The organism is Accumulibacter sp. (assembly GCF_029255145.1).
Taxonomy (GTDB): domain Bacteria; phylum Pseudomonadota; class Gammaproteobacteria; order Burkholderiales; family Rhodocyclaceae; genus Accumulibacter.
The window spans coordinates 1-45,300 of sequence record NZ_JAPUVQ010000121.1 but is presented as its reverse complement, the minus strand read 5'-3'; the positions used below and the strand labels follow the sequence as shown (position 1 = coordinate 45,300).

General features: G+C 66.1%; 38 protein-coding genes and 1 CRISPR repeat array. Of the genes, 14 read left to right on the top strand and 24 right to left on the bottom strand.

Translation table 11 applies throughout. The features are described 5' to 3' along the window. Positions 1-160: 160 nt before the first annotated feature. The 6 genes from Q1L50_RS14105 to Q1L50_RS14080 all read right to left on the bottom strand — a co-directional run bounded on the left by Q1L50_RS14105 (position 161) and on the right by Q1L50_RS14080 (position 9,297). Positions 161-3,166 (bottom strand): hypothetical protein, encoded by a 3,006-nt coding sequence (locus tag Q1L50_RS14105; protein ID WP_300339799.1) that lies wholly within the window; start codon positions 3,164-3,166, stop codon positions 161-163. Further along, a complete protein-coding gene (locus tag Q1L50_RS14100; RefSeq protein WP_300339797.1) occupies positions 3,163-4,203 on the bottom strand; it encodes an RAMP superfamily CRISPR-associated protein in 1,041 nt (346 codons plus the stop codon). The genes Q1L50_RS14105 and Q1L50_RS14100 overlap by 4 nt, the downstream gene beginning before the upstream one ends. Positions 4,204-4,206: 3 nt before the next feature. Continuing rightward, on the bottom strand, positions 4,207-5,256 hold the full coding sequence (locus Q1L50_RS14095) for a hypothetical protein (RefSeq protein ID WP_300339796.1): 1,050 nt from the start codon (positions 5,254-5,256) through the stop codon (positions 4,207-4,209). A 53-nt stretch (positions 5,257-5,309) separates the two neighbouring features. Next, positions 5,310-6,146, bottom strand: coding sequence for a hypothetical protein (locus tag Q1L50_RS14090; protein ID WP_300339794.1), 837 nt, complete (start codon positions 6,144-6,146; stop codon positions 5,310-5,312). Between the two features lie 149 nt (positions 6,147-6,295). Further along, positions 6,296-7,801: direct repeats of the CRISPR family, unit length 36 nt; unit sequence GTCACAAAGCCCTGTCAGCGGGCAGGTGTGATGGAC. A 213-nt stretch (positions 7,802-8,014) separates the two neighbouring features. Further along, positions 8,015-8,986, bottom strand: coding sequence for a CRISPR-associated endonuclease Cas1 (gene cas1 / locus Q1L50_RS14085; RefSeq protein WP_300339792.1), 972 nt, complete (start codon positions 8,984-8,986; stop codon positions 8,015-8,017). Beyond that, on the bottom strand, positions 8,983-9,297 hold the full coding sequence (locus Q1L50_RS14080) for a hypothetical protein (RefSeq protein WP_300339790.1): 315 nt from the start codon (positions 9,295-9,297) through the stop codon (positions 8,983-8,985). Before Q1L50_RS14080 ends, cas1 begins: the two co-directional genes overlap by 4 nt. A 27-nt stretch (positions 9,298-9,324) precedes the next feature. Between Q1L50_RS14080 and Q1L50_RS14075 the strand changes: the two genes are divergently transcribed. The 4 genes from Q1L50_RS14075 to Q1L50_RS14060 are packed head-to-tail and all read left to right on the top strand — an operon-like array spanning position 9,325 to position 11,894. Then, positions 9,325-9,747 carry a hypothetical protein gene (locus Q1L50_RS14075; RefSeq protein ID WP_300339788.1) on the top strand — a complete coding sequence of 141 codons (423 nt, stop codon included), beginning with the start codon at positions 9,325-9,327 and terminating at the stop codon, positions 9,745-9,747. A gap of 16 nt (positions 9,748-9,763) precedes the next feature. Further along, positions 9,764-10,039: a helix-turn-helix domain-containing protein gene (locus tag Q1L50_RS14070; protein WP_300339786.1), complete on the top strand. Its 276-nt coding sequence runs from the start codon at positions 9,764-9,766 to the stop codon at positions 10,037-10,039. After that, positions 10,036-10,233, top strand: coding sequence for an HNH endonuclease signature motif containing protein (locus Q1L50_RS14065; RefSeq protein WP_300339784.1), 198 nt, complete (start codon positions 10,036-10,038; stop codon positions 10,231-10,233). Before Q1L50_RS14070 ends, Q1L50_RS14065 begins: the two co-directional genes overlap by 4 nt. Then, on the top strand, positions 10,230-11,894 hold the full coding sequence (locus Q1L50_RS14060) for a DEAD/DEAH box helicase family protein (protein WP_300339783.1): 1,665 nt from the start codon (positions 10,230-10,232) through the stop codon (positions 11,892-11,894). The genes Q1L50_RS14065 and Q1L50_RS14060 overlap by 4 nt, the downstream gene beginning before the upstream one ends. Positions 11,895-11,931: 37 nt before the next feature. On the opposite strand, the gene Q1L50_RS14055 is transcribed toward Q1L50_RS14060, so the two are convergent. From Q1L50_RS14055 to Q1L50_RS14030, 6 genes are all read right to left on the bottom strand, one after another. Next, complete coding sequence (locus tag Q1L50_RS14055) at positions 11,932-12,420, bottom strand: DUF1499 domain-containing protein (RefSeq protein WP_300339781.1); 489 nt, start codon at positions 12,418-12,420, stop codon at positions 11,932-11,934. 29 nt (positions 12,421-12,449) lie between these two features. Then, positions 12,450-14,000, bottom strand: a complete 1,551-nt coding sequence (locus Q1L50_RS14050; protein WP_300339780.1) for a diguanylate cyclase — start codon at positions 13,998-14,000, stop codon at positions 12,450-12,452. A gap of 146 nt (positions 14,001-14,146) precedes the next feature. After that, positions 14,147-15,577, bottom strand: coding sequence for a pyridoxal-dependent decarboxylase (locus tag Q1L50_RS14045; RefSeq protein WP_300339778.1), 1,431 nt, complete (start codon positions 15,575-15,577; stop codon positions 14,147-14,149). A 108-nt stretch (positions 15,578-15,685) separates the two neighbouring features. Further along, positions 15,686-16,555, bottom strand: a complete 870-nt coding sequence (locus Q1L50_RS14040) for a caspase family protein (RefSeq protein WP_300339777.1) — start codon at positions 16,553-16,555, stop codon at positions 15,686-15,688. 273 nt (positions 16,556-16,828) lie between these two features. Continuing rightward, entirely contained in the window at positions 16,829-19,210 is a 2,382-nt protein-coding gene (locus Q1L50_RS14035) for an AsmA family protein (protein ID WP_300339775.1), read from the bottom strand. Positions 19,211-19,588: 378 nt separating this feature from the next. After that, positions 19,589-20,551, bottom strand: a complete 963-nt coding sequence (locus Q1L50_RS14030; protein WP_300339773.1) for a DUF808 domain-containing protein — start codon at positions 20,549-20,551, stop codon at positions 19,589-19,591. A 412-nt stretch (positions 20,552-20,963) separates the two neighbouring features. On the opposite strand from Q1L50_RS14030, the gene Q1L50_RS14025 reads away from it, so the two are divergent. Beyond that, positions 20,964-22,100 (top strand): aminotransferase class V-fold PLP-dependent enzyme, encoded by a 1,137-nt coding sequence (locus Q1L50_RS14025; protein ID WP_300339771.1) that lies wholly within the window; start codon positions 20,964-20,966, stop codon positions 22,098-22,100. 315 nt (positions 22,101-22,415) lie between these two features. Here the strand turns inward: Q1L50_RS14025 and nhaD are convergent, their stop codons facing one another. Beyond that, positions 22,416-23,921 carry a sodium:proton antiporter NhaD gene (gene nhaD, locus Q1L50_RS14020; RefSeq protein WP_300339801.1) on the bottom strand — a complete coding sequence of 502 codons (1,506 nt, stop codon included), beginning with the start codon at positions 23,919-23,921 and terminating at the stop codon, positions 22,416-22,418. A gap of 216 nt (positions 23,922-24,137) precedes the next feature. On the opposite strand from nhaD, the gene Q1L50_RS14015 reads away from it, so the two are divergent. Beyond that, positions 24,138-25,304, top strand: a complete 1,167-nt coding sequence (locus tag Q1L50_RS14015; RefSeq protein ID WP_300339769.1) for a GNAT family N-acetyltransferase — start codon at positions 24,138-24,140, stop codon at positions 25,302-25,304. Positions 25,305-25,338: 34 nt separating this feature from the next. Here the strand turns inward: Q1L50_RS14015 and Q1L50_RS14010 are convergent, their stop codons facing one another. The 4 genes from Q1L50_RS14010 to Q1L50_RS13995 all read right to left on the bottom strand — a co-directional run bounded on the left by Q1L50_RS14010 (position 25,339) and on the right by Q1L50_RS13995 (position 30,479). Continuing rightward, positions 25,339-26,856, bottom strand: coding sequence for a metallophosphoesterase (locus Q1L50_RS14010; protein WP_300339767.1), 1,518 nt, complete (start codon positions 26,854-26,856; stop codon positions 25,339-25,341). Positions 26,857-26,920: 64 nt separating this feature from the next. Then, positions 26,921-27,742 (bottom strand): Sir2 family NAD-dependent protein deacetylase, encoded by an 822-nt coding sequence (locus Q1L50_RS14005; protein WP_300339765.1) that lies wholly within the window; start codon positions 27,740-27,742, stop codon positions 26,921-26,923. Continuing rightward, a complete protein-coding gene (locus tag Q1L50_RS14000) occupies positions 27,743-28,642 on the bottom strand; it encodes a radical SAM protein (protein WP_300339763.1) in 900 nt (299 codons plus the stop codon). Between the two features lie 91 nt (positions 28,643-28,733). Further along, entirely contained in the window at positions 28,734-30,479 is a 1,746-nt protein-coding gene (locus Q1L50_RS13995; protein WP_300339761.1) for a cation:proton antiporter, read from the bottom strand. Positions 30,480-30,639: 160 nt separating this feature from the next. On the opposite strand from Q1L50_RS13995, the gene Q1L50_RS13990 reads away from it, so the two are divergent. After that, positions 30,640-31,101 (top strand): hypothetical protein, encoded by a 462-nt coding sequence (locus Q1L50_RS13990; protein ID WP_300339759.1) that lies wholly within the window; start codon positions 30,640-30,642, stop codon positions 31,099-31,101. A 35-nt stretch (positions 31,102-31,136) separates the two neighbouring features. Here the strand turns inward: Q1L50_RS13990 and Q1L50_RS13985 are convergent, their stop codons facing one another. Beyond that, positions 31,137-31,601 (bottom strand): C40 family peptidase, encoded by a 465-nt coding sequence (locus Q1L50_RS13985; RefSeq protein ID WP_300339757.1) that lies wholly within the window; start codon positions 31,599-31,601, stop codon positions 31,137-31,139. Positions 31,602-31,645: 44 nt separating this feature from the next. On the opposite strand from Q1L50_RS13985, the gene Q1L50_RS13980 reads away from it, so the two are divergent. Continuing rightward, positions 31,646-33,097: an NAD-dependent succinate-semialdehyde dehydrogenase gene (locus tag Q1L50_RS13980; RefSeq protein ID WP_300339755.1), complete on the top strand. Its 1,452-nt coding sequence runs from the start codon at positions 31,646-31,648 to the stop codon at positions 33,095-33,097. A gap of 17 nt (positions 33,098-33,114) precedes the next feature. Next, a complete protein-coding gene (locus Q1L50_RS13975) occupies positions 33,115-33,786 on the top strand; it encodes a hypothetical protein (RefSeq protein ID WP_300339753.1) in 672 nt (223 codons plus the stop codon). Between the two features lie 48 nt (positions 33,787-33,834). Here the strand turns inward: Q1L50_RS13975 and Q1L50_RS13970 are convergent, their stop codons facing one another. Further along, entirely contained in the window at positions 33,835-34,713 is an 879-nt protein-coding gene (locus Q1L50_RS13970) for a dienelactone hydrolase family protein (RefSeq protein ID WP_300339751.1), read from the bottom strand. A 74-nt stretch (positions 34,714-34,787) separates the two neighbouring features. On the opposite strand from Q1L50_RS13970, the gene Q1L50_RS13965 reads away from it, so the two are divergent. The 4 genes from Q1L50_RS13965 (at position 34,788) to Q1L50_RS13950 (ending at position 39,878) form a co-directional block, all read left to right on the top strand. Then, positions 34,788-35,219: a MaoC family dehydratase gene (locus tag Q1L50_RS13965; protein WP_300339750.1), complete on the top strand. Its 432-nt coding sequence runs from the start codon at positions 34,788-34,790 to the stop codon at positions 35,217-35,219. A 3-nt stretch (positions 35,220-35,222) separates the two neighbouring features. Next, positions 35,223-35,801 (top strand): peroxidase-related enzyme, encoded by a 579-nt coding sequence (locus Q1L50_RS13960; RefSeq protein ID WP_300339748.1) that lies wholly within the window; start codon positions 35,223-35,225, stop codon positions 35,799-35,801. A 313-nt stretch (positions 35,802-36,114) separates the two neighbouring features. Then, on the top strand, positions 36,115-36,546 hold the full coding sequence (locus Q1L50_RS13955; protein ID WP_300339746.1) for a response regulator: 432 nt from the start codon (positions 36,115-36,117) through the stop codon (positions 36,544-36,546). Between the two features lie 23 nt (positions 36,547-36,569). Then, positions 36,570-39,878: an EAL domain-containing protein gene (locus tag Q1L50_RS13950; RefSeq protein WP_300339744.1), complete on the top strand. Its 3,309-nt coding sequence runs from the start codon at positions 36,570-36,572 to the stop codon at positions 39,876-39,878. A gap of 77 nt (positions 39,879-39,955) precedes the next feature. Here Q1L50_RS13950 and folK read toward each other — a convergent pair whose 3' ends face one another. The 4 genes from folK to hda form a co-directional block, all read right to left on the bottom strand. Then, positions 39,956-40,543 (bottom strand): 2-amino-4-hydroxy-6-hydroxymethyldihydropteridine diphosphokinase, encoded by a 588-nt coding sequence (gene folK, locus Q1L50_RS13945; RefSeq protein WP_300339742.1) that lies wholly within the window; start codon positions 40,541-40,543, stop codon positions 39,956-39,958. Then, positions 40,540-41,895 (bottom strand): polynucleotide adenylyltransferase PcnB, encoded by a 1,356-nt coding sequence (pcnB, locus tag Q1L50_RS13940; RefSeq protein WP_300339740.1) that lies wholly within the window; start codon positions 41,893-41,895, stop codon positions 40,540-40,542. The genes folK and pcnB overlap by 4 nt, the downstream gene beginning before the upstream one ends. Positions 41,896-42,001: 106 nt before the next feature. Next, positions 42,002-42,667 carry an HAD family hydrolase gene (locus tag Q1L50_RS13935; protein WP_300339738.1) on the bottom strand — a complete coding sequence of 222 codons (666 nt, stop codon included), beginning with the start codon at positions 42,665-42,667 and terminating at the stop codon, positions 42,002-42,004. Between the two features lie 19 nt (positions 42,668-42,686). Next, entirely contained in the window at positions 42,687-43,355 is a 669-nt protein-coding gene (gene hda, locus Q1L50_RS13930; RefSeq protein WP_300339737.1) for a DnaA regulatory inactivator Hda, read from the bottom strand. Positions 43,356-43,500: 145 nt separating this feature from the next. Here hda and purM point away from each other — a divergent pair, with 145 nt between their 5' ends. Further along, on the top strand, positions 43,501-44,538 hold the full coding sequence (gene purM, locus Q1L50_RS13925) for a phosphoribosylformylglycinamidine cyclo-ligase (protein ID WP_300339735.1): 1,038 nt from the start codon (positions 43,501-43,503) through the stop codon (positions 44,536-44,538). A 53-nt stretch (positions 44,539-44,591) separates the two neighbouring features. Here purM and Q1L50_RS13920 read toward each other — a convergent pair whose 3' ends face one another. Then, on the bottom strand, positions 44,592-44,930 hold the full coding sequence (locus tag Q1L50_RS13920; RefSeq protein ID WP_300339733.1) for a hypothetical protein: 339 nt from the start codon (positions 44,928-44,930) through the stop codon (positions 44,592-44,594). Positions 44,931-45,300: the final 370 nt, after the last annotated feature.

The window sequence follows — 45,300 nt, the reverse complement described above, 5'->3', positions numbered from 1 at the left end:
CAAGAACCTCGTCCAGATTAAACCAAACCGGTCATCCCCCAGAAAATTCACGCAAAAGCCACATTTATCACATGCTTACAAGAACGGGGTATGACTTTGTTCTGATACGTTGAGAGCATTGGGTCTGACACCTCATCAATCATGGATATGAATAATTTCTTCATAACAGAGCGGCTTTGCTATCGCTTGGTCGCCCACCGCGGCCTTGTGTAGACTTGGATACGAAAGTGGTCCATTCGACGGCGTCGAAGAAGCGCCCGTCGATAATCGCGCTGAACAGGCGCTCGCGTCGTGCCGGGGCATGCTCACCGATGACGTAGCGCAGCAGCATGTTGCGTAGATGGGCGTGCCAGGCATCGCGGCCGGCGGGGCGCAGTGCAGCGGGAGCGTCGCGCACCCATTTCTCGTAGGTCTCGACGATCTCGCCCTGCAGACCCTTGACTTTCGAGGCGTCCCAGTCCGTGTCCTTGACCAGGCGCGAAAACTCGGCGAAGCCCTCGAGCAGCAAGGGCGCGCGCCCGGTTTCTCCGAGCACCCAGTGCGGCCGGCGCAGTTGCTCGCCTTCGCGGTGATACGCGACCTGATGCCGGCGGGCCGAGCCTTCGAGAACCAGGAAGTCAAAGGTCATCGGCGGCAGCAGCGCTTCGTCTCCGGGCAGCAGGTCAAGCACATGCGTCAGTCGTTCCGGGCCAGAGACCCGCTTGCCGGCACGCGTGCTGGCGATGACGTGGGGGTGCCACTGGTCGTTCTGCGCAGGGTCGCCGGTGGCGGTGTCGACGCGCCAATCAACTTCACCCTGGGGCGTGCTCCAGGCGATGTCGATGGTGCGGCCATTCGCCGACTTGCGCGCCGATTCGACTCGCCAGGTCTGGTGCGGCACCAAGGGCACGCGGGCGTCGAGTCGGCCGAGGACGTCGAGCGCGACGTAGAGCGGGAACTTCGCCCGCATCACGGCGCAGGAAACATGGGCGGCGAGGCCGCCGCGCACCTTCGACAGTCGCTGCCCCAGCAGCCGCGCAATGATTTCCACGGTGGCGTCGGCGTCGGTCGCGGCGACGATGAAGCGCAGGCCGCGCGCGTCGAGGCTCAGTGGCAGCAGGCGACCGTCGAGTGTGCCGGCGACTTCATTCGCCAATTCCTTCCAGAGCTCACGCAGGTCATCCCAGAGACGCTGCAGGCGCGCGGGGGAAGCATGCTTGCGCATGGCGAACAGGGCAAGGCGATCGCCATCGTGGCGGGCGAGTCGCCACTCGTCGGGCAGCGCGGCCGATTCGCGCAGGAAGAAACCCTCGGCCACCTCGAGCGCCCTCTGTGCCGCGTTGGCTGCGGCGCTGCGGCCGTCGTTGTCCCTGAGCCAGTAGATCTCGCCGAGCAGAGCGGGGGCGAGAATGGCATGGTCCTTGGCGGGCATTTCGCCGGTGCGCAAGCCGGCAAGAAGCACGTCGAACCAGTCGCCCAGCGTGTTGCTGTCGCTGAGCCAGGAGAGGTTTGCACTCTTGTGCTTCTCATTGTTTTCCCGCTGCTTGTCGTCTGCCGCCGCCAGGCCTGAACGCAGGGACGCCAGTGGCCGCGCCAGCTGGGTGATCAAGGTGGCACCGGCAGCGATGGCGCCCGCGTCGACCTGTACCGAGATCAGCGCCACGCGACTGCTGTCACCGCCGTCGGCCAGTTCTTCGATGCTGCTCACGCTGCTGCGGAAGCCGAATTCGCCGGCGAGATGACGTGCCCGCTGACGTTTGGCGTCGCGGTCGGCCAGCGCTGTGCAGTCGTCACACAGCGTCTGGACGCGGCTGCGGCTTTCGGTCAGCGCGTACTCACGCGTTTCGGCCGGGCGCAGGCCGCACTGCGGGCAAATCTGCATCAGCCGGCCTTGCTCGGCGTTGGCCGCATTCCAGAGTACCTGCAGCTCGAGTTCCCCGGCCTGCAGGCTGCGCTGGCGAGAGCTGTCCGGGTCCAGCCCCAAGGCCTCGGCGTAGTCCGTGAGGTAGAGGGCCGGTGCGCTCCAGCACACGCGGAACGGCGTCCCAATGCCGAGCGGCTCGACACAGCGGGCAAGCGCTTCCTGTAGCGGGTCGAGGATGTGGCGGGCAAAGAGCAGGTCGGACGCGGCGCTATCGTCCTCGTGGAAAGCGGGCGCGAGGATCAGAACACCGTCGTCGTCTTCGTAGATGATGTTGCCGACCGGCGAGGCTTCCTCGACGAGCTCGCGCAGACCATCGACTACTTCGCGGCGCCGTCCCGAAAGACTGACCAGCGCCGTCGTCGTGAGCATGCCGCGCGTCAGCGCCTGCCAATCCCAGCGCACGCCGAGCAGACGGAAGCGGACTCGCCCGAGTTGCGGAATGTCGAATCGGCCCTGGTCGTTCTGCAGCGCGCTGAAATCGGTGCGCAACACGCCCTCGGCGGTGGCCGCCTTGAAGAAGCTGGCGGAAGAGTGCGCGTGGTGCCACAAGGTGACGTCGTTGGTCGGGCGGCGTGTTTCAGCCAGCGCCTTGCCGAAAATCCCCTGCAAGTCGGCCACGAGCGCACGGCGGGTTCGCGCGATGTCCTGCGTAGCCAGGGGCGAGAAGACCCGTTTGCTGATGGCGGCGATCGCTTCATCCCAACGTGCGGCAAGCAAATCGTTCGAGTAGGGGTCGCGCATTTGCCCGAAAGCGTCGGCGATTTCCGCGTGCGCCGGCGATTGCTCGCTGCCCTCGGAGCCGCCGGATCCCTTGTCGAGCGCGGAATCACGGATGTCGGCGCCGAAGGTATAGAGATCGCCGAGAAAGGACAGTTGGTCGGCGGGAAAGGCGTTGGCAGCATGGTGTTGCCGCAACGCGGCGCCCAGTCCAGTCGCCTGCACGGCGCCGGGCTTGAGCCATCCGGCGGGGAGTGCCAGTGCCGCAGCCCAGTCGGGGTCGGCCAGCAGTCCGGCGAGCACCGCGGCGAGTTCGGGCTTGTCAGCGATTTCGCCGGCATCCGGATAGACACGGCCAGTCTCCAGGACGGCGCCGTGCGCTGCCTCGATGTGGCAGGATTTCGTCGTCGCCTTGCTGAGTTTCTTCCCACCCGCCAGCATTTCGCCGGCAAAGCCAGGGTGCAGCTTGCCCAGATCGTGCAGCAGGCCGGCGATTTCGGCGGCGAGAATGAGGCGGCGAGCGTTGTCGTCGAAGGGCGCCATCATGCCTTGCCCTTCGCGATACGCTCGGCGAGTTGCCGCCAGCTCTCGGCCCCGGAAAACTCGAGCGCTTGCGGCATGTCCGGGTAGCCGGTGGCGCGGCAGGTGGCAGCCAGCGGGGCGATCGCACCGTAACCGGCAAGGCGCTTGGCGCCGAGGCCCAGCGCGGGCCACCAGGCCGCCAGGGCGCCGACGAAGCAGGCGAGGTCGGCGCGCGCCGTGGCTTCGTCCGAGTCCTTGGCGCCGGCCGGATTGAAGTAGAAGAAGTTGATCTCGGCCTGCACCGGCTTGCCTTTTTCCGTCATCGGCGCCACCGCCTCGAACTGGATCGGCTGCGTGCCGATGCCGCTGCCGTCGGTCCTGGTCGGGTTCATCACCAGGTACTGCACGTGCGAGAACCACAGTGGCGAGAAATGCAGCCGGCCGGCCTCGCTGGCCAGTTGTGCCGGATCGTCACTGGCGATGCCGAACAAGCGCTTGGCCGCAGCGCTGTCCTGGCGGTAGTGCATGGTCCTGAGCTGGTCGTCCTTGCCCAGCGCCTTCCATGGCCGTTCATGCGGGAAGCCGCGCTGGAAGGCGTCCGCCGCGAGGCCCTTGAGCGAAGCGGCGGCGAGGAAAGGTACGCCGTAGACGTGGTCCTTGCGGACCGGATTGTCGAAGAGATAGAAGGGGTCGTCGTCACGCGTCAGCAGCGGCGCCAGCAAGCGAAAACGCAGCGTGACCGCCGCGGAAAACGCCGGCAGCACGCTGCTGTCGACGGGCGTCAGGCGCAAGCAGGCGCGATCGATCTCGCGCGTCGCACACGGCAGTGCGCGGGCGCTGCCGCGAGCCTTCTTCGGGTCGTCGAGGACCTCCTTGAGTTCGACGCCCTGCAGTTCCATCGCGTGGCGGATCATGAAGTCGTTGCGCCGGCCGGTGAGGTCTTCGGGCTTGACCACGCCGCGTCGCAAGTGCGCGGCGTGGGCTTGCCAGCTCCATTGGGCGGCGGCGATTCCCCCGGACTCGATGGCCAGAGCTTCCTCTGCGAGCAGTTCGAAATTCATGATTCAGACTCCTGCGAGCTTGTTGAGCCAGGCCGCACGCGTACTCAAGTGTGCGCCACCAAATTCCCAATCGATCTTGCCATCGACGCGATAGCCAATGCGCTCGATCATGGCGTCGATATTGACCGCTGCGGCGGCAAAGGCTTTCATCACCTCGCTACGCTCGGCGGCCACCTCGGGCTTGAGCGCCACCGCGAGACGCACTTCGACGCCGCTTTCTGTCGCATAGGCGGCCGAGACATTCACCGCGCTGCCAAACTGATTGAGTTTGCCGAGCATCTGGTGGCGCAACACCGTCAGGCGGGCCTGCTCGGTGCCGGATGCGTCGGGCCTGGCGCGCAGGGCGTTGCGCAAGGTGGCACGGGTGGCCAGCGCCAGATTCAAGGCCGTGGAGCGGTTAAGGATCGGGCGCTGTCCGGGGGCGATGCGAAAACGCAGTCGGCCGAAGGCATGTCGCAGCAGGTTGAGTTGTCCGGGCGTAGCCGGCACCACCTTGGGCAAATCGCTGGCGGTGTCCAGAGGCACGGCGAAGCGCCGCGTTCCCTCGGCGAGTGCGAGCACACCCAGACCGAACTGATCCTTGGCGCCAAAGCTACCGTGACGGAGCTGGATCGCCAGCCCGAGGGTCAGAAGCTGCCAGTGCGCATCGGCAATGCCGCGCCTCGAGATCTGCAGGCCAAGCTGGCCCTCAAAAGCCGAATTGAAATACCAGCGCGAGTCACCGCCTGTCGCTTTGGGCAGTTTGACGATCTCGGGGAGCTTCACGGCTTCAAGGCCGGCAGTTTCCCAGCGCAGCGCCACCTGCTTGGCCTCGGCCTTCGCCTGGCCGGTGCCGGCATTGCCCCACACGGCACGCTCAAAACCGTCATCACCAAGCGTGCGCGCCACCAGGCATGACATCTGCCGGATGCCACCGAGCAGGTTGGACGGATGAACCTGGTCGCCGAGCTGGCCGATGCCACCCGTGTACAGCGGGGTGAGCGTCTTCAGCTGCAGGACCAGGCCGTCTGCCTGCGGCGTGCGCAAGCGAGAAAGCATCTCCGGTGCATTCATTCTTGTTGTTCCTCCCAGGATCATGTGCGCACGATAAGCTTGGCCGCAGCCGATTAGCCTTCGGCGACGGCAAGGATTTCATACTGCCCGCAACCCATGCCGGTCTGCCCGCCGGCATGCAGTTCGACCCCGGCGCGCAGCATTGGCCAGGCACGAGGGTCTATCTCGTTCAGTTCGAGTTCCCATTCGGTCCCGGCGAGCAGTCGCCGTGCGAGCGGAATCCGCCGTGGCTTCTGCGCCAGCACCTGGCAACGCCATGGCAGCGCCAGTCGCGGCAGCTCGGCGCCATCGCCATGCTGTTGCACAAGCCGTTGCAGGCGCGTGTGCAGGGCACCATACAGCGGGTCGCCAGAGTGCTTGCTGACCAGCGGCGTGAAGAAGTGCACCCGGCATGCAGACGGCGGCGGCTGATCGCCGGTCAGGTCGAGCGCCGCGGCCATGCTCACCCAGCCCTCGCCACGCCGCCAGGCGCGCCTGGCCGTTGCCGGTACGTTTGCGTGCTCCAACTGCGCCGGCGCGCCGCCAAACCACAGCTTCGCGCCATCGGCGCTCAGTGCGGCCAGCCATTCGCCGACCGAAAAACCGTTCCCGGCGCCGAGCCAGCGGATGCCGACGCGCCAGCCAGCATGGCCACGCTGCCAGCCGTGCAGCCAGAACGGCGGCAAGGCCGTGTCGGCGAGCGGCTTGAACAACTTCGGGTAAGTACAGGCACCAAGTGCCGGACACGTGGCGCAGGTCGGCGCCGAAAACGAACAGACCGCGTCAAATAAAGCCTGCCCGATCAGGCCTCGCCACGCCGCCCCGGCAAAACCACTACCACGACCGACGGCCGTGAAATGCAGGTCCAGTCCGAAAGCTTCCAGACCGCAGAAATGGCTGCCGTTTGTCATGTTGTCGATTATGCCCCAAGTCGGTTGATAGGCAGGCAACGAAACAAGGAAGGCAAAAATTAAAAGCCTGTGCGGGGAGGGCACAGGCGAAGAGGAGGGTTTGCTTCCGCAGGAGGGATGTCGGGCCGCTTGGCCAGCGGAGGCAAGGCGCCACACGACCCTTTCAGGGGGCAGGTGTGATGGACATGAGTCCAGCCGGTTTCCTCGTCCGAGGGCTTTCCTGTCACAAAGCCCTGTCAGCGGGCAGGTGTGATGGACTGCGCCCATGCCGAGGTCGCAAAAGCCATCCGCATGTCACAAAGCCCTGTCAGCGGGCAGGTGTGATGGACCGGAACCCTGCTGAGGTCCTGATGTGCTACTACCCGCGTCACAAAGCCCTGTCAGCGGGCAGGTGTGATGGACTTCGGCGCCGCAAGCTCCACGGCACGGCGCGACGAGTCACAAAGCCCTGTCAGCGGGCAGGTGTGATGGACGCGATAGCCGGAACCCGCAGCGGAAACAAGTCAGCAAGTCACAAAGCCCTGTCAGCGGGCAGGTGTGATGGACGCGGTGGGGGCCTGCACGGTTGGCTGAACGGAATTGGGTCACAAAGCCCTGTCAGCGGGCAGGTGTGATGGACGCCAATTCGGAGGCACGGTCGGGGTCGCACCGATCACGTCACAAAGCCCTGTCAGCGGGCAGGTGTGATGGACCGCTTGTGCTTGGCGCTGTCAATCTCGACGGTATCGTCACAAAGCCCTGTCAGCGGGCAGGTGTGATGGACCGCATATGCGCACGGGCAGGGGAAGCTAGACAGTCTCAAGTCACAAAGCCCTGTCAGCGGGCAGGTGTGATGGACAAGGTCGGCGACACAACGGTCATCGAGAACCCTACTCGGGTCACAAAGCCCTGTCAGCGGGCAGGTGTGATGGACACGACTGCACGGTCACGGCCGACTCCTACTGCACGGTGTCACAAAGCCCTGTCAGCGGGCAGGTGTGATGGACCACCATGCGCGAGACCGCTGGTGGTAAGAACGCGGCCCCTGCCACTCAACGGGCGTACAAGTCACAAAGCCCTGTCAGCGGGCAGGTGTGATGGACGAGCCCGGCACACTCCTGTTGTTGGGACTTTCACTGTCACAAAGCCCTGTCAGCGGGCAGGTGTGATGGACAAGCCTTCACTCCAGTCGAAGATTCGTTTGATCTGTCACAAAGCCCTGTCAGCGGGCAGGTGTGATGGACATGGCTTGGTTCGATTCTGCGGCACCCAAGACAACCGGTCACAAAGCCCTGTCAGCGGGCAGGTGTGATGGACCTGCACGGTCAAGGCCGGTAACCTCTGCACGGTCGTCACAAAGCCCTGTCAGCGGGCAGGTGTGATGGACGAGCAAGGACCTGTGATTGGCGCTCACCGTGTTGTTGTCACAAAGCCCTGTCAGCGGGCAGGTGTGATGGACATGACACCGCGGACAAGACCTCTCGCGCCTCTTTCCAGTCACAAAGCCCTGTCAGCGGGCAGGTGTGATGGACACACCAGCAGGCTCGTCAGCAGGCTCGACCACACCAGTCACAAAGCCCTGTCAGCGGGCAGGTGTGATGGACGCGAAAGCGCCGGCGGTAAGGGCGCACCGCCGGCAGGTCACAAAGCCCTGTCAGCGGGCAGGTGTGATGGACAGCGCTTTCTGAAACCCTTGCCCCGCCTGCCTTTCCAGGGCGGAAAAGGTGAACGGAGTCGGAAATCGGGCAGAAAATGCATCCATCATCACTCGGAAAGTTTTTCCTGTGATCTATCAATTTTTTACAGCGGGGTGAACGCCCCGAGGCAAACCAGCTTGTCAAAGAGCAGCAAATGCGACGCGCTTGAGTCTAGCACTTCACCTGCCGGCATCAAGCATCGTCGAGATGCCAGAAGCGCGGGGCGGTGATGCTACCGTCTAGCCAGTGCGCAAGTTCTCGCGCCTGCAGGTGAATCAGTCGGCGCCATGAGGTGTTTTCCCGACGCCAGACGACGCTACCGGCGAGCAGGTGCTCCCAGGCCTTGTAGACGATTCCCCTCCGCCCATCCCGTAGATGACAGCAGTCGCCATCGATCTCGAAGTCGTCGGGACTTAGTTCGGCCTTCAACAGCCTGCCGCTGAGCCGGTCGGCGAGCGGTCGCAGCGGTTCGACGAGATCCATCAGCAGCGTCGGCCGGCCATTGTCTGCGCTGTGGTAGAAGCCGGCGGCCGCGTCGAGTCCGGCGGCGGCAACACCCACTTCGACCTCATTGAGCAGCAGGGTGTAGGTCAGCGACAGCACTGAATTTACGGGGTCGGGCGGCGGATGCTGGCGGCGCTGCTCAAAACGAAATGGGCTCGCTTCCAGGTGCTGACGCAGGCCGTCGAAAAACGCTCGTGCCGCAGCGCCTTCGTGGCCGCGCAAGCTGTCGAGGTCCCGGCAGTGGTGGCTGGCGAGCAAGCCGGCGGCGATTTCGTGCTGAGCGGGCAGTCGCCATTGCCGCAACAGTCGGCCGTGGCCGCGTATTTTGGCTTGCACCAGCGCGCGGGCGATGGTCAGACGCCCGGCCGGGTCGTCCATCGCCTGGAACTGACGTTTGCGGCGCATCACCTGGCGCCCGGCCTGGCCCGACAGGGTGCCGCGAAAACCGCCGCGCAGACCAGAAAAGACGACCGGTATGCCTTCCCTCAGCAAGCTGCTTATGGCGTCATGACTGAAGTGCGCGTGCGCCAGCACGATGACCTGTTCGAGCTGCTGAAGCGGCACGCTCTGATCCTGCTGATCCGGGGTCTTGAGCGTCAGGCGCCCTTGCGAGGCGCCAACCTTGACGCCGTGACGATCGATATAGAGCACCCTACTCATTCAAGGATCCATTCGTTCGCCGGTGCCGGCGACGTACCGGGCCGGGCGGTGATGCAATGGATTTTCTCCTCGCCGCTGTGCGGCGCTCGCTGGAAGTCGTCGAGCAGAACCCGGAGCCGCTGCTGGCGCGGCGCGTCGACCCAGCACAGGAATAGCGATTCCTGGACCGGTTCGCCGAAACCGTGCAGCAAGCGGTGCAGGCGATTTCGTCGGCGGCATTCGGATATGTCGTAGGCGATGTACACCGGCTGCGCGCGCGCCGGATGGCTGGCCGAGGGCTGATCGTCGTCGGGATGCGAAAGCGTTGTCATCGTCGTTTCAAAGTAGTTCCACTACCCGTGCAACGTTTCGCCGACGCGGATTTGCAAACGGCGCCAGCGGTGGCTGGCCGCGCAAGCAACTTTGAAATTCGTCCCGCTTCCTGCGTTGCCTGTCTGGGACGACAACAACGGGAGATGACGATGCGGAAGTCGGCGAAGGTCACCGCGATTTACCGGGAACTGCGGCAGGCCGTGGGCGCGAACGCCTCGGCCGCCGAGGTGCTGGCCTGCGCATCGTCGCTGGTCGAGCTGTTCGCGCTGGACAACGACGCCGGCGGGTACGAACTGCGGGCAGAACGTCAGACACTGGACATTCTGCCGGTCGACGTGGCGCTGGCCGACGGCGGTTGGCGCACGCTGTGCCGGGAGTGGAACCGGATGGGTTGGGAGAGCAGCGATGGTTGCGGTGGCATTCGTCCCAGCGAGTGGCTGGTGGCTTGACTGACACGGGAGAAGAATGATGAAGGCTTTGCGCTACGGACTGGCGATGGCCGCGAAGGAGCATCTGGTGTCGGGGCAAGCGCTTACCCGACTGGAGGCGATGGTGCTTTATGGCGTCGCCAACCTGCCGGATCTGATCAAGGAAATGCGCCGCCAGGGTTTCGTCATCGAGTCGCGCCTGGTCAGCTATGCGGCGGCCGCGCTAAGGGTCAATCGGCACGCGGTCTTGCAGCCGCCAGCAAACCTGCCGGTCCGCGAGGTGCAGTTGACCGAATACTGGGTGAGCAAATGAAACGGGCTTTCAATCGCCTTCAAAAAGGCGTGCTCGCGTGGCGTGCCGGTGGCTGCTGCCAGCGTTGCGGCGGCGCACTTGGCAAGCCGTTTCACGCCGACTATGTCGTCGCTTTCTCGCGCGGTGGCAGAACCGTCACCGACAACGGGCAGGCGCTGTGCGCCACCTGCAACCTGCGCAAGGGTGCGAAATGAATCTACAGCTTCGTCCGTGGCAACAACAGGCGCTGCAAAAGGCGATCGCCTGGCTGGTCCAGAAACGGGTCGACCGCCACTTCCTGATCAACGCCGCGCCCGGCGCCGGCAAGACGCTGGCCGCCTGCGCGATCGCTCAGACGCTGATCGAACTCGGCGAGATCGAACGGGTGATTGTCGTCGCGCCGCGCTCCGAGATCGTCAGCCAGTGGGCCGATGATTTCCGACGCGTCAGCGGCCGCCACATGGGCAAGGTGACCGCCCGTGACGGCGACATCGGCGAACTGGGCATCGATGTCTGCGCCACCTGGGCGGCGATTCAGGGCCTGCAGCCGGAACTGCAGGCAGTGTGTCGCGCGGCGCGGGTGCTGGTGATCTGCGACGAACATCATCACGCGGCGATCGAGGCCGCCTGGGGCGATAGCGCCGACAGTGCGTTTACCGATGCGAGCTTCGTGCTGGTTCTGTCGGGTACCCCGATTCGCTCGGACGGTGCGCAGTCGATCTGGCTCGCCTACGACGACGCCGGCGCCATCGACCAGCCGGAGGAAGGTACCTACACGCTGACCTACGGCGATGCGGTGGACCTCGGCTACTGCCGGCCGGTGACCTTTCATCGGCATCAGGGACGGTTTTCCGTCGATCTCGAGGGCGGCCACTCGGTACAGGTTTCGGGGCACCAGAAGGCCACGCTGCCGCCGGATCTGGCGCGCATCCCGGGCCTGCAGACGGCGCTCGACTTCTATCGTCTGGCGCGTACGCCACAGTTCGAACGCGACGGCGAGACGCCACTGCTCTCCGGCTACCAGGCGACGATGCTCGAGTGGGGCAGCGCGAAACTGAGCGACCTTCGTCACCGCATGCCCGACGCCGGCGGTCTGGTGATCGCGCCGTCCATCGAAATGGCCGAGTACATGGTCGACCTGATCGAGCAGATCGAGGGCGAAAGGCCGCTCCTGGTGCACAGCCAGTTGGCGCACCCCGAGTCGCGCATCCGCGCCTTCCGCAACACCGATAAACGCTGGCTGGTGTCGGTGGCGATGGTCTCGGAAGGGGTGGACATCAAGCGCCTGCGCGTTCTCGTCTACCTGCCGAACGCTCTCACCGAACTGGCTTTTCGCCAGGCCATCGGGCGGGTCGTTCGTACGGCCGGTCACGACGACGATACGCGAGCCTACGTGGTGATGCCGTCGTTCGCGACCTTGGAGACCTTTGCGCGGCGCGTCGAAAACGAAATGTCGCTCGCCGCGCGCGTCGCATCCGGCGAGCCGAAGAGCAAACGCTGTCCCGCGTGTGGCCACGAATGCGCGCTCGGCGAGCGACGCTGTGCCAAATGCGGCCATGAATTCCCGGTCGGGCCGCAGCGGCTCAAGTCCTGTGGCGATTGCGGAGCGCTCAACCCGGTAACGGCAACGGCCTGCCATGCCTGCGGCGCCAGCTTCACGCAGAGTTTCTCGCTGACGCTCGACGAGGCCTTGCGTGCCGGGGCGATTGTCCGCGGCATGGACATCGATGAGAGCGAGGTGCTGGCCGCCGAGGAGATCGCGCCCGCCGTTCGCAATCTGATCCTCAAGAGCGGCGATAGCAGGCTGGTGAAAATCCTCCAGACGCTACCCGACGAAAGCTGGGCGCGGCTGCGGAAGATTCTCGTCGCCCATTGAGCAGGCGTACTGCTCGAGGGGTCGCTTGGCTCGAAGCTCATGATGCCGCAAGCTTCTTGCGCAGCGTTTCGATACGCCGGCGATTGACCCCGAAATCGCTGCGCCCGAGACGTGATGACGAGCGCACCTGGATGACCGCATGCGCGGGGTCGAACCAGAACTCGACGTCGTCGACGAACTTCATGAGGCGTGACGTGTAACGGACGTAGAGGTAGTCGGCGCGGCTTTCGGCGATGGTCACGCCAGGCTCCGCTTGCAACAGTCTCTTCAGCGTCGAGATACTGGCTGGCCCGTCGCCGCGCAGGGCAAGTGGCGCGATTTCAGCGTACTCGCGCTGGGGATGGTCGGGCCACAGCAGGGCCTGGCTGCTGACGCTGTTGGGGTTTGGGGAGGGTGGCTTGAGTCTGCCCTGGTGCACGCCCAGGCCGTCGGGAGGCGTGCCCGCGAGCAGGCCGAACTGGCCGGCGATCAAGGCCAGCGCAGCGACCGTAGCCACGGCAATCCCGATCCACTTGAGGAACTGCATGCAGGCTCCTGCTCTTGGGAAGAGGATGTTCACGAGCATGCGTGCCGCCGCTTCCTCTCCTGCTTCGCCTGGTACATCAGACCGTCCGCTTCCGAGATCAGCTCGTCCGGCGTCGGGTCCCGCTCCGGCGTGTAGCTCGCCAGGCCATGGCTGAAGCCGATCGGGAACGCCTTGTGTTCAGCCGCGGCGATTTCTTGTAGACGCATTTCGGCGCGGCCGAGCAGGCGAGTGGCCTCGTCGAGAGAGCAGTCGTGCAAGATGAGCAGGAATTCGTCGCCGCCGAGCCGGACGGCGGCGTCACTGCTGCGAATTCCTCCGGTCAACACCCTGGCTACGGTGCTGATCAACCAGTCGCCCTCGGCGTGCCCGAAGTTGTCGTTGGTGGTCTTCAGCCCATCAAGATCGACGAAACAGACCGTCAGCCGACCGCCGTCCCGCTTCAGCCTCGAGATCGATTTGCCAAGCACCATCAGGCCGGTACGTAGATTCAGCAGCCCGGTCAGTTCATCGAAGGTGGCGTAGTGTTCCAGCGTCAGTTGCGCGCTCTTGAGTTCGCTGATATTGGTGATCCCGAGCACAAGAACGGATTGGCCGGAAAAACTGATGGCGCGAACCGACACCAGCGACTCGAACACCTTGCCGCGCGAGTCGACGAGGACCACCTCGTGTTCGTTGACGCTCGCGCCGGCGCTGATCCCGGTGATGAAGTTTCGGTTGGCCTCGTGCTCGGTGCCCAGATAGGTTCGCAGAGTGTCGCTGCTGCTTTCCTCCAGCGGCAGCCCAAAGAGTTCGATGGCTTTCTGGTTGGCGTACAAGATCCGTAGCTGGTCGCCGCTGACCAGCAGCAGCGCGGTTGGGCTTGCCGAGAAGAGACGCTCCAGATCTTCTTCGCGATCGGCGAGCTCGTCAACGTCTCGCTGGATGCGCCGTGTTGCCGGAGCGCAAATGAAGACGGCGGTGAGCACCAGGACCAGCAGGGTGATGCTCATCAACCCGAACTCAAGCCACCTGGCGAACTCGACCTTGGCGTTTGCTTCACGTTCATAGCGGCTGACGATGTCACTCATGCCGCTCAGAAAATCAGCTTCATGTTCCTTCAGGCGAGCGATGCCTTCGGCGAGCGCTGTGGCGTTGCCGGCGGGCGACAAAATCGCCTGCACGGCGGCCACCATGGCCTCATGGTGCGGTTGAACATCTGCGAAGAGGGCGGTCACCTCGTCGCTGTTGCGCCCGGGAAGCCACATCTCGGCGTTGCCCGCCAGCAGTCCAGCGTGCGAACGTTGCCACAGGCTGAAGGCGTCTTCAAGTTCCTGGCGATAGCGCGAATGTTCATCGGCCGACTCGGCGGTGGACAGGTAATGGGTCAACTTGGTGATCTTCTGGCCGAGCATCCGCTGCCTGCCGGCAATGTTCACCACGCGCGAGTCGTACTTCTGGTCGGCGATCAGCACTTGCATGACGCCTTGCGTCGCGAGGGTCAGCATGGCGATCAGCGATAGCGCCATGATGTAGCGTCGACGCAACTGACCCGCCGACAGCATCGCCGCGCGGTTGTTACGAGCCAGGAGAGACGGTGGCATCTGCTTGCCTTTCGCAAGGGCCGCTGGTGAGGACGATCGGTCTCAATGGTCTTCCGCTGCGGAGACGTTCCGTGTCAGCCGCCCGCAAGGCGGTTCGCCGCCGCGGCGGGCCGTGCCGGTTCTTGTCGTCAGCGGTCAATGCCCGTTCAGCCCGAGAGCGATCTGGCCACGTCGGCGACGGCTCCCTGGAGCAGTGCGACGTCGTCGAGCGTGGTTTGCCAGTTGTCGAACGCGGCGCGAATCGCGGCGTGGCCATTCCAGACCGTTCCGGTGACGAAGGCGCGGCCGTCGCCCTGGATCGCGCGAACCGCCGTGCGATTGAGTTCACCGGTCGCCGCTTCGTCGCGTCCCCGGCCAAGGATGCGAAAGCAGACGATGTTGAGCGCTGCGGGATTCATCAGTTCGATGCCGGGAGTGGCCTCGACCCACCGTGCGAAGGCGGCGGCGTTGTCCACGCAGCGCTCGACGACCGCCCGGTAGCCCTGGCGACCAAAGGCCTTGAGCGCGCACCAGGCGGCCAGTCCGCGGAACCGGCGCGACATTTCGGGAACGTGCGTGAAGGGGTCCCAGCCGGCGTTGCCGAGGACGTAGGCACCGCCGGCGGCGAAGGCCTCGCGCAGGATTGCCGCGTCCCGGACGAAGGCGAAGCCGCTGTCATACGGCACGTTGAGCCACTTGTGGGCGTCCGAGGCCACCGAGTCGGCGCGCTCGATGCCACGGCCGAGATGCGCGAAGCGGGGCGATGCGCTGGCGAAAAGCCCGAAGGCACCGTCCACGTGCAGCCAGGCGCCACCCGGGTGCGCGTCGCGCAGGTCGGCAAGCGCGGCGATGTCGTCGAACTGGCCGGTGTTTACCTCCGCCGCGTTGCCGACGATGATCACCGGTCCGGCGACCTCGCGCAGCAGGGTGGCCATCGCCGCGATGTCGACCGAGCCACCCGGGGCGGCCGCCTTGCGCAGCTGATTGCGGCCGAGGCCGAGCGTCCCGAGGCACTTGACGGCGCTGAGGTGGATCTCGGTGCTCGATACCACCGGGATCGGTGGCTGACCGGCCAGCCCATCGCCGGCGGCGTCGAAGCCGAGCTGCCGGCCGGCCCATTGCCGCGCGGCGATGAGGCCGACGAGGTTGGCCATCGTCGCGCCACTGGTCAGCGCGCCGGCCCAGTCCGCCGGCAAGCCAAAGAGCTCCTTGAGCCAGCGCAGGACGACCAGTTCGGTTTGCGCCGCCGCCGGGCTGCTCGCCCACAGCCCGGCGTTCTGGTCGATCGCCGACGCCAGCCAGTCGCCGGCGAGCGCCGCTGGCGTTACGCCACCGGTCACGAAGCCGAAAAAGCGGGGCCCTGGCGACGCGGTGATGCCGCGTTCGGCGCGCGCGAACCATTCGTCAATTGCCGCGGCGGGGTCGCAGCCGGCTTCCGGAAGCGGTTCGTCGAGCGCCGCCGCCATTTCGTCCGGGGACGGCAGAGCAGCGACTGGGCGCTCGGGCAAGGACTGGAGAAAGGCGCTGGCCAGCGCGTGTGCTCGTACCAGCGCTTGTTCCGTTACTGCGGCGGCTGTCGAACTGCTTTCTGAGCGCATGCGCGAAGCTCCTCGGAAAGGGACACAGCGTAGGGTGGCGCGCCGGCGCGGGTGCGATTCCATCAGACGCACCAGCGAAAACGTGAGACCCTCGGCGGCCTGCTCTGGTCAGTAGGCGATCGCCTGGCCACGGTTGGTGGCGTTGCCTTCCAGCTGTGGCGTTTGCGCGAAACTGCTCTTCATCAGCGTTCGCATCTTGGCGATGACCTTCTTGCGCGAAAGCTTGTTTTGGCTATCGCGCATCACCTTGACAAAATAATAGGTGAAGGCGCCGTTGTAACGACCGTTGAAGTAGGCGTCGGCACTTGTCTGGTTGGCCTTGCAGCCCGTCCATAGCAGGTGGTGTGCGCCGGCGACGGCGGCCTTGCGGGCGCTGGCGGATTCTTGCTTGCCAGCATCCGAGGGAGCTGCGTTGAGCGTGAAGCCACGCATCCTGGCGGGCTTCTGGTCGAACTCGTGATCCGGCGGCGCGACGAAGCGGGCCTTCGGCGCGTGCAGACCGAATTCGGCGCCACGCAGGCCGGTGCCGCTGTGGCAGGTATCGAGATAGACTTCAAGCAGGACATTGGCCGGCAGTTGCGCAAAAAGATCGTGCAGTTCATCGTCGCAGATGATGTGGTCCGGGTCCCACGCGCCGCTCTTTTCGGCAATGTCGTAGGGTACGAAGGCTTCGTCCTTGCCATCGGGCTCGTCGCCGCTGGTGTCGTTCATCTGGGTGCCGTGCGATGACAGGCTGAACACCAGATAGTCGAGCTTGCCCGCTTTGGCGTCGGCGACCATCGTCGTCAGCCTGGCCATGATGTTGGCCTTGGTCGCCTGCGCGTCGGTGAGGGTGGCCATTTCACTGCTCGTGAAACCAAGCAGATCCTTGTACAGCGCGGCCATGTCCTTGGCGTCGTTGACGCAGCCATTGAGCGCGAACTGCGGATAACCGGCAAACTTGTTGATGCCCACGAAAAGGGCTTTCTTCGAAGCCATGGCTTGTCTCCTCTCAAAGCCGCAGAAAAAGGGATACGCGACGGTGCGGCATCGATCGCCACCGCATTGTGCGTTGATCATTCGCCAGCCGCAATGGGTTGGCCTTTCCTCGCTCTTCAGCCGGTCCCGATTGCCGATCGACTACCGCCCGCCGGAAGCAGCCAGGGGCGTCTCGTCGGGCTGAGGCAGACGACCAACGGCGACTTCGGGCAGCCGGTCGTCGCCGAGCATGACCTGACGCAGGCTGTCGTCAGCCCCTGGCCGCTGCGGCGCTCACTTCTTCCTGCCGCGGCCCAGGATCCTGCCAAGAAAGCCTTCGGCCTCTTCGATAACCGTCGCGCCGACGCCAAAGCCGCGACGGGCAATGGCATCGGCCGCGACATCGGTCAGGCTGATCGAGTAGCGCAGGTCATCCGATCGGCCGCTGACGTGCACCGGAACCGTGATCCCGACCAATGCCGTCAGCAGCTTCGAGTTCTGGACCGGATTGGCGGTCACCGTCACGCGCAGGGTGTAATCCAGGTTGTTCGACAGCAGGTCGAACTGGCCGCGCCCCAGCAGCCCGAGCTGTGCCGCTGCGCCTTCGAGGTCGTCGTTGCGCGCAACGCCGTCGGCGAGCGTGATGGTGCCGGTCAGGCGCGACAACACCGTGCGCTTGGAGCGGTCGATCTTGCCGGACTGCGTCCCGCCGCCGGTCAGGGCTCCCTTGACCTGGCCCAGCACCGCCGACAGGTCGATGCCGACCAGCGCATAGTCGCGCAAGGCGAAAGCCGCCGTTCCTGTTGCGTTGCGAGTCATCTCGGTCCGCGACCGGCCACCGGTGGTCAGCGCCAGCTCGATGTTGCCTCGTCCGCTCAGGTCGTTGCGGTTCCAGGCGTCGCGCGCCAGCGCGCCGAGTTCGACATTGGTCAGCGTCAGATTCAGGGCCATACGCTTGTCCTGCGCATCCAGGGTCAAGCCGCCGCTCGCCGTGCCGCCGTAGAGCTGCGCGCTCGCCGGCCCGATCGTGCTGCGGCCCGAGGCGCTGCGCACCCTGGCGCGGACAGCTCTGGCCTTGATGCCGCGCGCCTGCAGTTGCCCGATCTGCAGCCTGCCGTCGAGCCGCAGATCGCGCCAAGGCGACCAGTCGACGCCCGGATCGGCCAGCGCCGACGCCGGAGCCGACGCACGAGCCGGAACCGAATCCGTGGGGGCAGCCCTCGTGGCTGCCCCCGTTGTTGCCGCCGTGCCTGCCTGACCGGCAATGCCGCCCGCCACCTGCGGAGCCTTGCCAGCCACCGGCCGGGTACGCGGCAGGAAACGGTCCACATCGAGTCGCTCGGCGTCGACTTCGAAGCCGATCTCGGGTTTCCCGAAGCCCTTGATCTGGATGGTCCCCTTTAAGCGGGCATCGGTCGCGCTGGACGCCAGACGCAGGTCGATCCGTTCTTGCCTGGCATCGATCTGCATGGCGCCGGCAAGCGCGAGCTGCGCTTTTCCTTCCGGCAGCAAGGGGTCTTCAATGGTGATCTGGCCATCGAATCGCTGCATCGCCAGCGTCCAGTCGTCGATGCTCGCTCTGAGCGGACCCGCCAGCCGCGCCTGCAGCTTCCCCGTGCCATCGCGGCGGCGGGCGGTGAGCACCAACTGCTCGGCGCGCATCGACGCTGCCGAGCCATTGACGCCGTCGAGCGTGAGGTGCCCGTCAACTGACGGTGCGCCCGCCTGCGCGCCGGCCAGAGAGGCGCTGGCTTCGATCGCCGCACTGCTCATCACCTCCTTGTCGAAGGTGAACCCCGTGCTGCTGGCCGCCATCGTCCAGTCGTCGGTTGCGCGCTTTCCGTCGGCCCGGACGCTGATTTGCGCGGCGCTGATCGCCTCGCCCTGCCGCGACAGGCGGCCGGCGGTGATCGACGTGCGCAAGGGCTGCTGCTCGCGCGTCCCCGCGAAGCTGAGCTTGAGGTCGGTCGCGGCAACAGCCGACGCGGCCAGATCAAGGTCTACCTTCGTCGTCAGTTCGATCTCGCCCGCCAGCTTGTGCGAGGTCGATTCCAGGTGGCCTGCCAAGGAAAGCGGCAGGCTGCTTCTTGGCGCCAGCCGGCCGGTCTCCAGCTTGATGACCGACAGCGTCATCGTCTGCCCGCCGGTTTCGTCGCGGAGCGTGATCGTCGCGTCGCTGAGCAGCAAGCGACCGACTTCCCAATTCGCCGACTCGCCGCCGGCCGCGGTCCCCTCCGCGGGGTGTGCCGGGGCCTCCGGCGCGGTTGCTGCCGCGGGTTGGTCAGGCGCGTCGTCGACGCGGATGCTGCCGTCCCGGTGCCGGACCAGGGTCGCCCGGGCTTGCACGACGTCGATCGATTCCACGACGATGGCTTGGCGCAGCAAGGGCAGCAGGGCGATCGTTACCCGCGCCGACGCGAAGCTGACGAACTCCGCTTCGCTGCCCCGGACCGACAAGCTGCTGGCCGGCAGCGTGATCCCGAGCGCGGGAACGATCGAAAGCCCGAGATCACCCTTGAGTCGAAGCGTTCGACCAGTGTGCGTCTTGACCGCCTGTTCGATCTGCGGTTTGTAATGGTTGACATCGATCAGCGCGATGGCGATGGCCGCGGCAAGCACCAGAAACACCGCCACGGCGGCGATCATGATCAGGACGCGGCGGCTCGCATCTGTCATCGACCCTGGCTCCCCTGGCCCGCCAGCGCGCGCGGCGTGCGGTCGCGAGCAGCGTCGGCGGCGCGAGGCAGGTTGCGCGTAGCCGCCGCTCCGGCCAAGCGAGCGGCGGTGGCCTCGGCGAATGGCTGCGTCGCCCCGGTCGGCGCGGGGTGGCGGCCGCGATCCCCGCCCGCAAGCTGCTGTTCAGAAATCATTGACACCTTCCGCTGACGCTCGGCGCGATGCCGGACGGCCGTGCTGCGCCGGGACATCAGCGGCAGCATAGTGGCGAAGCGGCCCTGTCGACAAGGCCGTTGTCTGGCGCGCTTCGCTTGCCGTTCAGGTTGCAGAGGGCCAGCGCTGGCCGGCGCACCCATGCAGCAGGGCCACGCCAGGCCCTCACTGAGCGCCGGGCGGCTCGTTGCGCTTGCCCTTGAGCGCGGCACGCGTCGCCGCGAAAGCCCGCAGGCCCAGCAGCGTCAAACTGCCGCCGACGATTCCCACCAGCGCTTCGAGTACGATCGAGGTGAACGCCTTGAAGGCGCCGCCGACGGCGGCGACGGTGCCGGCGAGGTCCGCGGCGTGTTCGATGAAATGATGCACTGGCGGCATGCCGTGGCTCAGGATGCTGCCGCCGACCATGAACATCGCCGCCGTACCGATCACCGTCAGTGCTTTCATCAGCCGCGGTGCCGCCAGCAGCAGACCCTTGCCGATCGTTCGCGCCAGCGCGCCGCTCTTGTTGAGCAGGTAGAGCCCGAGGTCGTCCATCTTGACGATGCCGGCGACAATGCCATAAACGCCGACGGTCATGATCAGGCCGATACCCGAGAGCACCGCGACCTGCGTCGCGAACGGTGCGCTGGCGACGGTGCCCAGCGCGATGACGACAATTTCGGCCGAGAGGACGAAGTCGGTCCGGATCGCGCCCTTGATCTTGTCCGCTTCCAGGGTCGCCACATCGATTCCTTCATCGGCCAGCGCCGCCAGTTTCTCGGCGTGCTGCGCGTGCTCGTCGCTGTCGTCATGCAGCCATTTGTGGGCCAGCTTCTCGACGCCTTCTAGGCACAGGTAGAGGCCGCCGATCATCAGCAGCGGCATCACCGCCGTCGGCATGAAGCGGCTGATCGCCAGCGCCGCCGGGACCAGAATCAGCTTGTTCTTCAGCGAACCGACGGCGACCGCCCAGACCACCGGCAACTCGCGCTCGGCCCGCACCCCGGACACCTGCTGTGCGTTCAGGGCCAGGTCGTCGCCGAGTACGCCGGCGGTCTTTTTGGCCGCCACCTTGGTCATCAGCGCGACGTCGTCAAGGACCGTCGCAATGTCGTCGATCAGGGCAAGCAGGCTGGCTCCGGCCATCGCGGTCTCCAGTTCAGGGCAAGATCTGCCGAGGTCGCGGCAGCAAGCGTTGCAAGTGGTTGGTGGGTGGTTCTTGATGACCCTTGATGATTCCTGCTCGTCCGGCCCGGTCGCCGGGCGATGCAGGTTCATCCCGAGCTCAACAGCGCTGGCGACGCGCCTTGCCGATGCGCGATCGACCCGGCGCCGCAGCGTTCAAGCGACGGCAGTGTACCCTGCTCCGTGCTGTCGTGCGGTACGGCAGGCGGATCGGCGGCTGCCCGGAAAGCGAATTTCCACGCTCCAGGCGTGGCGCCACCTTGCTCGCCTTCGTCGGACCCCGCGACTAGCGCCCGGTCGCGACTTGGCGTTATCCTGCGCCTCTTGCGCTGGCCGCAATTCACTGACCTCGCCTTTCCGACTGGAGACCATCGTGCCTGCACTGCTTCCCCAACCTGATCCCGATGGGCTGCTCGAATACTCGGTGGTCTATACCGATCGCGCCCTCAATCACATGTCGCGGCGCTTCCAGGGCGTGATGAAGGACATCTCGCGAATTCTCAAGACGGTGTACAACGCCAGGACGGCGATCGTCGTTCCCGGTAGCGGCACTTTCGGCATGGAAGCCGTTGCCCGTCAGTTTGCCACCGACAAGAAGTGCCTGATCATCCGCAATGGCTGGTTCAGCTTCCGCTGGACGCAGATTCTCGACATGGGACGGATCGCTTCCGAGAGCGTCGCGATGGTCGCTCGCCCGGTTGACGAACAGCGGCATGCAGCGTTCGCTCCCGCGCCGATCGATGAGGTGGTGGCCTGCATCCGTGCCGAGAAGCCGGCTGTCGTCTTCGCGCCGCACGTCGAAACGGCCTCCGGAATGATCCTGCCGGACGACTACCTGCGCGCCGTCGGCGCGGCGGTGCGTGCCGTCGACGGCCTGTTCGTTCTCGATTGCGTAGCCTCGGGCGCTGTCTGGGTGGATATGGTCGCCAACGACGTCGACGTGCTGATCAGTGCCCCGCAAAAAGGATGGAGCGGCTCGCCGTGCTGCGCACTGGTCGCGCTCGGCGAGCGTGCGCGCGCGATGATCGACGAGACCAGCAGCAGCAGCTTTGCCTGCGACCTCAAGAAGTGGATGCAGATCATGGAAACCTACGAGAGCGGTGGTCATGCCTACCACGCCACGATGCCTACCGACGCCCTGGCCGCTTTGCGTGACGTCATGCTCGAAACCGAGAGCTATGGTTTCGACAGGGTACGCAGGGAGCAGCAGGAACTCGGTCGCCGGGTGCGCGAGTTGCTCGCCAGCAAGGGTTTCAAGAGCGTAGCCGCGGAGGGCTTTCAGGCGCCTGGCGTGGTCGTCAGCTACACCGACGATCCGGACATCCAGTCGGGCAGGAAATTCGTCCAGGTCGGCGTCCAGACCGCTGCCGGCGTTCCCCTGCAATGCGACGAGCCGGCCGATTTCCACAGCTTCCGCATCGGTCTGTTCGGCCTTGACAAGCTGCACCATCCCGACCGCACGCTGCGCAGTCTGGCCGACGCGCTTGATGCGCTGGGCGGCGAAGCATAGGGCTACTGGCTGCTGTGGTGTTCAGCAGCCGTGGTCGCTGCTCGTGGCAGCGCGTGCGTCGGTGGCCTTGTTTCGCGGACGCGTGACGGCATCGGATGTGCTCAGCGTTGTCACAGCGCGTACCGCAGCGACGATACCCGCCCGGGCGACGGGGAGCGAGGGTTCAAACGGATCGATCAGGGGCAGGCACAAGGTCTGCCCCTACGGGGCGGTTACCGGGAGCGAGGTTGGAAACGGCGTTGGTTGGGGTTTGGCCCGGTCGACGCGTGCGGTCTGACCAAACCCGGGCGCCCCGGGCCCGTTGTGCGCTTGCCTTCAGCTGAATGAGCTGGCATTGATCAGGAAGTGCGTCCAGACGCTGGCCGCGTAACCCAGCAGGATGGCCCAGCTCCACTTGAGGTGGGAAAAGAAGGTGTACACGCCGCGGGCCTGTCCCATCACCGCGACACCCGCGGCGGAACCCACCGAAAGCAGCGATCCGCCGACCCCGGCGGTCAGCGTCACCAGCAGCCACTGCCCGACGTCCATGTCGGGTCGCATCGCCAGGACGGCGAACATCACCGGGATGTTGTCGACCACCGCCGACAGAAAGCCGATCAGGATGTTTGCCGTTGTCGGGCCGAGTTGGCCGTACATCAGCTCCGACCCCATGGCGAGGTAGCCCATCGTGCCCAGTCCGCCGACACAGAGGATGACGCCGTAGAAGAACATCAGCGTATCCCACTCGGCGCGTTCCAGTGACTTGAAGATATTGTACTGGCTGGCACCGTCCCGCGCTTTCTGCTTCGACGACTCGCCCTCCAGCGCCAGCGCCGTGTCGCCGAGGTTCTGCTCTGGTGGCGCCGGAAAAAAGTGATCGCGCCGCTTGAGATAGTAGCCGTAGAATTTCAGCAGGCCGAGGCCGGTCATCATGCCCATCACCGGTGGCAGGTGCAGGAAGTTGTGGGCGCAGACCGCCATGACGATGGTGAACAGGAACAGGCAGACGATCACCCCGCCGCCATGGTGAAGGACCGCCTGCTCATGAACGGGGTCCGGCGATTCCTTGCCGACCGCCAGACTCATGATGAACGCGGGCACCATCCAGTTGACCACTGCCGGGAGAAATAGCTGGAAGAACTGCCCAAACTGGACAAGTCCCTTCTGCCAGACCATCAGTGTCGTGATGTCCCCGAACGGCGAGAAAGCGCCGCCCGCATTGGCGGCGATGACGATGTTGATGCAGGCGACACCGACGAATTTCCTGTTCTGACCACCGACGGCGATGACCACCGTCGCCAGTAGCAGGGCGGTGGTCAGGTTGTCGGCGACCGGTGATATGACGAAGGCCAGCGCGCCGGTAATCCAGAATATGGTGCGCAGCGAGTAACCCTGCGTCACCAGTTTGACGCGCAGCAGGTCGAATACCCCACGTTCGTCCATGGCGTTGATGTAGGTCATCGCCGCCAGCAGGAACAGGAACAGTTCGGCGAATTCGAGGAGATTGTGGCGCACCGCGATCTCGGCGGTGTGGGTGTCACCGTGCTGGGCGTAGACGACCGCCACCAGAACCCAGATGATCCCGGCTGCGACCATTACCGGTTTGGACTTGCGCAGGTGCAGCGTTTCCTCGGCGATGACCAGGCCGTAAGCGACAAAGAACACCGCCAGCGCGGCAAAACCCGCCCAGTGGCCGGTCAGATCGAGCATGGTGGAAGAACTCGCTTCGGAAGCGAGAACGGACCAGGGAGACAAGGTGGCCGTGCTGGCCAGCAATACCCGGGGGATAGGTGGATCATCAATTACCTTCCATCGATCTGTGATAAACCCGCTTCGCGCCATGTGGCGGGAGGACAAATAGTAACCCAATGGCCGATGCTTACCCAGCCGAACGGGTGTCCGGGGTTCGGGGCGGGTGTGCTGTTGCACGCCAGTGGCGGTACCGCGGCGTCGGGCGGACGTTCGCCAGGCCGTGAGCTGTGGCAAGATCTGGCACGGCGGGCGCCGCTGGCCTCGGTTCCTGTGCCCCGACGACGATCACTCACCCTGGAGAGCGCATTGCCTTCCCGCCTGTCGATCAGCACCGTCTCCGCGGCCAGCGCGATCCCGCGTGCGGCCTGGCCCACGCTTTGTCCACCCGGCGATCCGTTCCTGAATGCCGATTTTCTGGCGATCATCGAGCGCCACGGTGCGGCGGCGCGCGAGTGGGGGTGGACGGCTCGCCACCTGGTGGCCAGCGACCAGCACGGCACGGTCGTCGGGCTGCTGCCCCTGTATGTCAAGACCCATTCCCACGGCGACTTCATCTACGACTGGTCGTGGGCGGCGGCTTATCGGCAACTCGGCCGCCAGTATTATCCGAAGCTGATCAGCTGCCTGCCGCACACGCCGGTGGCCGGGCCGCGCCTGCTGGTCGCCGAGGGGCCGGCCGCGGCGTCGATTCGCCAGGCGCTGGCCGACAGCGCGCAGGCGCTGGCCGCCGGGCTGGGCGTGTCGTCGTGGCACGTGGCCTTGCCTGCCGAGGCTGATATCGCGCTGCTGCGGCGCGAGGGCCTGTTGATCAGCCACGACGTCCAGTTTCACTGGGTCGATTCGGGCTGCGGCGATTTTGACGGCTATCTGGCGACCTTCAGCGCCGCCAGGCGCCGCAAGGTCCGGGCCGAGCGGCGGCGGGTGGCGGACAGCGGCCTGCGCATCGAAACACGCCATGGCGATCAGATCGACCCGGCCGAGTGGCCGCTGCTGCACGCGCTGTACGCCGATACCTTCGCCAGGTTCAACAACCACGCTGTCTTCTCGGCGGCCTGCTTCGCCGATCTGGCAGCGGCGCTGGGGCGACGGATGGTCGCCTTCATCGCCCGCGACCGGGGCTTGCCAGTGGCCGTCGCGCTCTGCTTTTGCAGCGACGAAGTGCTTTACGGACGCTACTGGGGGTGCAGCGGCAATTATCACAGCCTGCACTTTGAGCTTTGCTTCTATCAGGGGATCGCCTATTGCCTGGAGCAGGGCTTGCGGCGTTTCGAGCCCGGCGCCGGCGGCGAGCACAAGGTCTCGCGCGGGTTCACGCCGACCGTCGTGCATTCGGCACACTGGATCGCCGACCCGGGCATGCGCGAGTTGCTCGGCCGCCATCTGGCACGGCAGGGTGAGGCTCTGGCCGACTATCGCGACGAGGCGGCAACGCATCTGCCATTTCGCCGCGATCGATCGTCGCTGCTGCGCTGAGCCCGCGTCCGGCGCGCCGCCCGGCCGCGGCGACTCACCGACCCGGGAAGCTGCACGCGACTTCCTTGCGTTCGCCGGTCAGGTGGCAGCGACTGATGGTCCGCCCGTCGGGGTCGAGCAGCGTGCCGGACCAGCCTTCGCCGCCGCGTTCGAGCACCAGGAAGCTGTAGCGGTTGAGGACGATGCCGCTGCTGGCGGCGACGCCATCGTAGAGCTGCCCCTGCGGACTGGCTCTTTCCTTGCTGCCGACGCCGCTTGTCCCCTCGTACAAGGGCGACTGCGGATCGGAAGCTTCGAGCTCGGTACCGCCGCCACCGACGATCAGCTGTGCCGGGCGCCCCGCCGGACGGTAGGCCGGGTCCGCCGCTGGCGAGAAATTGAGTGTCTGGAAGGCGTGTTCGTGGCCGGAAAAGACCATCTGCAGGTTCGCCGGCGGCTCCTCGCGCAGCGCGACCTGCAGTGCGTTGGGCTGCGACGGCGCGCTGAGCAGGTCGTACCACAGCGGCCGATGGGTGAACAGCCACGCCCGCTGGCTTGCCGGGAGCGATTGCAGCGCGCGCAACTGGCGTTTGAAGAGCGGCACATCGTCCGGTCGGGCAGTGGCCGGCAGATAGTCCTCGGCACCGGCGTTGTCGGCGATGATCAGCGTCAGCTCGCGGTCGAGGTCGATGCGGTAGGCGTCGGCGGTGAGATTGTTGGCCAGCACCGAGCGACTGTCGCTGCCGTACCACTGGTCGCCGCAAACCTGGTAGGGCAGCGGCGAGAGGAAGCGCATCCAGCCGTCGCCCGCACGATCGCAGTTCTCGTGATTGCCGCGCACCATGATCCACGGGGCCGCCTTCAGCAGGGGTGCCGCCGGGGTGAAGAAGTCGGCGTTCCAGCCGCGCCAGCCGTAGCCGACGACCACTCCCTGGTCCCGGACCGGCGCGCATTGGGCGGGGTCGTTGCAGTATTCACGGTAGTGATAGTCGCCAACGTGAATCACCAGGTCGGGGTGTGTGCGGGCTGCGGCCGCGGCGAGGCGCGGCCAGGGCCAGGCGCCGGGGCTGGCGCAATCCTGGATCGGCGGACTTGAAGCGCTGGCCGTCACCTTGATCCGGCAGCCGGTATCGCCAACCACCACGATGCGTTGCGGACTGCTTCGGGGCAAGGCGATCGCCTGGCCATCGATGCTCGCCTGGCGGGCTGCCGCCGGCAAGGTGAGTTCGCAGGAGGTCACCTGGAATTCCGGCCTGAAAGCCGGGTTGGCGCGGGCCTGGGTGTCTGGCTGCGCCGCTGGCGCGGCCTGGGCTCGCGGCAGCAGCGGGAGAGCCTGGCCATCGACGATGGCGGTCGGGCACCCGTCGTCGCCGGCAACGATCGCCCGCAGGCTGACGATGCCGTCCGGGCCCAATTGGGTCCAGCGATTGAGTGGCGAGCGCTGGCCGGAGGACGGCGTCGCGCAGCCAGCGACGACGCCGAGTGCAGCAACAAGCAGCGCGCCGGCGCGCAGCGATCGTCCGGCGTCGGTACGTTTCGGAGGGTGCGCTTGGTCGGGCAGGGGTGATGGCATGGCGCGTCTCGTGTGGGGGCAAGTGGCCGGCTGCGGGTGCGGTGTCAGGCTGCCGGGAAGCCGTCTAGGCCAGCGCGGCGGCGATCGCGCGCAGCGCGACCAGTCCGCCGGCGGTGATCGACACGCCCTTGCCGGCCGGCAATTGCGGTTCTGTTGGATTGATCCGGATCAGTCGCCCCGGCAGGCGCTCGCCCATCCTGCGCGCGGTCGGGATAGCGGTTCCGGCGCCGACTTCGATCACCAGCAGGTGTTTGACCTGGTGCAGCCAGGTCTGCAGGCGGTTGGCCTGTGCGTCGCTGCGTTCGCTGCGCCATCCCCAGTCGCCAAACATCAGGATGTTCGGTCGTGCAATCTGCTGGCAGCGCGGGCAGAGCGGCAAATCGGAAGTCAGCAGGCACTGTTCCTCGTCAAGCTCGGGAGCGAAGTCGTCGGCCGGCCAGATGCCGCACTGCTCGTCTTCGCAACCGTCGCTGCATTGCAGGTGGTGGATCGACCCGTGGCATTCGCTGATCCGCTCGGCGACAAAACCCGCCGCCTGGAACTGTCCGTCGACGTTGCTGGTGAACACGAAACAGCCGTGCGGCAGTCCGTCGCCGATCCGGCGCAGGATCTGGAAGCCTTCGTGCGGCAGCGTGCGCCGGTAGAGCTGCAGGCGATGGCCATAGAAACCCCAGGCCAGCCGGGGTCTGGACCTGAACGCCGCCGGGTTGGCGATCTGCTCGAAAGCGATGCGCGCCCTGCCAAGGGCAGGGTAGGCGCCCCAGAAACCCTGCGGCCCGCGAAAGTCGGGCAGACCCGAGTCGACGCCGATGCCGGCGCCGGCGGTGACCAGCAGCCCGTCGGCCTGGCGGATCAGTTCGGCGCAGCGCTGGTAATCGGCCGCCAATTACAGTCCCCGCGCCCAGGACGGTCGCAGCGGCGCGTTTGCCGGGTCGGCAAGCGTCTGCCGCACCTGCCCGAGCAGCCGCTGCTTGTCGGCGCCCAGCGTTCCCTTGAGGACCAGCCAGTTCGACGCATGGTCGCTGCGGAAGACCGTGCGCCGCAGTTCGAGGTGTTCGAGAAGGCGCTCCATTTCGAGAAACAGCTCGCGCAGGCTGAGTGGTCGCCAGCCGGGGAAGCCGCCGCGGAAACGCTCCTCGCCAAGCGGGAAACTGACCACCAGCGTCGCCAGATACTCGGGCTGGGTGGCATTCAGCAGGCGCGCCGAGTTTTCGGCGTGCCGCCAGGAGAGTTCCGGGCCGGCGAGGCCGTTGAGGATCATCACCGAGCGGGTGATCCCGGCGGCGCCGAGTTTGTCGAGCGCGGCGCGCGTCGACTCGAAGGTCTCGCCCTTGTTGACCCGTTCGAGGACTTCGTCGTCGCCCGACTCGGCGCCGACGTAGGCGATCGACAGGCCCGCGGCGGCCAGTTCGCGCAGTTCGTCGACCGACTTCCGGCGCAGGTTGCGCGGCAGGCAGTAGGTCGATACCCGGCGAACCGCCGGCAGGTGCACGCGGATCGCGTTGAGGACCTCGAGCAGCCGGCGTGTCGGCAGCACCAGCGCGTCGCCGTCGGCCAGGAAGACGCGCCGGACCTCGCCGCCGACGCTTTCGCCGGTGCGCCGGATGCTCTCCAGAACCTCGTCCGCGTCGCGGGCGCGAAAACGCTTCTGCGGCGCGGTATACATCTCGCAGAAGGTGCAGTGATTCCACGAACAGCCGTCGGTGATCGGCAGGATCAGCGATTCCGCCTCGCTGGGCGGGCGGTAGACGGGTTCGACGTAACGGATGGGGATGGTGCTCAGCATGGCGTTCGGGGGCTCGTCGGGGCTGGCGAACACCCCAATAGTAGCCTGCTTTGGCGCGCTTCGCTGCCCTCCCTGTGGTCCGGACGGGGGTTCAGGAGGGATCCTGGGCGGTTGACGGCGGATGACCCTCGGGTCCGGAGCGCACCAGGGCATAGTCGGAACTGCGCACCTCGCTGAGCAGCATCTCGGTCTCGGTGCTGCCGATGCCGAGCGACTCGAGGGTCTCGGCCGCCAGCCGCAGGCTGGCTTCCAGGGTCTCGGGATAGGCCTTGCTGGCGCCGGCGCGGAGCAGGGCGTCGCAACTGGCCAGGTCGCGGGCGCGGGCCAGGAGGTTGACCTGTGGCAACTGTGAGCGGATCAGAGACGCCGCGCGAACGGAGGTGCGCCGGTTGTCGATGGTCAGCACGACCAGGTCGACGTGCTGGAGCGATGCGGCAATCAACAGTTGCGGGTCGCCGAGGTCGCCGTAGAAGACCGGATGCCCCTCGCTGCGCCAGCGCGCGACCAGTTCGGCGTCGGTGTCGAAGGCGACAAAGGGAATGCCGCTGCTGGCCAGGATGGTGCCGACGGTGTGGCCGACACGGCCATAGCCGCCGATCACCACCCGCGGCGCCGCTTCGTCGCCTTCGTCCGGATAGCGGAAGCGATGGTGAACGCCGGCTGGCTCCTCGGCGACGCGCAGTGCCAGGCGGTTGCCGATCTTGACCAGCATTGGCGTGAGCAGCATGCTCACCGAAATGATCGCCACCGCCATGACGAACAGCGGGTCGTCGATCAGGCCCAGGGCCTTGGCGGCGCCGAACAACACGAAGCCGAACTCGCCGCCCTGGGCGAGCAGGAAGGCGACCCGCAAGGCAATGCTGCGACCGGTTCCGAAGCACCGGCAAAGGACATACAGCACGGCCACCTTGATGGCGATGATCGCGGCCACGTGCAGGGCGAAGCGGAAGGGGTGAAGGGCCAGCGACTGGAGGTCCAGCGACATCCCGACGGCGACGAAGAAAAGGCTCATCAGCAGGCCCTTGTGCGGCTCCATGCTGGCCTCGATCTGCAGGCTGTAGCGCGAGGTGGAGAGCATCATGCCCATCAGGAAGGCGCCCAGCGCCATCGACATGCCGGCGTGGTGCATCGCCCAGGCGGCGATGAACACGGCGCCCATGGTGGTCAGCAGGAAGGCCTCGCGGTTGTTCTGGCGGGCCAGGTGATCGAGGATCCGGGGCACCAGGTAGCGGCCGCTGAGCAGCACCATCAGCACCATCGCAATGGCTACCGCGATCTGCTGCGGCACGGCGCTGTCGGAGGGTGGCGAGCCGACATCGGCGAGCACCGGGATCAGCGCCAGCAGCGGCACCACCGCCAGGTCCTGCATCAGCAGGACGGCGAAAGCGGTCTGACCATGGTGGCTGGCGATCTCGCCCTGGTCCCTGAGCATCTGGACGACGAAGGCCGTGGACGAGAGGGCGAAACTGCTGCCGATCAGCAGCGCCGTCGGCCAGTGCGGCTCGAACAGCTGGAAATAGCCGGCGATGAACAGCGCCGACAGGATGATCTGCAGCGAACCCAGCCCGAAGAGAGTACGCCGCAGCGCCCATAACCGGCGCGGTTTCATCTCCAGGCCGATCAGGAACAACAGCAGCACGACACCGATTTCGGTGAACTGGCGGACGTCTTCGACGTTGGTGGTGACGAACGGTCCCATCGTATGCGGCCCGACGATGATGCCGGTGACCAGCAGGCCGAGGATCGAACCGAGTCCCAGATGCCTGAACACGGCGACCGCGATCGAGGCGACGACCAGCAGCAGCACGGCGGAGTCAACGAAGGACTTGGGGTCCATGGTACGTTCCCGGGAGTTCAACAAGGCGGGCGAACAGCCACATACTAGCGTTCTTTTGCGCTGTTGGCGCCGGCCCGGCGAGTGCTAAGATCACTGGTCCGGCCGGTGCCGCGCGTTCAGCGAGGTGCGAGTCGCAACCGTTTGTCGAGGAGTGCTGGGGATGCAGCGCAAAACAATGCTGATGGTCGGCTGCTTGATCCAGTCGCTGGTCCTGGCCTTGCCCCGCGTGTCGCTGGCGCAAAGCACGCTGCAGTTGCCGAGTGGCGACGCCGACTACCGCGAACTGCAGCAGGAGGAGCGAAGCGGTCCGTGCGAGCGTTGCGGTGTCGTTTTTGCGATTCGCACGCTGACCGGCGAGGGCAAGGGCCGGCGCGATCCGGCGGCTGCCGCACGGCGCGATCTCGGTGCCCCCGATGCGCATATGGTGACGGCGCCGATCGTCGGCACAGGCAGCGCGGTCAAGGACGACCGCAAGGCGCGCGCGCCGGTGCACCGCTACGAACTCACCATTCGCTACGAGGACGGCGGCTTCGCCTTCATCGAACAGAGCGACCAGCCGGCGGTGCGCAAGGGCGACCGGGTGCGGGTGGTCGACGGCCGCGTCGAGTTACGCAACGACTAGCGCAACAACGGGTACGACGACTCGCCGGCCTGGCGCTACTCGAAGTAGGCGCGCGCTGTCTCGAAGCGCTGCGCATAGTAGCTGGCGGCCAACTGGTCGATGCGCACCTGGCCGCGGGTCGACGGGGCATGGACGAAACGGTCGTCGCCGATGTAGATCCCGACATGCGAAAAAGCCGCGTTGCGGGTGTTGAAGAACACCAGGTCGCCAGGACGCAGATTCTCGCGCGGCACCGGCCGGCCGCGCCGCGCGATGTCGGCCGCGCTGCCACCGACCCTGACGCCGGCAGCCTGGCCGTAGATGTAGGCGACCATGCCGCTGCAGTCGAAACCGGCTTCGGGGTTCTTGCCCCCGAAGCGGTAGCCGGTGTCGATCAGGCTCAGCGCAAAAATCACCACGTTGGTCCCCTGTTCGCTTCTCGCCGGTCGTTCGGGCGTGCTGCCGCACGCCGCCAGGAGCAGCGACACCATGCCAGCGATGAGGAACTGTCGTATCCGCATGGTGCACAGTATAAACTGCTGTTTTCAGAATCCCGGAGGTTGCCATGCATCTGAGTGATCCGCGCCTGCTGCGCTCCAACTGCTACATCGACGGTCGCTGGGAAGCCTCCGGCGACGGTCGTACGCTGCTGGTTATCGATCCGGCCAGCGGCGAGGCGCTGGGCGAGGTGCCGCTGATGACTGCCGTCGAGACCGCGCGCGCGATTGCCGCCGCCGAGGCGGCGCTGCCGGCGTGGCAGGCGAAGACCGCCAAGGAACGGGCCGCGGTGTTGCGTCGCTGGTACGAACTGATCGTCGGCAACGCCGAGGACCTGGCCCAGCTGATGACTGCCGAATGCGGCAAGCCGATCGCCGAAGCACGCGGCGAAGTGGCCTACGGCGCGTCGTTCGTCGAGTGGTTCGCCGAGGAAGGCAAGCGCGCCTATGGCGAAAGCATCCCGAGTCCGGCGGCCGACCGGCGGCTGCTGACCATCCGCCAGCCGGTTGGCGTCTGCGCGGCGATCACCCCCTGGAACTTCCCGCTGGCGATGATCACCCGCAAGGTGGCGCCGGCGCTGGCGGCCGGCTGCACGGTGGTGGTCAAGCCGGCCGAGCAGACGCCGCTGACCGCGCTGGCGCTGGCCAGACTGGCGCATGACGCCGAGCTTCCGGCAGGGGTTTTCAACGTGCTGACCGGCGATCCGGTGGCCATCGGTGGGACCCTGACCGCCAGCCCGGTGGTGCGCAAGCTGTCGTTTACCGGCTCGACCGAGATCGGGCGCTTGCTGATGGCGCAGTGCGCACTGACGATCAAGAAGCTCTCGCTCGAACTCGGTGGCAACGCGCCGTTCATCGTGTTCGACGACGCCGACGTCGATGCGGCGGTCGAAGGGGCGCTGATCGCCAAGTATCGCAACACCGGCCAGACCTGCGTCTGCGCCAATCGGCTGCTGGTTCAGGACGGCGTCTACGACAGCTTCGTCGCCCGGCTCGCCAGGCGCGTCCAGTCGCTGCGAGTCGGGCCAGGCAGCGACGAAGGCGTGACGCAGGGGCCGCTGATCGACGCGGCGGCGCTGGCCAAGGTCCAGGAACACATCGCCGACGCGCTCAACAAGGGCGCGCGGGTGGTTACCGGCGGCGGCCGGCACGTGCTCGGCGGCACCTTCTTCGAGCCGACGGTGCTCGCCGACGTAACGCCGCAGATGCGCGTCGCGCGCGAAGAAACCTTCGGGCCGGTGGCGCCGGTCTTCCGGTTTGCCGACGAGGCGGAGGCGGTCAGGATGGCCAACGACACCGAGTTCGGACTCGCGGCCTATTTCTACTCGCGTGATGTCGGGCGCTGCCTGCGCGTTGGCGAAGCGCTCGAATACGGCATGATCGGCGTGAACACCGGCCTGATCTCCAACGAGGTAGCGCCCTTCGGCGGGGTCAAGCAGTCCGGGCTGGGCCGCGAAGGATCGAAGCACGGACTCGACGAGTACCTGGAGGTCAAGTACCTGTGCTTCAGTACCGTTTGATGCAACGCGTGCCGTAGATGAAGCTGCTGCTGGCGCTGGCCTTGCTCGGGCTGGCCGTCGCGACGCTCGCCTGGTGGCGTTCATTGCGCGGGCGGCAGCGCCAGCAGTTCATCGACACCTACCCCTACGGCAGGCTTCTCGACCAGCGCCTGGCGGCGCGCCGGCCCGAATTGAGCGCCGCGCAGCGGGCGCTGGTCTTCGATGGGCTGCGCGAATACTTCCAGCTTTGCCGCGAAGCGAAAAAGCGGCTGGTGGCGATGCCGTCGCAGGTGGTCGACGACGCCTGGCACGAGTTCATCCTGTTCACCCGCCAGTACCAGCAATTCTGCGCGCGCGGGCTTGGCCGCTTCGTGCACCATACTCCGGCCGAAGCAATGCGCCAGCCGACCGACGCGCAGGACGGAATCAAGCGCGCCTGGCGGCTGTCGTGCAAGCGCCAGGCGATCGATCCGCAAGCGCCGTCAGCGCTGCCGCTGCTCTTCGCCCTCGACGCCACGCTGGCGATCGGCGGCGGCTTCATCTATCAGCTGGATTGTCTGGCCGCCGGGCAAAGCGCTGGCAGTACGCCCTTCTGTGCCGGCCATATCGGCTGCGGCGGCGGCTGCAGCGGCGGTACCGGTAGCGGCGATGGCGGGGACAGCGGCGACTCTTCGGGCTGCGGTGGGGGAGGCTGCGGTGGCGGTGATTGACGCCACCGCCGGCGGCAAGCGATCAGCCAGCCAGCTTGCAGCGGGCGATCAGACGCCGTGCTGCCTGAACCACGCTTGCAGGCGCCGCCAGCCGTCCTCCGCCTGTTCCTTGCGGTAGCTCGGCCGATAGTCGGCATGGAAGGCGTGCGGCGCGCCGTCGTAGACACGGATCGTCGACGCCTTGCTGGCCGGATTGGCGGACGCGGCGAGGGCCCGGCGCATCTGTTCGACGGTGTCGAGCGGGATCCCCTGGTCGGCGCCGCCGTAGAGACCCAGCACCGGTCCGTGCAGTTCACCGGCGATGTCGAGTGCCTGTCGGGGGGTCAAGTCGCTGGCCTGGCCGACGATCCTGCCGTACCAGGCGACGCCCGCTTTGACCTGCGCATTGTGGGCGGCGTACAGCCAGGCAATGCGTCCACCCCAGCAGAAGCCGGTGATTCCCAGCCGCGCGGCGTCGCCACCGTGAGCCGTGGCCCAGGCGACGCAGGCGTCGAGGTCGCTCAGTACCTGCGCGTCGGGGACCTTGCCGACCACCTTGTCGAGCAGTTCCTGGACGTTGGCGTACTGCCGCGGGTCGCCCTGGCGAGCGTACAGCTCGGGCGCGATGGCCTGGTAGCCGAGCTTGGCCAGGCGCCGGCAGACGTCCCTGATGTACTCATGAACGCCAAAGATCTCCTGGACCACCAGGATCACCGGCCATTTGCTGCCGCTGGCCGGTTGCGCGCGATACGCCGGCAACTCGCCATCGCCGGTCGGCACCCTGATCTCGCCAGCGGTGAGGCCGCTGCTGTCGGTGACGATCACGCTCTGCGCGGCCACCGGTTGCACCGCCAGCGCGAAGCCGGCGCCCAGGGCGGTGACGATGAAGTTGCGGCGGCTGCAGGGAAGGGCAGGGACGAGGCTGTCGAAGTCGACATCGGTGGTCACGGAAATCTCCTGTACGGGTTATGGGCTTTGTGTATCATGCGACAAACCAGCAACCTGTGACCATGGAGAGAGCGATGAATTCACTTGGCGGCTACAACGTCGAAGACCTGCAACCCGGCATGAGCGCGAGCCTTGCCAAGACCGTTACCGAGGCCGACATCGTCCTCTTTGCCGGCATTTCGACCGACGTCAACCCGATGCACCTCAACGAGGAATGGGCCAGGACGACGCAGTTCGGCGGTCGCATCGCGCACGGCATGCTTTCAGCCGGATTCATTTCGGCGGTGCTGGCCAACAAGCTGCCCGGGCCGGGTACGGTCTATCTCGGGCAGACGCTCAAGTTCAAGGCGCCGGTACGGATCGGCGACACGGTGACCGCGACGGTCACCGTCCGCGAGGTCAACGTCGCCAGGCGGCGCTGCGTCATGGATGCGGTCTGCAGCGTGAGCGGCAAGACGGTCATCGAAGGCGAGTCGACGCTGTACTGCACCACCGGCGAGGGCTGAGCGATGGGCACGCCGATCAGCCGCTTTCCGGTTCCGGCTCTGGACGAGTTGCCGGACGATGTCCGCGACCGCATCGTCGCCGTGCAGGAGAAGTCGGGTTTCGTCCCCAACGTTTTTCTCACCCTGGCCCACCGTCCCGACGAGTTTCGCGCCTTCTTCGCCTACCACGACGCGCTGATGGAAAAGGAAAGCGGCCTGAGCAAGGCCGAGCGCGAGATGATCGTGGTTGCCACCAGCGGCGCCAACCAGTGCCAGTATTGCGTCGTCGCGCACGGCGCGATCCTGCGCGTGCGCGCCCGGAACGCCTTGATCGCCGACCAGGTGGCGGTCAACTACCGCAAGGCCGACATCAGCGCGCGGCAGCGGGCGATGCTCGATTTTGCGCTGAAAGTCTCGCTGCACGCCGAGGAGGTCGGCGACGCCGATTTCGCGGCGCTGCACGAGCACGGTTTCTCCGATCAGGACGTCTGGGACATCGGCGCCGTGGCGGCGTTCTTCGCGATGTCGAACCGACTGGCGAACATGAGCTCGATGCGCCCCAACGACGAATTCTTCCTGATGGGCCGCCTGCCGAAGTCCTGACCGCAACAACGCAAGGCCAGACGGCGGCGGACGACCGCACGCGCCAGCCACTGACCGGCTGGTCGGCGGTATCCGGATGCTGCTGATCGATAAAGCCGCTCGTGGTGACGGCGAAAGGGTTATCTCGTGCGGGTGCGCGACGGTGGCCTTGCCTTCGGCGAGCCGTGTCGAGTCTCGATGTTTTCCGTCGCGCGCGGCACCGGCGTCGGGTTGGCGCTGGTCTGCCAGGCGCGTAGCGGCCGGGTGGCCGGTGGCAACGGGGTGGGGCGTTGGACGCACCCACGCCGGGGCAGGATTCTCCAGGAGATTGCGCATGAACATGGACGTATCGAATCGCCCGATATTTCTGATCGAAGACAATCCGGCCGACGTTGATCTGACGCTGCGCGCCTTTGCCAAAAGGCGGCTGGCCAACCCGGTGCACGTGGCGCGCGACGGTGATGAGGCTCTGGCCTGGATTCCCCGGTGGAGCGCCGCCGAAGTGCTGCCGCTGCTGATCCTGCTCGACCTGAAGCTGCCGCGGATCGATGGTCTGGAGGTGCTGAGGCAATTGAAAGCCAATTCGATCAGCCATAACATCCCGGTAGTCGTGCTGACGACCTCCGAAGAGGACAAGGATGTCGAAGCGGCCTATCGCCTCGGTGCCAATTCGTACATCGTCAAACCGGTCGATTTCGTCAAGTTCGTCGAGGTCGCGGCGCAGGTCGAGATGTACTGGTGCATGCTCAACGCGCCGCCGCGCTGACCAGCACAAAGGATCCAGCGACGATGCATACCGTTCCCAGCCGCATCCTGTTTCTCGAGGACAATTCTGCTGACGCGGACCTGGGTCGCCGGGCTCTGGCCAGTAGCGCACCCGATACGACGGTCGAGATCGTGACCACCGTCGGCGCCGCAATCGAGCGCCTGCAGGCCGGCGCCGCGGATTTCGAAGCGATTCTCGCCGACCTGAAGCTTCCCGACGGCAGCGGCCTCGACTTGCTGGCGCACGTGCGCGGGCGAGGCTTGCCGTTGGCCTTTGTCGTCCTCACCGGCTCCGGCGACGAGGCGTCTGCACTGGCCGCGCTGAAGGCGGGGGCCGACGACTACCTGTGCAAGCACGGCCACTATGCTGACCGCCTGGCACGCGTGCTGGCGGGCGCGCTCAATCGTTTTCGCAGCGATTTTGCCCGCAAGGGGCGGCTCGTTCGCGTACTGTACGCCGAACACAACCGCTTTGACATCGACCTTACGCTTCGCCATTTCGCCGAGCACGCGCCGCTCTTCCGGCTCGAAGTGGTCGGCAGCGGCGAGGAAGTGCTGGCACACCTGCCGGAACATGCCGACGACGCACCTGACTACGATCTGCTGTTGCTCGATTACCAGTTGCCGGCGCTGAACGCGCTGGAAGTGGCCAAAACGGTGCGCGATCAGCGCGGGCTGGAGCTGCCGATCGTTCTGGTCACCGGCCAGGGCGGCGAGGATGTCGTCGCCGCCGCCTTGCGGCTGGGCCTCGAAGATTACGTGATCAAGAAGGAGCGCTATCTTGAGGGGCTGCCGGCGATTCTGGAGAGCGCGCTCAAGCAGGCGCAACTGCGCCGCGAGCAGGCGAGTCTGCGCCAGACCAGCACCCGCCTGGCGCATCTGCTGTCGGCCAGTCCGACGATACTTTACGCGCTGCGCGTCGATGGCACGCGCCTGTTGCCGGCCTGGATCAGCGACAACATCAGCCGGGTAATGGGTTTCCCGCCTGCCGAATGCCTGGCGCCCGGCTGGTGGACGACGCACCTGCATGTCGACGATCGCAACCGCGTCCTGAACGCGCAGCCTCGCCTGTTGGGGGAGGGAAGCCTGACGCACGAGTACCGCTTTCACGACAGTACCGGTGCGGTCCGCTGGCTACGCGACGACATGCGCCTGCTTCGCGATGCCAAGGGACAGCCGGTCGAAGTGATCGGTAGCTGGAACGACCTGAGCGCCGAGCACGCTTTCCGCGAACGCCAACGGTTGCAGGCGACGGCGCTGGACAGCACCCGCGACGGCGTGATCATCACCGACCTGACCGGCGAGATCATCAGCGTCAACCCGGGCTTCTGCGAAATCACCGCTTACGCGGCGAGCGAAGCGATCGGCAGGAATCCGCGCTTCCTGCAGTCCGGGCGCCATGATCGACCGTTTTACCAGGCGATGTGGGCCAGCCTGGTGCAGACGGGTCATTGGCAGGGCGAGGTCTGGAATCGACGCGCCGACGGGGAGATCTACCTGCAATGGGCGACGCTGAGCGTGGTCCGGGACGAACAGGGGCGTCCGTCGCATTACGTCGGCGTGTTCACCGATCTGACCAAGCTCAAGCGCAGCCAGGAGCAGGTCGAGCGTCTGGCGCACTACGATCCGTTGACCGGGCTGCCGAATCGCCTGTTGTTGCGCTCGCTGCTGCAGCACGGCCTTGACCGCGCGCAGCGGGAGGACGGCAAGACAGCCGTGCTGATCATCAATCTGGACCACTTCAAGGAAGTGAACGAGAGCCTCGGTCACGCGCTCGGCGATGAACTGCTGCTGGCTGTCAGTGCTCGCCTGCGCGCCCGGCTGCGCCAGGAAGATACCTTGGGACGCCTGGCCGCGGACGAATTCGCTGTCGTCCTGGAAGGCCGCCAGGCTGCCGAACATGCGGAAAGCACCGCGCGTGACCTGCTGGCCATTCTCGCAGCGCCGTTTGTCCTGGCCGACGGGCACGAAGCCTACGCGCGTGCCAGCGTCGGCGTCAGCGTCTTTCCTCAAGACGCGACGACGACCAACGATCTGCTGCGCAGCGCGACCGCGGCCATGCACCGCGCCAAGGATCGAGGCGGCAATCAGTACGCGCTGTACACCGGCGAACTCGGCCAGGGTGCGCTCGAGCGGCTGGAGACGGAAAATGCGCTGCGGCGCGTGCTGAGTCAGGGCGAACTGCTGCTGCATTATCAGCCGAAGCTCGATCTCGGCAGCGGCTTGATCGTCGGCGCGGAAGCGCTGCTGCGCTGGCAGCGGCCAGGCGTCGGCCTGGTGCCGCCCGGCAGCTTCATCCCCCTGGCAGAACGAAGCGGCTTGATTGTCCCGATCGGGGCGTGGGTGATCGACGAGGCGTGCCGTCAGATTCGCGCCTGGACCGAAGCCGGCCTGCCGGCGGTCAAGGTGGCGGTGAACGTCTCGGCGCGCCAGTTCGCGAGCAACGAACTCGAGTCGGTGGTGGCCGGCGCGCTGAGCCGCCACGGCGTCGACCCACGGATGCTGGGACTTGAATTGACCGAGAGCATGCTGATGGCCGCACCGGGCCAGGCCATCGAGCGACTCCTGCGGCTCCGAGCCATCGGCGTCGGCCTCTCGCTGGACGACTTTGGCACCGGCTATTCCAGCCTCAGCTATCTGAGTCGCTTTCCGGTCGATGAACTGAAGATCGACCGCTCTTTCGTCAACGATATCGTCACCGACCCCAAGGCAGCCAATATCGCCACCTCGGTGATTGCCCTGGCGCATCGCATGCAACTCAAGGTCGTTGCTGAAGGCGTCGAAACCGAAGCGCAACTGGGTTACCTGAGAAAGAACGGTTGCGACCAGATGCAGGGCTACCTGTTCAGCGCGGCCGTTGCGGCGGACGAATTCGCGCGCCTGATCGTCCAGGGCGCATCGCTGGCGATCAGCGACGCGCCGTCCGACGTGCGCACCCTGCTGGTGGTTGACGACGAGCCGAACATCCTTTCGTCCATCCGCCGGGTCCTGCGTGGCCAGGGCTACCGCGTCCTGACCGCGACCAGCGGACAAGAGGCGCTGGTGTTGCTGGCCAGCAACGAGATACAGGTAATCCTCTCCGACCAGCGGATGCCGCAAATGAGCGGTACCGAGTTCCTGGGGCGGGTCAAGCTTCTCCATCCCGACACGGTGCGCCTGGTCATTTCCGGCTACACCCAGCTCGATTCGATCATCGATGCGGTCAATCAGGGGTCGATCTACAAGTTGCTGACCAAGCCGTGGGAAGAGAGTCAGCTGCGCGAGCACCTCCGCGATGCCTTTGCGTACTACGAGGCGATCGTCAAACCGCGAAGCAGCGGCCAGAGAGTCTGAAATACGCGCCGCTGGCCGGCGCGTCGATCAGCCGCCGATGAATGCGATGAATGCGATGAATGCGAACCGTGCGGACTCTATTCGCGCAGCTTCTCGATGCGTTGCAAGCTGACGGCCGGGAGCCAGGCGGCAGCCTGGCCGCGCCCCGGAATCCGCACCAGCGGGGCGATTTCGAGCAAGGGCGCGAGGACAAAGGCGCGCAAGTGCATGCGCGGGTGCGGTAGGCTCAGTCGTGCGCTGTCGACGATCAGGTCGTCGTAGAGCAGCAGATCGAGGTCGAGCGTGCGGGGCGCATGATGATACTCGCGGCACCGGCCAAACCGGCGTTCGATGGCAAACAGCGCGTCGAGCAGTTGCTGCGGCGCGAGCGCGGTTTCGAGAACCGCGACGGCGTTGATGAAATCGCCCTGACCGCGGATTCCGACCGGCGCCGTGCGATACAGCGACGAGACACGTCGCAGTCGCGACGCGGGCGTGCTGGCCAGCGCCGCGCCGGCAGCGCGGACCTGCGCCAGGGGATCGTCGAGGTTGGCGCCGAGCGCAACGAAGGCCAGATGCGCACGACTCTGCGGCTGGCAGGCTGGCGAGGCTTCGGCAGCCCGTTCCTGGCTGTGGCGGTCCCGAACCGGCGCTGCCGGCAGGGCAGTCGCCTGTCCGCGCGTCATTCCTGAAGGTTGGGGGTTTGGCCGGTGATGGCCGGTGGGCGCCGACGGCGGCGGCGCTTTCTTGCCTCGCCCGGCGTTGGCGGCAACAGCATCGCCGCCCGGGCCTCGTCGCTGGCATGCAGGAATTCGGTCCACCAGACGCTGGTCGCCGGTTCCAGTTCGCCGGACTCGGCGCGCAGCAGCAGGAAGTCGTAGCCGGCCTTGAAGCGTGGATGCTGCAGGACGCCGTAGGGCCGCTTGCCGGAGCGCTGTTCGAAGCGTGGCTGCAAGGCCCAGATGTCCTTGATGTCGCCAGCGATGCGACGGGTGATCGCGAGCTTCTCGGCCTGCACCTCAAGCACCTCGTCCATCGCCAGGAAGAGCGCCGGCGTCGCCGGTTCGCCGCCGCTCTTGAACAGCTGCCATTTGGCCAGCACCTCGTGCCAGAGCAGGGTCGCGAACAGGAAGCCGGGAGAGATCGGTTTTCCCTCGGCGACGCGGCGGTCGGTCGCTTCCAGGGCAAGCATCACGAAGCGCTCGCCGAGCGGCTGTCCGAGAATCACGTCGAGCAGCGGCAGCAGGCCATTGTGCAGCCCCTCTTCGCGCAGTTGCCGAACACAATGCAGGGCGTGGCCCGAGGTGAGCAGCTTGAGCATCTCGTCGAACAGCCGTGAGGGCGGCACGTTGTCGATCAACTCGGACATCTCGCGGATCGGCCCGCTGGCCGCCGGGTCGATGGTCAGGCCAAGTTTGGCCGCCAGGCGGACGGCGCGCAGCATCCGCACCGGGTCTTCCCGGTAGCGCGTTTTCGGGTCGCCGATCATCCGCAGCGTCTTCTGCTGCAGGTCGGCGACACCGTGGTGGTAATCGGTGATGGTCTCGGAAGTCGGGTCGTAGTACAGCGCGTTGACCGTGAAGTCGCGCCGTGCGGCGTCCTCGGCCTGGCTGCCGAAGACGTTGTCGCGCAGCACCCGGCCTTGCTCGTCGGTTTGTGCCTTGTTGCCGGCGTGTTCGCCGTGATGGCCGCGGAAAGTCGTCACTTCGATGGTTTCCGCCCCCATGCTGACGTGCACGATCTGGAAGCGGCGACCAATGATCCGCGATCGGCGGAAACAGTGGCGTACCTGCTCCGGCGTGGCATTGGTGGCGACGTCGAAGTCCTTCGGCTTCAGGCCGGCGAGCAGGTCGCGAACGGCGCCGCCGACGATGTAGGCCTGGTAGCCATTCTCCTGCAGTCCCTCGACGGTACGCTGGCAGCCACGGCTGATCTGGTCGCGCTGCAGACCATGCTGGGCGAGGGCGATGATCGCCGGTTCGTTGGGGCGCTCGGGGCCTTTTCGTCCGAGAACGCGGGATATGAACTTGCGGATCATCGATCGTGTCTGGTTCCTGATTCTGCTCTGGGCGTTGGCTGGTGCTGCCGGCGCCGCATCATAGCCGATATTCTGTTCACCATCGGTCTTCGCCCGGCGATCGAGGTCAGCCGAGCAGACTCAGCACCGGCCAGCCGGACGCTTCGGCGCGGGCCCGCAGGGTCGGATCGGGGTCGACCGCGACCGGGTTGCTGACCCTCGACAGCAGGGGCAGGTCGTTTTGCGAATCGCTGTAGAACCAGCTGCGTTCGAAACTGCCCCACCACAGCCCCATCGCTTCGAGCCATTCGTTGACGCGCGTGACCTTGCCTTCACGGAACGAGGGAGTGCCGCGTGGCTGCCCGGTGAATTGGCCGTTCTCCTGCGCCGGAATGGTGGCGATCAGGTGCGCGATCCCCAGTTCGCGGACCAGCGGCGCGGTGACAAAGCTGTTGGTGGCGGTGACGATGGCGCACAGCGCGCCGCTTTCGCGGTGCTGGCGAACCAGCGCCCGCGCCTTCGCGCCGAGCATCGGCAGAATGTGGCGCGTCATGAATTCGCCGAGCCAGGCGTCGAGTACGCGGCGCGGGTGGTGCGCCAGGGGTTGCAACTGGAAGTCGAGAAAGACGTCGATGTCAAGCGTGCCGGCTTTGTACTGCTCGTAGAACTCGATATTGCGCGCTTCGTACAGGGCGCGGTCGAGAACGCCCTTGGCGATCAGGAACTGAGCCCATTCAAAGTCGCTGTCGCCAGCGATCAGGGTGTTGTCGAGGTCGAAGAGGACAAGATCCATCGTTGTGTTTTCGGGCAGGTCAGATGTTCAGCGAAGTCTGCAGAATTTCGCGCAGCAGCGGCAGGGTGACCGGACGCTGGTGCTCGATCGAGTAGCGGTCGATGGTGATCAGCAAGGCCGCCAGGCTGCGCATGTCGCGCGGCGCACGCGAAAACAGGTAGTTGAATGCTTCCGGCGGCAGGATCAGGCCGCGCGCCTGAGCCTGCTCGGCGAGCGCCGCCAGCTTCTCGTGGTCGCTCAGCGCTTGCAGTCGGTAGATCAGGCCGCTGCCCAGCCGCGTGCGCAGGTCTTCGCGCAGATCCAGCTGCAGGGGCGGTACGCCAGCTGCCGCGAGCAGCCGTCCGGTGCCGCCGCTGGGCAACCGGTTGATCAGGTTGAACAGGGCGATCTGCCCCTGCTCGCCGAGTGCTTCGACGTTGTCGACAGCGTGCCAGGCGCCATCGGTACTGTCCGCTGCGATCTCCGACAGGTCCGGGTCCAGTCGCGCGTCGCTGTACGCGGCCTGGCTGGCGCGCAGCAGATGCGACTTGCCGGCACCCGCATCGCCCCAGAGAAAGAGCAGCGGCTCGCGGTTGCTCTCTGCCAGCCAAGCGGCCAGCCCGGTCAGCGCCTCGCCGTTGCTGCCGGCGACGAAATTCTCGAAGCTGGGCCTGGCGTCGGGCAGCAGGTCGAGGATCAGTTGGCGCATTGGAGGGACGGTTCACGCCTGAGCGTTTGCGGTGCGATCAGCACGCGGCAGGGCCATTTCGGATAAGATTCGGGATCGGGCGGTCGGAGTGGTGCATTCTACCACTACGCGGCATCCGCCAGCCTTGCTCGGGACGCGCTACAAGATGACTCAGGAATCCCTCTCCTATCGTGACGCCGGGGTCGACATCGATGCCGGCGATGAACTGGTCGAACGAATCAAGCCCTTGGCCCGAAAAACGCTTCGCCAGGGGGTGCTCGGCGGTATCGGTGGCTTTGGCGCCTTGTTCGAAGTGCCGAAAAGCTATCGCGAGCCGGTACTGGTCTCGGGTACCGATGGCGTTGGCACCAAACTCAAGCTGGCGTTCCAGTTGCAGCGGCACGACAGCATCGGCATCGATCTGGTGGCGATGAGCGTGAACGATATTCTGGTTCAGGGTGCCGAGCCGCTCTTCTTCCTCGACTATCTGGCCTGCGGCAAGCTCGACGTGCCGATTGCGGCGCGTGTCGTGAGAGGCATTGCCAGAGGCTGCGAGTTGGCTGGCTGCGCGCTGATCGGCGGCGAGACGGCCGAGATGCCGGGGATGTATCCCGAGGGCGAGTACGATCTGGCCGGTTTTGCGGTCGGCGTCGTCGAAAAGTCGGCAATCATCGACGGGTCGACGATCGTTCCGGGCGACGTCCTGCTTGGCCTGCCGTCATCGGGCGCGCATGCCAACGGCTACTCGCTGCTGCGCAAGATCGTCGCGCGTTCGGGCGCCGATCTCGGCGCCGCTTTCGACGGCGAACAGACCCTGGCCGACGCGCTGATGGCGCCGACGCGGATTTACGTCAAGCCGCTGCTGGCGCTGATGCAGGCTCTGCCGGTGAAGGGCATGGCGCACATCACCGGTGGCGGCCTGACCGGCAACGTCCCGCGCATCCTGCCGGCCGGGGTGAAGGCCGAGATCGCGCAGGCGGCCTGGCACCGCCCCAGGCTGTTCGACTGGCTGCAGCACGAAGGTGGCGTTGCCGACAGTGAAATGCACCGCGTCTTCAACTGCGGCATCGGGATGGTCGTCGTCGTCGCCCGCGAGAGCGTGCAGCAGGCGCTGCAGATCCTGCAGCAGGCCGCCGAGCCGGCGATGGTCATCGGCAGCATCGCGCTGCGCAACGAGGGCGAGGCGCCGACCATCGTCGTGTGATCTCCAGCGTCCGCGGCCCATGGCTGGCGGGCACGACGGCGGTTTGCAGCGTGTCAGACCTTGATGCTGATCTTGACATCCCCGCTTGCTTTCCGCCTCCCTCTCTGCGAGCGCGTGTCGAGCAGGACCGGACGTTTTTCAGAGCGACGTTCGGCCTGTCTTCGCTCGACGGCGAGCGGCTGGTTTGCAGGCTGCGGAGCGGCCGGGGCGGTGGTCGGCGGTGGCTGGCGCGGCTGGTGATCGCTGAACGGTGGCGACGGCTCGCGCCGGGCGGCAGACAGCTCGCTGCCGACCATGGCCGAGCTGCTGACCGGTTCGGTCTTTCTGACCTCGTCGGTTTCCGGTTTGCCGACGTTGCTGACGAGTGGTACCACTTCAGCTGGAATCCTCATTGTCCTACTCCCGGTCAAGGAATCGCTGCCCGGAGAATTGGGCAGCCGTCAGGCAATCGGCAGGCAAGCGGGTCTACGGCAAACCACCGGCAGAACTTTAGCATCGTTCCTTGGAAGTCCGGAAGCGGCGCTGGAACGTCTGGTACGCGAACTTGTCTGCTGTCCTTTGCCTCGCTTCAGTCATGGCACTGTCTGTCCGGCGCGGTGGGTCGGTATACCCTGGCGATCGAGAGCGATCTGCGGGGTAGTATTTTCCAATTCAGGTATGAGCCTGAAGGGTCGGCGAAGTGATTGTCTCTGTGATGTAGGTTGAAGGGTTGAAAAGGTCAGTGTAAGGGGTTGCGTGGGTGGCGGGATGGCGGCTGTGGTT

What these genes read in the sequence shown, in the direction of transcription:
- Q1L50_RS14105 (WP_300339799.1), bottom strand. Translation starts at nt 3,166, where the DNA reads ATGATGGCGCCCTTCGACGACAACGCTCGCCGCCTCATTCTCGCCGCC.
- Q1L50_RS14100 (WP_300339797.1), bottom strand. Translation starts at nt 4,203, where the DNA reads ATGAATTTCGAACTGCTCGCAGAGGAAGCTCTGGCCATCGAGTCCGGG.
- Q1L50_RS14095 (WP_300339796.1), bottom strand. Translation starts at nt 5,256, where the DNA reads ATGAATGCACCGGAGATGCTTTCTCGCTTGCGCACGCCGCAGGCAGAC.
- Q1L50_RS14090 (WP_300339794.1), bottom strand. Translation starts at nt 6,146, where the DNA reads ATGACAAACGGCAGCCATTTCTGCGGTCTGGAAGCTTTCGGACTGGAC.
- cas1 (WP_300339792.1), bottom strand. Translation starts at nt 8,986, where the DNA reads ATGAGTAGGGTGCTCTATATCGATCGTCACGGCGTCAAGGTTGGCGCC.
- Q1L50_RS14080 (WP_300339790.1), bottom strand. Translation starts at nt 9,297, where the DNA reads ATGACAACGCTTTCGCATCCCGACGACGATCAGCCCTCGGCCAGCCAT.
- Q1L50_RS14070 (WP_300339786.1), top strand. Translation starts at nt 9,764, where the DNA reads ATGATGAAGGCTTTGCGCTACGGACTGGCGATGGCCGCGAAGGAGCAT.
- Q1L50_RS14065 (WP_300339784.1), top strand. Translation starts at nt 10,036, where the DNA reads ATGAAACGGGCTTTCAATCGCCTTCAAAAAGGCGTGCTCGCGTGGCGT.
- Q1L50_RS14060 (WP_300339783.1), top strand. Translation starts at nt 10,230, where the DNA reads ATGAATCTACAGCTTCGTCCGTGGCAACAACAGGCGCTGCAAAAGGCG.
- Q1L50_RS14055 (WP_300339781.1), bottom strand. Translation starts at nt 12,420, where the DNA reads ATGCAGTTCCTCAAGTGGATCGGGATTGCCGTGGCTACGGTCGCTGCG.
- Q1L50_RS14050 (WP_300339780.1), bottom strand. Translation starts at nt 14,000, where the DNA reads ATGCCACCGTCTCTCCTGGCTCGTAACAACCGCGCGGCGATGCTGTCG.
- Q1L50_RS14045 (WP_300339778.1), bottom strand. Translation starts at nt 15,577, where the DNA reads ATGCGCTCAGAAAGCAGTTCGACAGCCGCCGCAGTAACGGAACAAGCG.
- Q1L50_RS14040 (WP_300339777.1), bottom strand. Translation starts at nt 16,555, where the DNA reads ATGGCTTCGAAGAAAGCCCTTTTCGTGGGCATCAACAAGTTTGCCGGT.
- Q1L50_RS14035 (WP_300339775.1), bottom strand. Translation starts at nt 19,210, where the DNA reads ATGACAGATGCGAGCCGCCGCGTCCTGATCATGATCGCCGCCGTGGCG.
- Q1L50_RS14030 (WP_300339773.1), bottom strand. Translation starts at nt 20,551, where the DNA reads ATGGCCGGAGCCAGCCTGCTTGCCCTGATCGACGACATTGCGACGGTC.
- nhaD (WP_300339801.1), bottom strand. Translation starts at nt 23,921, where the DNA reads ATGGCGCGAAGCGGGTTTATCACAGATCGATGGAAGGTAATTGATGAT.
- Q1L50_RS14010 (WP_300339767.1), bottom strand. Translation starts at nt 26,856, where the DNA reads ATGCCATCACCCCTGCCCGACCAAGCGCACCCTCCGAAACGTACCGAC.
- Q1L50_RS14000 (WP_300339763.1), bottom strand. Translation starts at nt 28,642, where the DNA reads ATGCTGAGCACCATCCCCATCCGTTACGTCGAACCCGTCTACCGCCCG.
- Q1L50_RS13995 (WP_300339761.1), bottom strand. Translation starts at nt 30,479, where the DNA reads ATGGACCCCAAGTCCTTCGTTGACTCCGCCGTGCTGCTGCTGGTCGTC.
- Q1L50_RS13990 (WP_300339759.1), top strand. Translation starts at nt 30,640, where the DNA reads ATGCAGCGCAAAACAATGCTGATGGTCGGCTGCTTGATCCAGTCGCTG.
- Q1L50_RS13985 (WP_300339757.1), bottom strand. Translation starts at nt 31,601, where the DNA reads ATGCGGATACGACAGTTCCTCATCGCTGGCATGGTGTCGCTGCTCCTG.
- Q1L50_RS13980 (WP_300339755.1), top strand. Translation starts at nt 31,646, where the DNA reads ATGCATCTGAGTGATCCGCGCCTGCTGCGCTCCAACTGCTACATCGAC.
- Q1L50_RS13975 (WP_300339753.1), top strand. Translation starts at nt 33,115, where the DNA reads ATGAAGCTGCTGCTGGCGCTGGCCTTGCTCGGGCTGGCCGTCGCGACG.
- Q1L50_RS13965 (WP_300339750.1), top strand. Translation starts at nt 34,788, where the DNA reads ATGAATTCACTTGGCGGCTACAACGTCGAAGACCTGCAACCCGGCATG.
- Q1L50_RS13960 (WP_300339748.1), top strand. Translation starts at nt 35,223, where the DNA reads ATGGGCACGCCGATCAGCCGCTTTCCGGTTCCGGCTCTGGACGAGTTG.
- Q1L50_RS13955 (WP_300339746.1), top strand. Translation starts at nt 36,115, where the DNA reads ATGAACATGGACGTATCGAATCGCCCGATATTTCTGATCGAAGACAAT.
- Q1L50_RS13950 (WP_300339744.1), top strand. Translation starts at nt 36,570, where the DNA reads ATGCATACCGTTCCCAGCCGCATCCTGTTTCTCGAGGACAATTCTGCT.
- folK (WP_300339742.1), bottom strand. Translation starts at nt 40,543, where the DNA reads ATGACGCGCGGACAGGCGACTGCCCTGCCGGCAGCGCCGGTTCGGGAC.
- pcnB (WP_300339740.1), bottom strand. Translation starts at nt 41,895, where the DNA reads ATGATCCGCAAGTTCATATCCCGCGTTCTCGGACGAAAAGGCCCCGAG.
- Q1L50_RS13935 (WP_300339738.1), bottom strand. Translation starts at nt 42,667, where the DNA reads ATGGATCTTGTCCTCTTCGACCTCGACAACACCCTGATCGCTGGCGAC.
- hda (WP_300339737.1), bottom strand. Translation starts at nt 43,355, where the DNA reads ATGCGCCAACTGATCCTCGACCTGCTGCCCGACGCCAGGCCCAGCTTC.
- purM (WP_300339735.1), top strand. Translation starts at nt 43,501, where the DNA reads ATGACTCAGGAATCCCTCTCCTATCGTGACGCCGGGGTCGACATCGAT.
- Q1L50_RS13920 (WP_300339733.1), bottom strand. Translation starts at nt 44,930, where the DNA reads ATGAGGATTCCAGCTGAAGTGGTACCACTCGTCAGCAACGTCGGCAAA.